This window comes from Bacillus sp. SRB_331, from assembly GCF_003264175.1.
Lineage (GTDB): Bacteria > Bacillota > Bacilli > Bacillales > Bacillaceae_G > Bacillus_A > Bacillus_A mycoides.
Genome location: NZ_NADV01000015.1, coordinates 1 through 50,284, shown reverse-complemented (window position 1 = coordinate 50,284; position 50,284 = coordinate 1). Strand labels below are relative to the sequence as shown.

At 37.3% G+C, this 50,284-nt stretch carries 43 protein-coding genes, 15 tRNA genes and 2 pseudogenes; 46 read left to right on the top strand and 14 right to left on the bottom strand.

What is annotated here, in order from left to right; translation table 11 throughout:
• Window positions 1-29: 29 nt before the first annotated feature.
• The 16 genes from B5P42_RS12595 (at window position 30) to B5P42_RS31995 (ending at window position 1,642) form a co-directional block, all read left to right on the top strand.
• Window positions 30-103 (top strand) — tRNA-Pro (locus tag B5P42_RS12595).
• Window positions 104-117: 14 nt separating this feature from the next.
• Window positions 118-190 (top strand) — tRNA-Ala (locus B5P42_RS12590).
• A 20-nt stretch (window positions 191-210) separates the two neighbouring features.
• Window positions 211-287: transfer RNA gene (locus B5P42_RS12585), tRNA-Met, on the top strand.
• A gap of 4 nt (window positions 288-291) precedes the next feature.
• A tRNA-Ile gene (locus B5P42_RS12580) sits at window positions 292-368 on the top strand.
• Between the two features lie 17 nt (window positions 369-385).
• Window positions 386-478 (top strand) — tRNA-Ser (locus tag B5P42_RS12575).
• A gap of 27 nt (window positions 479-505) precedes the next feature.
• A tRNA-Met gene (locus B5P42_RS12570) sits at window positions 506-582 on the top strand.
• Between the two features lie 3 nt (window positions 583-585).
• Window positions 586-661: transfer RNA gene (locus tag B5P42_RS12565), tRNA-Asp, on the top strand.
• 14 nt (window positions 662-675) lie between these two features.
• A tRNA-Phe gene (locus B5P42_RS12560) sits at window positions 676-751 on the top strand.
• 14 nt (window positions 752-765) lie between these two features.
• Window positions 766-841 (top strand) — tRNA-Thr (locus B5P42_RS12555).
• Window positions 842-851: 10 nt separating this feature from the next.
• Window positions 852-927: transfer RNA gene (locus B5P42_RS12550), tRNA-Lys, on the top strand.
• Window positions 928-940: 13 nt separating this feature from the next.
• A tRNA-Gly gene (locus B5P42_RS12545) sits at window positions 941-1,011 on the top strand.
• A gap of 6 nt (window positions 1,012-1,017) precedes the next feature.
• Window positions 1,018-1,094 (top strand) — tRNA-Ile (locus B5P42_RS12540).
• A gap of 7 nt (window positions 1,095-1,101) precedes the next feature.
• A tRNA-Asn gene (locus B5P42_RS12535) sits at window positions 1,102-1,176 on the top strand.
• Between the two features lie 6 nt (window positions 1,177-1,182).
• A tRNA-Ser gene (locus B5P42_RS12530) sits at window positions 1,183-1,273 on the top strand.
• Window positions 1,274-1,279: 6 nt separating this feature from the next.
• A tRNA-Glu gene (locus B5P42_RS12525) sits at window positions 1,280-1,351 on the top strand.
• Between the two features lie 135 nt (window positions 1,352-1,486).
• Entirely contained in the window at window positions 1,487-1,642 is a 156-nt protein-coding gene (locus B5P42_RS31995; protein WP_181458794.1) for a sigma-70 family RNA polymerase sigma factor, read from the top strand.
• Between the two features lie 30 nt (window positions 1,643-1,672).
• Here the strand turns inward: B5P42_RS31995 and B5P42_RS12520 are convergent, their stop codons facing one another.
• Entirely contained in the window at window positions 1,673-2,896 is a 1,224-nt protein-coding gene (locus B5P42_RS12520) for an MFS transporter (protein WP_113734310.1), read from the bottom strand.
• Window positions 2,897-3,219: 323 nt separating this feature from the next.
• Here B5P42_RS12520 and B5P42_RS12515 point away from each other — a divergent pair, with 323 nt between their 5' ends.
• Window positions 3,220-3,819, top strand: a complete 600-nt coding sequence (locus tag B5P42_RS12515; RefSeq protein ID WP_113734309.1) for a TetR/AcrR family transcriptional regulator — start codon at window positions 3,220-3,222, stop codon at window positions 3,817-3,819.
• 454 nt (window positions 3,820-4,273) lie between these two features.
• On the top strand, window positions 4,274-5,218 hold the full coding sequence (locus B5P42_RS12510; protein WP_002089250.1) for an L-lactate dehydrogenase: 945 nt from the start codon (window positions 4,274-4,276) through the stop codon (window positions 5,216-5,218).
• Window positions 5,219-5,391: 173 nt separating this feature from the next.
• On the opposite strand, the pseudogene B5P42_RS12505 reads toward B5P42_RS12510, so the two are convergent.
• Both B5P42_RS12505 and B5P42_RS12500 read right to left on the bottom strand, forming a co-directional pair.
• Window positions 5,392-5,745 (bottom strand): annotated as a pseudogene (locus B5P42_RS12505) (dockerin type I domain-containing protein); the annotation flags it as partial.
• Window positions 5,736-5,858: pseudogene (locus tag B5P42_RS12500) on the bottom strand (TasA family protein); the annotation flags it as partial. The pseudogenes B5P42_RS12505 and B5P42_RS12500, both read right to left, overlap by 10 nt.
• Before the next feature lie 470 nt (window positions 5,859-6,328).
• On the opposite strand from B5P42_RS12500, the gene glgB reads away from it, so the two are divergent.
• The 5 genes from glgB (at window position 6,329) to glgP (ending at window position 14,368) form a co-directional block, all read left to right on the top strand.
• Window positions 6,329-8,266: a 1,4-alpha-glucan branching protein GlgB gene (gene glgB / locus B5P42_RS12495; RefSeq protein WP_113734308.1), complete on the top strand. Its 1,938-nt coding sequence runs from the start codon at window positions 6,329-6,331 to the stop codon at window positions 8,264-8,266.
• The gene (gene glgC / locus B5P42_RS12490; RefSeq protein ID WP_002089246.1) at window positions 8,214-9,344 is read left to right on the top strand and encodes a glucose-1-phosphate adenylyltransferase; all 1,131 of its coding nucleotides are present in this window, start codon (window positions 8,214-8,216) and stop codon (window positions 9,342-9,344) included. The genes glgB and glgC overlap by 53 nt, the downstream gene beginning before the upstream one ends.
• A gap of 18 nt (window positions 9,345-9,362) precedes the next feature.
• On the top strand, window positions 9,363-10,397 hold the full coding sequence (gene glgD / locus B5P42_RS12485; RefSeq protein ID WP_002015798.1) for a glucose-1-phosphate adenylyltransferase subunit GlgD: 1,035 nt from the start codon (window positions 9,363-9,365) through the stop codon (window positions 10,395-10,397).
• A gap of 113 nt (window positions 10,398-10,510) precedes the next feature.
• Complete coding sequence (gene glgA / locus B5P42_RS12480) at window positions 10,511-11,941, top strand: glycogen synthase GlgA (RefSeq protein WP_060749492.1); 1,431 nt, start codon at window positions 10,511-10,513, stop codon at window positions 11,939-11,941.
• 18 nt (window positions 11,942-11,959) lie between these two features.
• The gene (gene glgP / locus B5P42_RS12475; RefSeq protein WP_113734307.1) at window positions 11,960-14,368 is read left to right on the top strand and encodes a glycogen phosphorylase; all 2,409 of its coding nucleotides are present in this window, start codon (window positions 11,960-11,962) and stop codon (window positions 14,366-14,368) included.
• Between the two features lie 155 nt (window positions 14,369-14,523).
• On the opposite strand, the gene B5P42_RS32615 is transcribed toward glgP, so the two are convergent.
• Together B5P42_RS32615 and B5P42_RS12465 are read right to left on the bottom strand one after the other, a co-directional pair.
• On the bottom strand, window positions 14,524-14,658 hold the full coding sequence (locus tag B5P42_RS32615) for a hypothetical protein (RefSeq protein ID WP_258397490.1): 135 nt from the start codon (window positions 14,656-14,658) through the stop codon (window positions 14,524-14,526).
• Between the two features lie 76 nt (window positions 14,659-14,734).
• Window positions 14,735-15,457: a lipase family protein gene (locus tag B5P42_RS12465; RefSeq protein ID WP_002089241.1), complete on the bottom strand. Its 723-nt coding sequence runs from the start codon at window positions 15,455-15,457 to the stop codon at window positions 14,735-14,737.
• A gap of 141 nt (window positions 15,458-15,598) precedes the next feature.
• Between B5P42_RS12465 and B5P42_RS12460 the strand changes: the two genes are divergently transcribed.
• Window positions 15,599-16,369, top strand: coding sequence for a MerR family transcriptional regulator (locus tag B5P42_RS12460; RefSeq protein WP_113734306.1), 771 nt, complete (start codon window positions 15,599-15,601; stop codon window positions 16,367-16,369).
• A 23-nt stretch (window positions 16,370-16,392) separates the two neighbouring features.
• Here B5P42_RS12460 and B5P42_RS12455 read toward each other — a convergent pair whose 3' ends face one another.
• Window positions 16,393-17,175, bottom strand: a complete 783-nt coding sequence (locus B5P42_RS12455; RefSeq protein WP_088031436.1) for a TIGR00266 family protein — start codon at window positions 17,173-17,175, stop codon at window positions 16,393-16,395.
• Window positions 17,176-17,500: 325 nt separating this feature from the next.
• Here B5P42_RS12455 and cspD point away from each other — a divergent pair, with 325 nt between their 5' ends.
• Window positions 17,501-17,701: a cold-shock protein CspD gene (gene cspD / locus B5P42_RS12450; protein WP_001193051.1), complete on the top strand. Its 201-nt coding sequence runs from the start codon at window positions 17,501-17,503 to the stop codon at window positions 17,699-17,701.
• Window positions 17,702-17,744: 43 nt separating this feature from the next.
• On the opposite strand, the gene B5P42_RS12445 is transcribed toward cspD, so the two are convergent.
• The gene (locus B5P42_RS12445; protein ID WP_113734305.1) at window positions 17,745-18,476 is read right to left on the bottom strand and encodes a yteA family sporulation protein; all 732 of its coding nucleotides are present in this window, start codon (window positions 18,474-18,476) and stop codon (window positions 17,745-17,747) included.
• A 124-nt stretch (window positions 18,477-18,600) separates the two neighbouring features.
• The gene (locus B5P42_RS12440; protein WP_113734304.1) at window positions 18,601-19,554 is read right to left on the bottom strand and encodes a 1,4-dihydroxy-2-naphthoate polyprenyltransferase; all 954 of its coding nucleotides are present in this window, start codon (window positions 19,552-19,554) and stop codon (window positions 18,601-18,603) included.
• A 193-nt stretch (window positions 19,555-19,747) separates the two neighbouring features.
• On the opposite strand from B5P42_RS12440, the gene B5P42_RS12435 reads away from it, so the two are divergent.
• From B5P42_RS12435 to B5P42_RS33385, 16 genes are all read left to right on the top strand, one after another.
• Window positions 19,748-21,142, top strand: coding sequence for an isochorismate synthase (locus B5P42_RS12435; protein WP_002015812.1), 1,395 nt, complete (start codon window positions 19,748-19,750; stop codon window positions 21,140-21,142).
• Complete coding sequence (menD, locus tag B5P42_RS12430; protein ID WP_113734303.1) at window positions 21,139-22,893, top strand: 2-succinyl-5-enolpyruvyl-6-hydroxy-3-cyclohexene-1-carboxylic-acid synthase; 1,755 nt, start codon at window positions 21,139-21,141, stop codon at window positions 22,891-22,893. Before B5P42_RS12435 ends, menD begins: the two co-directional genes overlap by 4 nt.
• Window positions 22,890-23,702, top strand: coding sequence for a 2-succinyl-6-hydroxy-2,4-cyclohexadiene-1-carboxylate synthase (gene menH / locus B5P42_RS12425; protein ID WP_113734302.1), 813 nt, complete (start codon window positions 22,890-22,892; stop codon window positions 23,700-23,702). Before menD ends, menH begins: the two co-directional genes overlap by 4 nt.
• Window positions 23,703-23,770: 68 nt before the next feature.
• On the top strand, window positions 23,771-24,589 hold the full coding sequence (gene menB, locus B5P42_RS12420; RefSeq protein ID WP_002089233.1) for a 1,4-dihydroxy-2-naphthoyl-CoA synthase: 819 nt from the start codon (window positions 23,771-23,773) through the stop codon (window positions 24,587-24,589).
• A 492-nt stretch (window positions 24,590-25,081) separates the two neighbouring features.
• Window positions 25,082-26,527 carry an o-succinylbenzoate--CoA ligase gene (locus tag B5P42_RS12415; RefSeq protein ID WP_113734301.1) on the top strand — a complete coding sequence of 482 codons (1,446 nt, stop codon included), beginning with the start codon at window positions 25,082-25,084 and terminating at the stop codon, window positions 26,525-26,527.
• Window positions 26,528-27,634, top strand: coding sequence for an o-succinylbenzoate synthase (gene menC / locus B5P42_RS12410; protein WP_113734300.1), 1,107 nt, complete (start codon window positions 26,528-26,530; stop codon window positions 27,632-27,634). It begins immediately after the preceding gene.
• Between the two features lie 246 nt (window positions 27,635-27,880).
• Complete coding sequence (locus B5P42_RS12405; protein ID WP_002015820.1) at window positions 27,881-28,579, top strand: response regulator transcription factor; 699 nt, start codon at window positions 27,881-27,883, stop codon at window positions 28,577-28,579.
• Window positions 28,572-29,678 carry a HAMP domain-containing sensor histidine kinase gene (locus B5P42_RS12400; protein WP_002164874.1) on the top strand — a complete coding sequence of 369 codons (1,107 nt, stop codon included), beginning with the start codon at window positions 28,572-28,574 and terminating at the stop codon, window positions 29,676-29,678. The genes B5P42_RS12405 and B5P42_RS12400 overlap by 8 nt, the downstream gene beginning before the upstream one ends.
• An 82-nt stretch (window positions 29,679-29,760) precedes the next feature.
• Window positions 29,761-30,621, top strand: coding sequence for a M15 family metallopeptidase (locus tag B5P42_RS12395; protein ID WP_113734299.1), 861 nt, complete (start codon window positions 29,761-29,763; stop codon window positions 30,619-30,621).
• 277 nt (window positions 30,622-30,898) lie between these two features.
• A complete protein-coding gene (locus B5P42_RS12390) occupies window positions 30,899-31,999 on the top strand; it encodes an amidohydrolase/deacetylase family metallohydrolase (RefSeq protein WP_113734298.1) in 1,101 nt (366 codons plus the stop codon).
• Complete coding sequence (locus B5P42_RS12385; protein WP_113734297.1) at window positions 31,977-33,080, top strand: DgaE family pyridoxal phosphate-dependent ammonia lyase; 1,104 nt, start codon at window positions 31,977-31,979, stop codon at window positions 33,078-33,080. The genes B5P42_RS12390 and B5P42_RS12385 overlap by 23 nt, the downstream gene beginning before the upstream one ends.
• Window position 33,081: 1 nt before the next feature.
• Window positions 33,082-33,837, top strand: coding sequence for a 2-dehydro-3-deoxy-phosphogluconate aldolase (dagF, locus tag B5P42_RS12380; protein ID WP_113734296.1), 756 nt, complete (start codon window positions 33,082-33,084; stop codon window positions 33,835-33,837).
• Window positions 33,830-34,846: a sugar kinase gene (locus tag B5P42_RS12375; RefSeq protein ID WP_113734295.1), complete on the top strand. Its 1,017-nt coding sequence runs from the start codon at window positions 33,830-33,832 to the stop codon at window positions 34,844-34,846. The genes dagF and B5P42_RS12375 overlap by 8 nt, the downstream gene beginning before the upstream one ends.
• Window positions 34,846-35,571 (top strand): GntR family transcriptional regulator, encoded by a 726-nt coding sequence (locus B5P42_RS12370; RefSeq protein ID WP_113734294.1) that lies wholly within the window; start codon window positions 34,846-34,848, stop codon window positions 35,569-35,571. The genes B5P42_RS12375 and B5P42_RS12370 overlap by 1 nt, the downstream gene beginning before the upstream one ends.
• A gap of 65 nt (window positions 35,572-35,636) precedes the next feature.
• Entirely contained in the window at window positions 35,637-36,962 is a 1,326-nt protein-coding gene (gene gntP / locus B5P42_RS12365; RefSeq protein WP_113734293.1) for a gluconate permease GntP, read from the top strand.
• Between the two features lie 179 nt (window positions 36,963-37,141).
• A complete protein-coding gene (locus tag B5P42_RS33385; protein ID WP_044443832.1) occupies window positions 37,142-37,360 on the top strand; it encodes a YjcZ family sporulation protein in 219 nt (72 codons plus the stop codon).
• A 54-nt stretch (window positions 37,361-37,414) separates the two neighbouring features.
• Here the strand turns inward: B5P42_RS33385 and B5P42_RS12355 are convergent, their stop codons facing one another.
• The 6 genes from B5P42_RS12355 to B5P42_RS12330 form a co-directional block, all read right to left on the bottom strand.
• Window positions 37,415-39,388 carry an FtsX-like permease family protein gene (locus B5P42_RS12355; protein ID WP_113734292.1) on the bottom strand — a complete coding sequence of 658 codons (1,974 nt, stop codon included), beginning with the start codon at window positions 39,386-39,388 and terminating at the stop codon, window positions 37,415-37,417.
• Entirely contained in the window at window positions 39,385-40,137 is a 753-nt protein-coding gene (locus tag B5P42_RS12350) for an ABC transporter ATP-binding protein (protein WP_000393251.1), read from the bottom strand. Before B5P42_RS12350 ends, B5P42_RS12355 begins: the two co-directional genes overlap by 4 nt.
• Before the next feature lie 19 nt (window positions 40,138-40,156).
• Entirely contained in the window at window positions 40,157-42,115 is a 1,959-nt protein-coding gene (locus tag B5P42_RS12345) for an FtsX-like permease family protein (protein WP_113734291.1), read from the bottom strand.
• A 68-nt stretch (window positions 42,116-42,183) separates the two neighbouring features.
• Entirely contained in the window at window positions 42,184-44,163 is a 1,980-nt protein-coding gene (locus B5P42_RS12340; RefSeq protein ID WP_113734290.1) for an FtsX-like permease family protein, read from the bottom strand.
• Window positions 44,164-44,257: 94 nt separating this feature from the next.
• The gene (locus B5P42_RS12335; protein WP_002015836.1) at window positions 44,258-45,280 is read right to left on the bottom strand and encodes a sensor histidine kinase; all 1,023 of its coding nucleotides are present in this window, start codon (window positions 45,278-45,280) and stop codon (window positions 44,258-44,260) included.
• A 2-nt stretch (window positions 45,281-45,282) separates the two neighbouring features.
• Complete coding sequence (locus tag B5P42_RS12330) at window positions 45,283-45,978, bottom strand: response regulator transcription factor (RefSeq protein WP_000276730.1); 696 nt, start codon at window positions 45,976-45,978, stop codon at window positions 45,283-45,285.
• Between the two features lie 208 nt (window positions 45,979-46,186).
• On the opposite strand from B5P42_RS12330, the gene B5P42_RS12325 reads away from it, so the two are divergent.
• The 5 genes from B5P42_RS12325 to B5P42_RS12305 all read left to right on the top strand — a co-directional run bounded on the left by B5P42_RS12325 (window position 46,187) and on the right by B5P42_RS12305 (window position 50,195).
• Window positions 46,187-46,459 (top strand): autorepressor SdpR family transcription factor, encoded by a 273-nt coding sequence (locus tag B5P42_RS12325; protein ID WP_002089211.1) that lies wholly within the window; start codon window positions 46,187-46,189, stop codon window positions 46,457-46,459.
• Entirely contained in the window at window positions 46,456-47,091 is a 636-nt protein-coding gene (locus B5P42_RS12320; RefSeq protein WP_088031451.1) for an SdpI family protein, read from the top strand. The genes B5P42_RS12325 and B5P42_RS12320 overlap by 4 nt, the downstream gene beginning before the upstream one ends.
• A 24-nt stretch (window positions 47,092-47,115) precedes the next feature.
• Window positions 47,116-47,754, top strand: coding sequence for an SdpI family protein (locus B5P42_RS12315; protein ID WP_002034494.1), 639 nt, complete (start codon window positions 47,116-47,118; stop codon window positions 47,752-47,754).
• Between the two features lie 160 nt (window positions 47,755-47,914).
• Window positions 47,915-48,631: an ABC transporter ATP-binding protein gene (locus tag B5P42_RS12310; protein WP_088031452.1), complete on the top strand. Its 717-nt coding sequence runs from the start codon at window positions 47,915-47,917 to the stop codon at window positions 48,629-48,631.
• A complete protein-coding gene (locus B5P42_RS12305) occupies window positions 48,621-50,195 on the top strand; it encodes a permease (RefSeq protein ID WP_113734289.1) in 1,575 nt (524 codons plus the stop codon). Before B5P42_RS12310 ends, B5P42_RS12305 begins: the two co-directional genes overlap by 11 nt.
• The last annotated feature ends 89 nt before the right edge of the window (window positions 50,196-50,284 follow it).

Genomic DNA, 50,284 nt, shown 5'->3' with positions numbered 1-50,284 from the left:
CGACTCCTCTCGGGCGCGTTTTTTATTAACGGGAAGTGGCTCAGCTTGGTAGAGCACCTGGTTTGGGACCAGGGGGTCGCAGGTTCAAATCCTGTCTTCCCGATATTTTCAAAATATGGGGCCTTAGCTCAGCTGGGAGAGCGCCTGCCTTGCACGCAGGAGGTCAGCGGTTCGATCCCGCTAGGCTCCACTTATTTGAATATAACTTATGGCGGTGTAGCTCAGCTGGCTAGAGCGTACGGTTCATACCCGTGAGGTCGGGGGTTCGATCCCCTCCGCCGCTACCATAAAGGACCTTTAGCTCAGCTGGTTAGAGCAGACGGCTCATAACCGTCCGGTCGTAGGTTCGAGTCCTACAAGGTCCACCACTCAAAGTTCATATCTCGGAGGTATACCCAAGTTCGGCTGAAGGGATCGGTCTTGAAAACCGACAGGCGGCGAGAGTCGCGCGGGGGTTCGAATCCCTCTACCTCCTCCATTTTTTCTAAATTAAATATTATATCATCGCGGGGTGGAGCAGTACGGTAGCTCGTCGGGCTCATAACCCGAAGGTCGCAGGTTCAAATCCTGTCCCCGCAACCAAATGGTCCCGTGGTGTAGTGGTTAACATGCCTGCCTGTCACGCAGGAGATCGCCGGTTCGACCCCGGTCGGGACCGCCATTTTTTTACATAAAGGCTCGGTAGCTCAGTCGGTAGAGCAGAGGACTGAAAATCCTCGTGTCGGCGGTTCGATTCCGTCCCGAGCCACCATTTTGAAATCGCAAGCCGGCTTAGCTCAATTGGTAGAGCAACTGACTTGTAATCAGTAGGTTGGGGGTTCAAGTCCTCTAGCCGGCACCACTTTCAAAATGAGCCATTAGCTCAGTTGGTAGAGCATCTGACTTTTAATCAGAGGGTCGAAGGTTCGAATCCTTCATGGCTCACCATTTTTAATTTAATGCGGGTGTAGTTTAGTGGTAAAACAAGAGCCTTCCAAGCTCTGGTCGAGAGTTCGATTCTCTTCACCCGCTTTTTATGGGCCTATAGCTCAGCTGGTTAGAGCGCACGCCTGATAAGCGTGAGGTCGATGGTTCGAGTCCATTTAGGCCCACCATAATTATTCCGCAGTAGCTCAGTGGTAGAGCTATCGGCTGTTAACCGATCGGTCGTAGGTTCGAGTCCTACCTGCGGAGCCATATTATAGAGAAGTACCCAAGTGGCTCAAGGGGCTCCCCTGCTAAGGGAGTAGATCGCGAACGCGGTGCGAGGGTTCGAATCCCTTCTTCTCTGCCAGATTTTGGCCCGTTGGTCAAGTGGTTAAGACACCGCCCTTTCACGGCGGTAACACGGGTTCGAATCCCGTACGGGTCATACTAAAAGAGATAGCATAATCTGCTATCTCTTTTTTGTTGTATAAAAGTGGACTTTTGATAGTCTGCTTTTTTTTATAGATTTTTGTATACTTTTTTCTATTTGAACCGTCTAACTAATAGAAAGGAGAGAGCGATGGAGTATGAAAAGGTCATTATAGAAACATCAAAAAGTATTTATAGATATTTGCTTAAAATTGGAGTAACACCAGCAGAAGCAGAGGATATCGTTCAAGATACGATACAAAAAAGTTATATTAATTTAAATGGGATTACCTCTTTTTATACATAAGAAGAGGTAATCCCATTTTTTGAATATGTTTTAACTCTCCGCTGAATGCCCATCCGGTTTCATAACAGCATGACTATATGCGGAGTGGAGAGTTTTGTATCCTAAAAGTGCAATAGTTAAGGCAAGGCCTCCTGCAATAATAGCCACACTAAATCCTGCGCGAGCTCCAAAAGTATCAATAACTAAACCAGCTACCGCTGATCCTAGAGAGACTCCAATACCAAGTCCTGTAATTGCCCAGGTCATTCCTTCGGTTATTTTTGATTCAGGTACGATTTTTTCCACCAGTCCCATAGTAATAATCATAGTAGGGGCAACAGATAAGCCTGCAAAGAAAACAATAACTACTAGCCAAGCAATAGTGTTTACGAAAACTAGTGGCAGCATTGTTACCATTGATAGTGTGACTGCTATTAAAAATTGATTATATGGTGGAGTACTGAGTTTAAGAGTGCCGAAAATAAGACCTGCCAGGCATGAACCGATTGCATAGACGGAAAGCACAAAGCTAGCAGCTACTGTGTTTCCTTGATGCTCAGCAAAAGCCACACTAACTACATCTATTGTGCCAAATATAGTACCTATAGCGATGAGTGTGAATACAAGCACTCGTAATGTACCAATTTTAAATACTGTTCCTTTGTTTGTAATGTCGTGGGGACGTACATGTGGTTCTGTGCTTTTTTGCATGGTAAATAGGCATACCCCGATTGTAAGAAAAACACATGATAAAAGTGGTCCTGCTTCTGGGAAGAACATAACACTTAAACTGACGGATAATACAGGACCAATGATGAAGCAATGTTCATCGACGACCGATTCGAAGGAAAATGCTGTATGCAATTTATGAGATCCACGGTATAGTTTAGTCCAACGTGCACGTACCATGGCCGACATGTTTGGCATACAACCCGCACATAAGGCGGATAGAAATAGCGTCCAATAAGGAGCCTCATATTTCGTACATAGAAGTAAGAGAATCGTAAAGAAAACACTGATACCTGTAGTCGGAAGAAGTATACGAGATTGCCCTAATTGATCAGCCATAAGAGAAATATGAGGAGCTAGTAAAGCTGATGATAATGTGAAGGTGGCTGCAACGGCTCCGGCAAGCCAATAGTCACCACGTAACTGAGATAACATTGTAACAATACCAATCCCCATCATTGATATGGGCATCCGAGCTATAAAGCCTGCTAATGAGAATCCTTTTGTACCAGAAGCACTGAAAATCTCACGGTAGGAATTAAACATAATAATCACCAAAGTATTTGGCGTTTACACATACATTCTTCATTCTTGTAACTCCTCCTCTGTGTCGTTAATACCTTCTATAAAAAGGGACAGTGAGTCAATTTAGGGTATAAGTAAGAAGTTATATTATCTTGTAAGCTAGAAAAAATTGACATACGCACCGTATGCCAATATCATATTAACATACGGTGCGTATGTCAATTGAAATGTTTTATCTCTGGATGGAGAGCTAACGTTAAAAGGAGTTATTCTTTTATATAGAGAACGATACTATAATGGGATTCATTTTGAATAAAGAGAATGAATAGAAGTTGGAGGAAAAGATGGTTAAAAAAACAAGAGCAGAAATGATCATTGAAACACGCGCTAAATTGCTGAGTGCAGCAAGAGAGGCTTTCGGTACAGTTGGATATGTAAACACATCTATGGATGATTTTACTGCATCTGTCGGTTTAACGCGTGGTGCAATTTATCATCATTTTGGCGATAAAAAAGGATTGCTAGAAGCAGTTGTAAAAGAAATTGATATGGAAATGGATAATAAATTACGGAAAGTATCAGATGAGGCGGAAGGAAATTGGGAAGGATTTGTTGGGCGCTGTCGAGCTTATTTAACAATGGCACTTAATCCAGAAATTCAGCGAATCGTACTTCGAGATGCACCGGCAGTATTAGGAAATAGTTATTATCAATCATCACAGTCGCAATGTTTAACGACGATGGCGGAGATACTTCAACAATTAATGAAGGACTCTATTATTGAAAAGACGGACTGTGAAGCTTTAGCAAGATTCATAAATGGCGGACTAGTGGACCTTGCTTGTTGGATTGCGAATTCTGAAGATGCAGAGATGCAGTTGTCTAAAGCTTTGCATAGCCTATCACTTATATTGGATGGTTTATTACTAGAAAAGAATGCGTAATTTTAACGGATATTTTTTAATATATAGTAATGGTTAAAAGGGAGGTGATAAAGTATAGGCTAATTCATTTATTTCACAGTATTCTATATAAGCTAATTGACGTCCATCTTGTTAGGGTATGATGTGATCAGTCAGTTTAATCTTATAATGTGATTACATTTTTTGTGAATATTAGGATAGAAAGTAAATTTAGTTACAGTGAGTAATCGAATCATACATTTTTATTCACAATCTAAAGAAAACACCTAATTTGGTATGGATTCCACACCTATTCCATCAACTTTACACTCTATGTGAAAAAGTTCACAAATAGGTCATAATTTGTGAAGGAATTCACAATAATCCGTGCTACAATATGAATGTAAAGAAGTTAAACAACATTAAATTAGTATTTTAATTAATTACTTAAACAATAATAAAAAATAGATGTAAACAATTGGAAGGGGAAATTACCATGAAAAAAGGTATCAATCGTGTAGTATTAGTAGGAACAGGAGCTGTAGGTTGTAGTTACGCTTACTCAATGATCAACCAAGGTGTAGCTGAAGAATTCGTACTAGTAGATGTTAATGAAGCAAAAGCAGAAGGAGAAGCAATGGACTTAAGCCATGCGGTACCATTCTCTCCAGCACCAACAAAAGTTTGGAGCGGTAGCTATGCAGATTGTAAAGATGCAGATTTAGTAGTTATCACTGCTGGATTACCACAAAAGCCAGGCGAAACTCGTTTAGACTTAGTTGAGAAAAATACAAAGATCTTTAAACAAATCGTTCGCGGTATTATGGATAGCGGATTCGATGGAATCTTCTTAATTGCAACTAACCCAGTTGATATTTTAACTTACGTAACTTGGAAAGAATCTGGTTTACCGAAAGAGCGCGTAATCGGTTCTGGTACTACTTTAGACTCTGCTCGTTTCCGTTACATGTTAGGTGACTACTTAGATGTAGATCCACGTAACGTTCATGCTTACATCGTTGGTGAGCACGGTGACACTGAACTTCCAGTATGGAGCCACGCTACTGTAGGTGTACAAAAACTAGAAACAATCTTAGCGAACAACGAACAGTATAACCAAGAAGATTTAGATAAAATCTTTGAAAATGTACGCGATGCAGCTTACCACATTATTGAACGTAAAGGCGCAACTTACTACGGAATCGGTATGTCACTACTTCGTGTAACTAAAGCGATCTTAAGCAACGAGAACAGCGTATTAACTGTATCTGCATACCTTGAAGGTCAATATGGTGAGAAAGATGCTTACGTAGGTGTTCCAGCTGTTATTAACCGCGAAGGTGTACGTGAAATCGTAGAACTTGAATTAAACGAAGAAGAAAAAGTGAAGTTCGCTCATTCTGTAAAAGTATTAAAAGAAACAATGGCACCAGTACTATAATAACTGCTAATAATTCAGAGGCGGGAAACTGCTTCCTACCTCTGAGTTTTTATATAATCTAATATAAATTCCTTTTCCGGTTTCCCTTGTATATCCCCAATATACCCCTTTTGCTGGATAAGGGTCATTTATAGAAAAAAGCACTCTATTTTCGAATAGAGTGCTTTTATGTGTTATTTTTTCGGTGTTAATCCTAATTTCTTTAAAATATCTGCAAGTGTACCGCTTTTTGATTTTTCAACAGGCGTTTGTGATTTAGCTGCATCTGGCCCTTTTTTCAAGAAGTTCTTTTCAACGAAACGAATATCTTTTTCGTCGACAATACCATCTTTGTTAAGATCGACGTCTTTTACAGATACTCCTTTTTTACCATAGTTGCTAGCGATAATTTCAGCATCTTTAATATCAATGACTTTATCTCCATTTACATCACCGGCAAGGTTTTCATCAGGTCGTGCGTAATAATACTGGCCAAGCAGCTTACCATCTTTTTCAGTACCTAGTTTTGTAGTTAGACGGCTTGAAATGAATTACCCGATGTTTCGGAGTCGCTGAAATAGGCGAATACACCGCCAAATGTAAGTGATAAGCCTAGTGATGCAGTGACAACTCCCATTCCTACTTTTTGTTTCAATGACATAAGAAAGCCCCCTAGTTTGATTTTTATAGCAAACATTCGCAACGAGTATGAAATAAGTAAACATAGTATTTCAGTATGAATTATAGTTGCGAAGCATGCTGTTCGTTATTGGGAACAAGTATATGCTTATGAATTTTACATTTCAATAAATTTTGTGAAAAAAAATGTTGAGAAACATTTTTTTATGAAAGATTATTTTGTTTGTATTTTACGTGGAAAGAGCGTGAAATACAGAGAAAAACCAATAAAATAAATATTGAGCAACAATGAAAGGTGAGAAATAGTAAGGGGAATAAAGCGTTCGCAATGAATATTCGTCAAAATTCGATAATTTACACGGAAAATGTGAATATTTTAAGTGAAATTTAAGAAAAAAACGAATATTTTTTAAAAAATAACAAGGATATCTCAGTTTTTCGCAGAAATGATAAAGAGTAAAAAAATTCTGTCATCTTAGTGAGGTGAACATATTGGATGTAATAAATTGTGAAGAAGTGAAACGAGATGAGTTTCATACAGAAAAGTACTATGACAGTTATAACATCTTTGGCGCACATATTGTGACGGAAGATGGGATGCGAGGTGTACGATTCACAGTATGGGCTCCTCATGCGAAAGCAATGAGTGTTGTTGGAGATTTTAATGAATGGGATTATGAGCAACATAAGATGCTACAAGTGACAGAAGAGGGGATTTGGTCCTTGTTTGTACCGCATATTGAAGAGAATGAGATATATAAGTATGCGATTGAAACGATGGATGGTGACGTTATTTTAAAAGCAGATCCTTACGCAGTATATGCAGAAGTAAGACCAAATACGGCATCTGTAGTTTTTGATATAGAGGGATATGAATGGAATGATAAAAACTGGATTCGTAAGAGAAAGAAAAAATCGATTTATAAAGAAGCGATGACAGTTTATGAATTACATTTCGGTTCTTGGAAAAAGAAAGAAGATGGCGCTCTGTATTCTTACAGAGAAATGGCCGAGGAGCTCATTCCGTATGTGGTGGAACATCAATTTACACATATTGAAATTATGCCGCTTGTTGAGCATCCATATGATCGTTCTTGGGGATATCAGGGAACAGGATATTATGCAGCGACAAGTAGATTCGGCACGCCACATGATTTGATGTATTTTGTCGATGAATGTCATAAATATGGAATCGGTGTCATTTTAGATTGGGTACCGGGGCATTTTTGTAAAGATGCTCACGGTTTATATTTGTTTGATGGGACACCGACTTATGAATATAAAGATAGAGACGTACAAGAAAACCTTGTATGGGGAACTGTTAATTTTGATTTAGGGAAGAGAGAAGTACGTAATTTCTTAATTTCAAATGCGTTATTTTGGATGAAGTATTTCCATATTGATGGTTTCAGGGTAGATGCAGTTGCGAATATGCTGTACTGGAATAAAGAAGGAAAAGAGCAAAGCAATGAACATGCTGTTTCTTTCTTACGAGAGTTAAATGAAGCCGTGTTTGCAGAAGATGAAGAGTTTCTTATGACAGCGGAAGATTCAACAGCTTGGCCACTTGTAACAGCTCCAACATACGAGGGTGGACTTGGATTCAATTATAAATGGAATATGGGTTGGATGAATGATGTGCTGAAATATATGGAATGTGCGCCAGGGTACCGGAAATACATTCATGAGAAAATGACATTCTCTTTAATATATGCTCACTCTGAAAACTTCATATTGCCGCTTTCTCATGATGAAGTCGTTCATGGGAAAAAGTCGTTATTAAATAAAATGCCGGGAGATTACTGGGATAAGTTTGCTCAGCTTCGTTTATTATATGGATATTTCTTTACTCATCCAGGTAAGAAATTACTCTTTATGGGTGGAGAATTCGGGCAATTTGATGAGTGGAAAGACCTTGAAGATTTAGATTGGAATTTACATGATTTTGAAATGCATCGTAATATGCATGATTACTTTAAAGAGCTCATAGCATTGTATAAGCGCTCAAAACCACTTTGGCAGTTAGATCACTCGCCTGAAGGATTTCAGTGGATTGATGCTAATAATAATGAGCAAAGTATTTTCTCGTTTATCCGCCAAGGGGATAAGCAGGAAGATGCGTTAGTTGTCGTATGTAATTTTACGAAAGCTACATATGAAAACTATAAAGTAGGTGTACCAGATTTCGAGTACTATAACGAAATTTTAAACAGTGACTCGGCGCAATATGGCGGATCGGGGCAAGTTAATAAGAAACGTCTCAAGACGATTCTAGAGCCATATCATAATCAAGCGGCACATGTAGAAATTACAATTCCACCATTTGGCGTATCCATATTACGACCAGTGAAGACGAGAAAGGGGAGCAAAAAACAAGATGGCTCAAAAACAAAAGTGCGTAGCAATGTTACTAGCAGGGGGAAAAGGTAGTCGTTTAAGTGCATTAACAAAAAATTTAGCCAAGCCAGCTGTTCCATTTGGTGGTAAATATCGCATTATTGATTTTACGTTAAGTAACTGTGCAAACTCCGGTATTGAAACGGTGGGGATTTTAACACAATATCAACCGTTAGAACTTCATAATTATATTGGAATCGGAAATGCTTGGGATCTTGATCGTGTAAACGGTGGAGTCACTGTGTTACCTCCTTATGCGGAGTCTTCAGGTGTGAAGTGGTATACAGGTACGGCAAGTGCTATTTATCAAAACTTAAACTATTTAAGTCAGTATGAACCAGAATATGTCCTTATTTTATCAGGCGATCATATTTATAAAATGGATTACAGCAAAATGCTAGATTACCATATTGAGAAAGAAGCGGATGTTTCGATTTCTGTTATTGAAGTGCCGTGGGATGAAGCAAGTCGCTTTGGCATCATGAATACAAATGAAGAGATGGAAGTTGTTGAATTTGAGGAGAAACCGCAATTTCCAAGAAGTAATCTTGCATCAATGGGAATTTATATTTTTAACTGGGCTATTTTAAAAGAATATTTAGAGATGGATGCAAGAAACCCTGAATCTAGTAATGACTTCGGAAAAGATGTACTTCCGCTTTTATTAGATGAAGGGAAGAAGCTGATGGCGTATCCGTTTGAAGGATATTGGAAAGATGTTGGAACGGTGAAAAGCTTATGGGAAGCGAATATGGATTTACTTCGCGATGAAACATCGTTGAACTTGAACGATCGTAATTGGCGCATTTATTCTGTAAATCCAAACGAGCCGCCTCAATATATTGCACAACAGGCAAAAGTAGAAGAGTCACTTATTAATGAAGGGTGCGTCATTGAAGGGGACGTGAAGCATTCTGTTTTATTCCAAGGAGTGACGGTGGAAGAAGGTAGTATGGTAATCGATTCTGTCGTTATGCCGGGGGCAAAGATTGGTAAAAACGTTGTGATTGAAAGAGCGATCGTTGGATCGGAAATGGTTATTGAAGATGGGACAATAATTCGTCCAGAAAAAAATGTTGATGATGTAGTACTAATTGCTGAAGGAAAATAGAAAAGGGGGATGAAATGAATGGGAGAAAAAATGTTAGGAATTATTAATGCAACGGGAAGTTTTCCTTCCTTAAAGAAAGTAACAGGGCATCGTTCATTAGCGGCGTTACCGTTTGGAGGCCGTTATCGCCTCATTGATTTCATGCTTTCAAATATGGTGAATTCTAATATTCATAGCGTGGCGGTTTTTACAAGTCATAAAAATCGTTCTTTAATGGATCATGTCGGTTCAGGAAAACAGTGGGATTTAGATAGAAAGCGTGATGGACTGTTTTTATTCCCACCGAACTGCCAATGTGATCATGACGAATTTGGATCTTTTGCACATTTTAGAAGACATATTGATTATTTTCTAAGAAGCAGAGAAGAATATGTTGTTATTACGAATAGCCATCTTGTAACAGCGTTAAACTTTCAAGCGGTGTTAGAGCGACATATACACACGTCTGCAGATATTACTGAAGTTTGTCATGAAGGGGTTTCGCTTCAAACATATGTGTTAAAGAAACAATTATTGCTAGACTTATTTGAGACATATAAAGATGTGGAGCAATACAGTTTATTTGATGTAGTGAGAGAAAAGAGCGGGAAATCACTGCATATTACTACGTACGAACATACAGGATATGTAGCTATTATTGATTCTATTGAAAGTTACTATAAACATAGCCTAGAAATTTTGCAGCCTTCTATTTGGAAGCAATTATTTAAGAAAGAAGCACCAATCTTTACGAAAGTAAAAGATGAGCCACCAACTCGTTATATGAAGGGTGCAGTAGTGAAAAATACGATGATTGCAAACGGCAGTATTATTGAGGGTGAAGTAGAAAATAGTGTTGTCTCCCGTTCTGTTAAAATTGGAAAAGGTTCAATTGTTCGTAATAGTATTATTATGCAAAAGAGCCAAATTGGAGATAATTGCATAATAGACGGTGTTATTATTGATAAAGACGTGAAAATTGGTGACGGTGTTGTACTAAAAGGAAACGCCGATGAGCCATATGTTGTAGAAAAAGGAAGCATTCAAAACAGTACGATTAATAGTTATTCTTAAAAGAATCAGTGGGGGTTTTTCCTCCACTGATTAAAGCATTCATTCAAATGAAAACTCGAAGGGAGGAAGCTGCAAGGGAAGTCGTATAAGCTTTTCGTGCAGTGGGACAACAAGTGAATATTTTATTTGCAGTATCAGAATGTGTACCATTTGTTAAATCGGGAGGATTAGCTGATGTAGCAGGTGCGCTCCCAAAAGAGCTAAAAAAATTAGGCGTGGACGTTCGCATTATACTTCCAAATTATAGTCTTATTCCGCAAAAATTAAGGGATGGATGTACGTTACATAAAGTAATTAACGTCCCGCTTGGGTGGAGAAATCAATATTGCGGAATTTTAAAAGGTGAGCAAGACGGGATTACGTATTACTTAATAGATAATGAATATTATTTTAAGAGAGATTCTCTATATGGTCATTATGATGACGGAGAGCGTTTTTCTTATTTTTCGAAAGCAGTTTTAGAGTGTATTCCGCATCTTGATTTCGAAGTGGATGTTCTTCATAGCCACGATTGGCATACAGCTATGGTGAATTTCTTACTGCGTGAAAAGTATCAAGATAATCCATTATATGAGCATATTAAAACGGTGTATACGATTCATAATTTGCAGTTCCAAGGTGTATTTCCTCCTGAAGTGATATACGACTTGTTAGAACTTGGTGATGAATATTTTCATAGTGAGCAGCTAGAGTTTTATGGAAATGTGAACTTTATGAAGGGCGGAATTATCGCTTCTGATCAAATTACAGCAGTTAGCCCGACATACAAAGAGGAAATTCAATATGAGTTTTTCGGTGAGAAGTTAGATGGGTTGTTACGAAAAAATAATGGTAAGCTTAGCGGCATCGTAAATGGAATTGATACGAGCGTATATAATCCAGAAACAGATTCGTATATTACTGCTCAGTATGATGCAGAGTCATTAGAGGAAAAGAATGAAAATAAACGCGCCTTGCAGCGTTATTTTGGTTTGCCAGAAAAAGAAGATACACCAATTATTTCGATGGTAACGAGATTAACGAAGCAAAAAGGTCTTGATTTAGTACGTACTGTATTCCGCGAAATAATGGAGGAAGATGTGCAATGTATTATTTTAGGATCAGGTGATTCTGAATATGAACAATTCTTTGAGTGGATGGCATACGAGTACCCTGAGAAGGTAAAAGTGTATATCGGATTTAATGAAGAACTAGCCCACCAAGTGTATGCGGGAAGTGATTTATTCTTAATGCCATCACTATTTGAACCGTGTGGACTTGGACAACTTATCGCATTAGCGTACGGTACAATTCCGATTGTAAGAGAGACAGGCGGATTAAATGATACTGTACAATCTTATGACGAAGAAACTGGAGAAGGAAATGGTTTCAGTTTCACGAACTTTAATGCGCATGACATGTTGCACACGGTTCTTCGTGCGATTGAATTTTATCATGATAAACCGGTATGGGAGCAGCTTGTAAAACAAGCGATGACTGAAGATTATAGCTGGGAGAAATCAGCTCTTGCCTATAAGAAATTGTATAAAAGTCTCATGGAATAACATGTAGGTGGTGAAGAAATGTTTACTCATGTTGAAAGTTTCAAATCAGCTTTTCTAGAAAAGTTAGAGACGATGTATGGTAAAAGTTTTAAAGACTCTACAACTCGTGATCAATACAATACGCTTGGGTACATGGTACGTGAGTATATGAATAGTCAATGGATTGCAACGAACGAAAGTTATCGGTCTGGAGAGCAAAAGCAAATGTATTACTTATCCATTGAGTTTTTACTTGGGCGTTTGCTTGGAAGTAACATATTAAATTTAGGCATCAGGGATGTATGTGAGCAAGGACTTTCTGAGCTTGGGATTTCTTTGCAACAATTAGAAGAGGTGGAAGCAGATGCAGGTCTTGGAAATGGTGGACTTGGACGATTAGCAGCCTGTTTCCTTGATTCACTTGCATCTTTAAACTTACCAGGTCATGGCTGTGGAATTCGTTACAAACACGGCTTATTTGATCAAAAAATTGTTGATGGTTATCAAGTTGAATTTCCAGAGCAGTGGCTTCTTCATGAAAACGTATGGGAAGTAAGAAGGCATGATCAAGCTGTAGAAGTAAGCTATTTCGGCAATGTTGAACCGCTATACATTGATGGGCGTTTAGAGTTCAGGCATACGAATGCAGAAGTGATTATGGCAGTACCATATGACGTTCCAGTAGTAGGTTATGAGACGAGTACTGTAAATACACTCAGACTTTGGAATGCTGAACCAGTTCCTTTCCCGCAAAATTGCAAAGATATTTTGAAATATAAGCGTGAAACAGAGGCTGTATCGGAGTTTTTATATCCAGATGATACGCATGATGAGGGGAAAATACTTCGTTTGAAGCAACAGTATTTCCTCGTATCAGCAAGTTTGCAAAATATCGTTCGTATGCATAGAGAAAGATATGGTGACCTTCGTCAATTACATGAGAAAATCGCGATTCATATTAATGATACACATCCAGTTTTGGCGATTCCAGAACTAATGCGTATTTTATTAGATGAAGAAAAACTAGCATGGGAAGAAGCTTGGCACATAACATCGCAAACGATTTCTTATACGAATCATACGACGTTATCAGAAGCGCTTGAGAAGTGGCCAATTCACATTTTTAAACCGTTATTACCGAGAATTTATATGATTATTGAAGAGATTAATGAACGTTTCTGTCATGAACTTTGGGAACGTTATCCATATGAATGGCATCGTATTGAAGAGATGGCGATTATTGCGCATGATCTTGTGAAAATGGCTCATTTAGCAATTGTCGGTAGCCATAGCGTAAATGGTGTAGCAAAAATTCATACGGAAATTTTAAAGCAACGTGAAATGCGATTGTTTTATGAGTTTTATCCAGATAAGTTTAATAATAAAACGAATGGAATCGCTCATAGACGTTGGTTAATGAAGGCGAATCCGCAGCTGACAAACCTGATTTCAGAGGCGATTGGAACAGAGTGGAAGAAAGAACCGATTAAGCTTCAAGCGCTGCAAACAGTTCAACACGATGCGAGTTTCCAAGAAAAATTTGCAGAGGTAAAACAAGAGCGTAAAGAGATTTTAGCGGAGCGTATTCATAATAAAATGGGGATTACAATTGATCCTAATTCTATTTTTGATGTGCAAGTAAAAAGACTACATGCTTACAAACGACAACTATTAAACGTTCTTCATATTTTATATTTGTATAACCGTTTGAAAGAGGATGCTAGTTTTACATTTTATCCGCGTACTTTTATCTTTGGAGCGAAAGCATCACCTGGCTATTACTATGCGAAAAAAATTATTAAATTAATCAATGAACTCGCAAGGAAAGTAAATAATGATCCGTACGTAAGCCAATATATGAAAGTTATCTTTCTAGAAAACTATCGAGTGTCTTTAGCGGAAGATATATTCCCAGCTGCGGATGTGAGTGAGCAAATTTCAACTGCGAGTAAAGAAGCATCAGGAACAGGGAATATGAAATTTATGATGAATGGTGCGATTACACTCGGAACGTTAGACGGAGCTAATGTTGAAATAAAAGACCGGGTCGGTGATGATAACTGTTTCATTTTTGGCTTAACAGCGGAAGAGGTTCTTCATTACTATCAAAATGGTGGATATCGTGCAAGTGATTATTATCACCACAATATGCATATTAAAAAAGTAGTAGATCAGTTAACGAATGGTTTCTTTGCACAGTCGGGAGCTGAATTTGAAGCGATTTATGATTCACTTGTAATTCAAAATGATGAATACTTCGTTTTGCGAGATTTTGGTCCATATGCGGAAAGGCAAGAAGCTGTTGGTAGAGCGTATGAAAACCGAACGAAGTGGCTAGAAATGTCGATTTTAAATATTGCACAGTCTGGTCATTTTGCGAGTGATCGAACGATTTTACAGTATAGTAATGAGATTTGGAGTATTGGTAATGCGGTTACACAGTATTAAGTGAAAGTCCCTTTTGAAGGGACTTTTATTCATGGAGACAAAGTGTAAAAATGAATAATACGTATAGGGACGCTAAAGTGTATTCACTTTTAAAAGAGGAATATAATTGCTAAAAAACGAGCTTAATCTCATTAAGCTCGTTTTTCCGTTTTTGCTTAAGAAAGAAATGGGATGGCAGTATACATGATACCTGTTCCACCATATTCTCCAGTCGCAAAGTATGAAAATGTAAAGAAACCCGTAAACGAAAAAATTATTATAAGAAAAAGTGCAAAGAAAAATTTTAGCATGTAAGGTCCCCTCATCCGAAAGTAATTTCATAGATTATTATAGTATACAAATATTAAATTTCCAATTGTTTACTGGTTAAAAATGAGAGGTCAGACATGTTTTGTATGTTGTAATGGAATGATTATTCGTAATGGATTTTGTATTTTTCGTAAATGTCATGTTGTGATGGACGTGTGCATATTCCCAGTCTTTATCATTAAAATGGACATTTCTTGGAGGGAGAAGAGGAACGACATCGAATAAATTGACAAAACGAAAGCTACTAGCCACTTGCAGTTTATAATAATTTCGAAAGGCGATATCTCCAACTTTTGGAGAGGCAAAGGTATAAAGACCGTACTGTGCGAAGGCAGTATTTATACGTGCATCTAGTATGTGTAGTGTAGCGAGTGCACCGCCTAAGCTATGGCCTGTTGCAAGAAGTTTCTTATGGGCGGGTAATGACACGAGCATATCCATAATGGAATCCCGGCAAGATTCATAAATTGAAAGAAAGCCATTATGAACATTCCCACTATTTAAAGCATATGGGTATGGCTTTTGGTTAACGAGTGAATCGATAATCCAATCTGTATCTGTTTGTGTGCCCCTAAAAGCTACAATAATCGTATCCTCAGATTCTAATATGAATCCGAACCATTCTGTCTTTTGAATGGCCTTTCCTTGAAACCCTTGTACATATTGGAACCCATCGGGTATTTCGAAAATGCCATTTTGTTTATATTGTTCATACGTTAGATCGCAGCAAGATGCTAACAATATGGCAGTATCTTTATCAAAGGATAAAGGAGTACGCATCAAGAAAGCCCTCCTTAAGAAAAGGTATAGTTCAATATATGCAGTGAGGGACTTGATTCATTCTTTTTGAAAAAAGGCTTGAACCTACAGTTACGTGAGGGAGTATGATTTTTGTAAACATATTGTTAGGAGGAGTGTAGGATGAGCAAAAAGGAAGGCTATTCAATTGGTGAGTTTTCAAAGAGAACAGGTATATCAATACGAACACTACAGTATTACGATGAACTTGGCCTGCTTAAACCTGAAAAAAATATAAGTTCAGGACACCGTGTATATAAAGATAGAGATATATTAGCGCTCCAAAAAATAGTGAGTCTTAAAGTATTAGGATATAGTTTAGAAGAAATTCGTGTCATGCTCAATGTGAAAAGTTTGAATATAAGCTTAAAAGAAACATTACAAAATCAAAGAGTAGCCTTTGAAGAAAAGAAAAAACAACTTGAAGTTTCGATAAAGGCGATTGAACGAACAATGGTATACCTTGAGGAAGATGAAGAGGTAGATAGTAACATATTAATGAGCTTAATTAATAGTATCCAAAAAGAAAACGAACAACGTTTATGGCTTGAAGAATATGTATCAAAAGAAGTGGCTGATGGATTATATAATAAGCCGGAAGAAGAGGACATAGCACTTGATAAAGAATTTATGCGTTTAGCAAAAGAAGTGAAAAGGTTATTTGGAAGACAAATTGAGGATTCAGAAGTGCAAAAATTGGTTGATGAACATATGAAAGCGACTCTTAAGTATGTCGGTGAAGAGACAATGTATTCTCTAGGTAAATTAGAGAATGTAGAAGAACAATATAATAATATGATGCCTTCTCCTTATACGGAAGAAGAAGAGGCGTGGCTTAATGAAGCGATGAAATACTTTATGATCCAAAATGGTTTGTATAGTCCACCTAAATAAAAAATGCCCTATAAGGGCACTTATTACTCTTTTCCATCTAATAAACGACCAAGTCCGCCTAAAACGCTGCCTTCACCGCTGTTTTGAGCTGCTGGGCTTGTAAGGCGTGCTGCTAAGCGGCTAAGTGTTAAGGACTGAATCCAAACTGTTCCAGGACCTTCTAATGTTGCGAAGAATAAACCTTCACCGCCAAATAGAGCTGTTTTTACTTTTCCAACGAATTCAACATCATAGTTAACGTCTTTTGTCATTGCAACGAGACAACCTGTATCAATGCGAAGTTTCTCGCCAGGTTTTAATTCGCGCTTATATACAGTTCCGCCTGCATGCATGAAAGCTAGACCATCACCTTCAAGTTTCTGCATGATGAAACCTTCACCACCGAAGAAACCAGTTCCTATTTTTTTAGTAAACTCAATTCCGATAGAAACACCTTTTGCGGCACAAAGAAATGCATCTTTTTGGCAGACTACTTTTCCTTGATATTCTGTTAAATCAACAGGAATAATTTTTCCAGGATAAGGAGCGGCGAATGATACGTGTCGTTTGCCATGACCTGTATTTGTAAATACAGTCATAAACATACTTTCACCTGTAACGAGACGTTTACCTGCGCCCATTAATTTACCGAATAGACCACTAGATGGTCCAGAACCATCACCGAAGATTGTTTCCATTTCGATATGATCTTCCATCATCATCATTGCACCAGCTTCTGCGATAACGCTCTCTTCTGGGTCTAATTCAATTTCAACGAACTGCATGTCGTCGCCATATAATTTATACTCGATTTCATGTGCTTGCATTTTTTTCACCTCATAGTATGTAATAATCATATTGTACAGAAATTAAAAGGATTAGAGAACTGTAGTTTTGTTAATTTTCAAACAAAAAAGCGAAATAAGAATCCATTATTATATTAAAATTATAAAAAAGTGATGAGTTGAAAGTGTTCTCATTTGACGTTTTTGATATAGCATGATATAGTGAAAACACTATTGAGCTACATAATGTGGTACGGAAATAAAGCACGTTGTATTAAAGGCTGTAAGCTTGTTATACATTCATGTCCTTTATATCCACCTTTTCATGTGGATTCATAGTTTCATTTTTATTTAGGAGGTACATGACATGCAAACAGGTAAAGTAAAATGGTTTAACGGCGAAAAAGGTTTTGGCTTCATCGAAGTTGAAGGCGGAGAAGACGTATTCGTACATTTCTCAGCTATTCAAGGCGACGGCTTCAAAACTTTAGAAGAAGGTCAAGAAGTTTCTTTCGAAATCGTTGATGGAAACCGCGGACCACAAGCAGCTAACGTTACAAAAAACTAATTAGCTAGCGAAAAAAAGCATTCCGAATTTCGGAATGCTTTTTTTATGCTTTAGAACCAGACTCATCTGAAGATAATTCACCTTTAAAGGTGCGTTCTTCAAAGTCATCAAGCAATTGTTCATATTCTTCATGTTCTTCTGTTGCAAAAACTTGCGGGTTTTTTCCATACATATCAGTTCCAATAAAATTTTCGAAATCCTCTACATACCCAACATTTTCTTCACTATTTACGTACATTCCATTATAGTTTTTTGAATCCTGTCTTTCTAAATCGGATGGTGTTTCTGATGTTCCATAATTTGCGACGTCTTGCCAAGCATCTTCAGCATCGTACTCTACAGAATGATCTTCGTCGTGCTTGTGAAAAGAAGGATTTAGCACTTCTTCCTCAACTGGGCGCGCCTTCATATCTAATTTATTTGTAGTGTGCTGAATACACGTTGTAGCAGTTGGCATTGCTTCTAATCTTTCAAATGGAATTTCCTCACCAGACACTTCGCAAATTCCGTACGTTCCAGCTTCAATTTTTTGCAGGGCATGTTTCGTATCTTCTAGCTGTTTATGCCAAAATTCGATGAGCCCGAAATCTTTCTCACGTTCGTATAATTCTGTTGCCATATCACCTGGATGGTTGTCATAGCTAGATAATTCTCCTACTGAATCACGTTCAGATGCACGGTCTTCATTTTCATGAGTTTGTATCGTTTGTTCAATTTCTTGCTGTTGTTTTTCTAAACTCGATTTAAATTGATTTATTTGTTGTGGAGTTAACATAGTCGTCCACCTTCCTACAATTCAGTTTCTTTACATAGTATGAGCGTTGAGAGTAGGAATTATGAGATGAATTTCAGCCGGGAAGTCGGTATATGAAAAAAGGAGCCGCATAAGCAGCTCCTTTCTATAGGAAGTATCCAAGCAATAATCCGATTCCCATTAGGAAACCGAAAATTGTATTTGTTTTTGCTGTTGAAATCATCGCAGGTACCATTTCCATTGGAATACTTTTGCCGATAAAGCCTTTCGTCGCTTTAAATGCTTTCGGTGCACTTAAGAATACGATAAGCATCCATGGTGATACGATGTTAACGATGATTAAAGCGATTGTCCAAATGTAGGCAACGATAAACATAGAAGCAAGTACACCAACGGCTCTTTCGCGTCCAACGAGAATCGCTAACGTTTTACGACCATTTTCTTTATCACCATCTAAATCACGAATATTGTTAGATAGTAAAATTGCACCAATTAAAATGGCGCTTGGAATAGATAATAAAATCACTTCTGATGTTACTGCCCCTGTTTGGATAAAGAATGAAATACCAATAATAATGACACCCATAAATAATCCTGCTGTCAGCTCTCCAAATGGTGTGTACGCAATTGGAATGGGGCCACCAGTGTAAAGGTAAGCAACGGCCATACAAACAAGACCGATTGCAGCAAGCCACCAGCTAGAGTTCATACAAATATAAACACCTAATAGCGTTGCGATGCCTAAAAATCCGAATGCTAAGTTAAGCACGGTTTTTGGTTTAATGCCATCGCGGACGATAGCACCTCCGATTCCAACTGAACCTTCATGATCGAGTCCTCTTTTATAATCAAAGTATTCATTAAACATGTTCGTTGCTGCTTGAATGAGAAGGCAAGCAAGAAGCATCATAAAGAAAAGAGGAAGATGTATTTGATTTATACCTCCGACCTGCATTGCAAAAGCTGTTCCGATGAAAACAGGAACGAAAGCTGCTGTTAATGTATGGGGACGTAATAAACTCCACCAAATTCGCCAGCCTGTTTGTTTACTTGGCTTTGGCGCCGTAGGAGAGGAATTCGTTTCGACGTTCATTTCCATGTTGAATCCTCCTTGGTCACATATTGTACACAATTAAGTGTAGAAAAAGCATCATTTAGTGTCAACGTTTATTTTCTAGGAAGAGAAGGTGAATTTCTCAGAAATGCTAAACGTTGACAGGCCTTTCCTTTGAGGTGTATCTTAAAATCAAGCGTAATTATGACTATTTTTCGCCCATAGGGGGGAGACAATTGTGATTCAAACGAAACGAAAAGGCTTACAAGAAGTTCTTGTTACAGCTATTAAGCGTGCGACTGATGAAAAAACATTAGTTAGTTTTGTAAAACAAATAGATTGGGTGGATCCACTTCTGTTTTATGCAGCAGGAAAAAGGATCGCATTCGAAAATAGATGTTATTTTGCAGACCCAGCTCAGCATGTAATATTTGCTGGAATTGGCTCTGTTTTCACTATAGCAAATTCTTCTCACAAACGCTTTCAAACTGCTCGTGACGAGTGGGATAAAGTAAAAGAGAAAGCATTCGTACAAAGAGAAGGATACGAATTTGGAACAGGTCCTCTTTTATTTGGTGGATTTTCATTTGACCAAGAAAAAGAAAAAACGAATCTTTGGAAAGAATTTGATGATACCACATTTTCACTACCAGCATTTTTATTAACTGTAAAAAATGAAAAGGCGTGGTTAACGATTAATCAGTTCGTTTCAGCTGAAGATTGTGCAGAAACTCTTTATAACGAAATTATTTCTGTAGAAGAGAGAATTTTACAAGAGAGTAAATGTGCACTAGTAGGATCAAAATTAACAGTTACTTCTAAAGTAGAAGTTGATCCGAGTGGCTGGATGAACGCGATTGGAAAAGTGCAAGATGAAATGAAGCAAGGGAACGTGCAGAAGGTTGTATTAGCAAGGGAGCTAAAATTAACGATGGATCAGCATATTGATTCCGTTCTTGTTTTAGAAGCGCTTCGCATTGGGCAACCGGATTGTTACGTATTTTCTTTTGATTATAAAGGAGCATGCTTCTTAGGGGCGACACCTGAACGATTGATTCGAAAAGAAGGCGAGAAGTTCACATCGATGTGCCTTGCTGGTTCAATTGGTCATGGCAATTCTATAGAAGAAAGTAAACAAAATGGTGAGACGCTTCTTCATGATGAAAAGAATTTGGCTGAACACGGTTATGTAGTTAACATGATTCGAGGTGTGCTAAGTGAGCATTGCGAATCTGTTAATATTCCGGAGAGCCCAGGCTTATTAACGACGAAAAATTTAATCCATTTATATACGCCAGTAGAAGCAAAAGGTGATGCAAGCCTTTTAACGATGGTAGAAGAATTACATCCAACACCAGCTCTTGGTGGTACACCTCGTCATGAGGCGTTGAAATTAATCCGTGATGTAGAGCTTTTAGATAGAGGATTATATGGTGCACCAATTGGCTTTATAGATGATGAAGGAAATGGTGAATTTGCGGTTGCACTTCGCTGCGGATTATTAAATGGCGAGAAGGCATCCTTATTTGCCGGCTGTGGTATCGTAATTGATTCAGTAGCGCAGCTTGAATATGAAGAAACAAGTTTGAAGTTTAGACCGATGCTTGGTGCTTTGGAGGAATTAATGAAATGAACAATCATATAGAAGCATTATCATATTATTTAGGCGCGTTCGTGGACGAACTGACGCGTCTAAATGTATGTGATGTTGTCATTAGTCCTGGCTCACGGTCAACGCCGATTGCCTTACTAATGGAACAACATGAAGGAATGAAAACATATTTACATGTAGACGAAAGATCAGCAGGATTTTTTGCGCTCGGTATTGCGAAAGCAAAAAAACGTCCTGTTGCGCTATTATGTACGTCAGGGACGGCAGCAGCGAACTATTATCCAGCTGTATGTGAAGCGTTTCATTCACGAGTGCCGCTTATCGTATTAACAGCGGATAGACCGCATGAATTAAGAGATGTGGGTGCACCACAGGCGATGAATCAATTTAATTTATACGGTACTTTTGTGAAGCAATTTACAGAGATGGCACTTCCTGAAGCGAGTGAAGCAATGTATCATTACGCTCGAATGACAACGCAGCGTACGATAGCAAGCGCACTTCTAGCGCCGCAAGGACCTGTTCACCTTAATTTTCCAGTTCGCGAGCCGCTTATACCGGATTTCTCATTAGAAAGTTTATGGGATAAAGGGCGTGGTGAATATACAGGAGTAGTTCAGCAAGGGAACGTGACGATGCCGAGTGAATATGTAGATTCTCTTGTAGGGCGCCTTTCACATATGGAAAAGGGGCTTATTATTTGTGGAGACGGCAGTCATCCAGAAATAACAGAAGTTGTTATGAAAGTAGCTGAGAAAACAGGGTATCCAATTTTAGCAGATCCACTTTCTAACCTCCGTAGTGGTAATCATGATAAAACGATGGTTATAGATTGTTACGATACATTTTTACGAAATGAATTGTTAAAAGAAACGTGGAAGCCGAATGTTTTAATTCGTTTCGGAGGAATGCCTGTCTCTAAAGCATTAACGCAGTTCATCAAAAAACAAACGAAAGCTGTTCATATCGTTGTCGATGAATCTGGACAATGGAGAGATCCAGCTCTAGTTGCGACAGAAGTTGTACAAGCTAGTGACAGTGAATTTTGCAGAGCATTACTAGAGAAAATGCCAGTTATGAAAAAGAATGATTGGTTCGGAATGTGGAAACATATAAACGAGAAAACGAGAGAAACGCTTCGTGAGATGGAAACATATGAAACGGCGTTTGAAGGAAAAGTAATTACGGATATTGTACGTGTATTACCAGAAGGGGCAACGTTATTTGCGAGTAATAGTATGCCAATTCGCGATACAGATTCATTTTTCTTCACATCGGATAAAAACATTCAAGTAATGGCGAACCGCGGTGTAAATGGTATTGATGGAATCATTTCAACAGCTTTAGGAGCGAGTATTATTTGTGATCCGTTCGTATTAGTAATCGGTGATTTATCATTTTATCACGATTTAAACGGACTATTAGCCGCGAAACTACATGAGTTAAATATAACGATTGTTGTTGTAAATAATGATGGTGGAGGTATTTTCTCATTCTTACCACAATACGAGAAAAAGGAACATTTCGAATCATTATTTGGAACACCAATTGGGCTTGATTATGAACATGTTGTCAAAATGTATGGTGGTTCATTTAGCCGTGTAAATGGTTGGGAAAACTTCCGAGAAGAAGTACAAACTGGAACGAAAACGAATGGATTACACGTTGTGGAAATTTGTACGAATCGCGAAGAAAACTTGAAATTACATCGTGAACTATGGGCAAAAACAATGGACGTTATTACTACATCTTTGCAAGGTGAATCAAAATGAAAGTAACATTGCAAGGTGTATCGTATGAATATGAAGTAGCCGGAAGCGGGGAACCACTTCTACTTCTTCATGGTTTTACGGGAAGCATGGAAACGTGGGGTTCCTTTATTCCTTCTTGGAGCGAGCAGTTTCAAGTCATTCTAGTAGACATTATTGGACACGGGAAAACGGAAAGTCCTGAAGATGTGACGCATTATGATATTCAAAATGTGGCACTGCAAATGAAAGAACTACTGGATCATCTTCATATTGAAAATGCGCACATACTTGGCTATTCAATGGGTGGTAGACTTGCGATTACGATGGCATGCTTATATCCAGAATATGTGCGTTCGCTTATTTTAGAAAACTGTACAGCTGGACTTGAGAGTGCAAAGGAGCGAAAAGAACGCAAGGAAAAAGATGAACGACTTGCTGATAAAATTGAGCAAGAAGGCATCCGAAGTTTTGTATCGATGTGGGAAAATATTCCGCTATTTGAAACGCAAAAACGTTTAGCGCAAAACGTAAAAGAAGCGGTGCGAAAAGAACGACTTGCTAATAATCCAAAAGGACTTGCAAATAGTCTTCGCGGCATGGGAACAGGGGCTCAGCCTTCATGGTGGAACGAATTGCAAAACCTAAAAATACCTGTCCTTTTACTGAATGGAGAAAGCGATGAAAAGTTCTTTCGCCTATTAAAAAACATCGAAAAATGCATCCCTCATGCGAAATTTGTCAAAATTGATGGGGCTGGCCATGCAATTCATGTGGAACAACCGGAAAAGTTTGATACAATAGTAAAGGGATTTCTAAAAACTATGCAGTGATACTTTTTTCAGCAAGAAGGAAGTTGCACTTATAGCGGAGATCAGAAATATAAAAGGAGGTAATAGTAATGACTATTGAATGGGTAAAAGAAGGCAATTACGAAGATATTATTTATTCAACATACAATGGCATCGCAAAGATTTCGATTAACCGCCCTGAAGTACATAATGCATTCCGTCCTAAAACGGTAATGGAGTTAATCAATGCTTTTGCACACGCTCGTGATGATGCAAATGTTGGCGTTATCATTTTAACAGGTGAAGGTGGACGTGCATTCTGTTCTGGCGGCGACCAAAAAGTTCGCGGTCATGGTGGCTATGTAGGTGACGACCAAATCCCACGTTTAAACGTATTAGACTTACAACGTCTAATTCGCGCAATCCCTAAACCGGTTATCGCAATGGTAGCAGGTTATGCAATCGGTGGTGGACACGTACTTCATATCGTATGTGACTTAACAATCGCTGCAGACAACGCTGTATTCGGACAAACAGGTCCTAAAGTAGGAAGCTTTGACGGTGGATACGGAGCTGGTTATTTAGCTCGTATGGTAGGCCATAAGAAAGCTCGTGAAATTTGGTACCTATGCCGTCAATATAGTGCACAAGAAGCACTTGATATGGGCTTAGTAAACACAGTAGTACCATTAGAAGAACTTGAAGCAGAAACAGTACAATGGTCACAAGAAATTTTAGCAAACAGCCCAATGGCACTTCGTTTCCTAAAAGCTGCATTCAACGCAGACACAGACGGTTTAGCTGGTATTCAACAACTAGCTGGAGACGCAACGTTATTGTACTACACAACTGACGAAGCAAAAGAAGGCCGCGACGCGTTCAAAGAAAAACGCACTCCGGACTTCGGTCAATTCCCTCGTTTCCCGTGATCAAACCAAAAGCGGAAGCGGCTCGCTTAGAATGTGAGGGGGATGGAGCTTCTGACAAAGAGGCGCTTTTTGCCTCGTAGGAAGAAGTGAAGCCACCGAACATTCTAGCCGCTGTAGCTGGATGAAACCAAAAGCGGAAGCAGCTCGTTCAGAATGTGAGGGGGATGGAGCTTCTGACAAAGAGGCGCTTTTTGCCTCGTAGGAAGAAGTGAAGCCACCGAACATTCTAGCCGCTGTAGCTGGATGTTTTAAAAGCGGAGCCGACTGTTTAGCCCCGTAGGCTAAGGTTCTTTCGCACAGAAAGTGTTTTTTACTTTCTCGTGCGGAAGGTTCTTAGACGGAAGGGGCTAGGAGGCGCAGCTGGATGTGATGAAAAGCGGAAGCAGCTCGCACACAATGTGAGACGCAACCAAAAGATCACACCGGAAACAAAACAACTAAGAGACTTGATGTCATATCAGGTCTCTTTCTTTCATGAAAGGAGAATGAGTGATGGAGACGATGCCGAATTGGTTAATGCAACGTGCATTTTTAACACCTGATCGCACTGCAATTGAAATTGAAGAGGAGAAGGTTACTTTCGTGCAGCTGCATGAAAAAGTAGTATCTGTTTGTGAACACCTCACGCATGTAGGAGTGAAGCGGGCGCAAAAGGTGGCTGTTCTGATGAAAAATGGTATGGAGATGATTACAGTTATTCACGCCCTATCTTACATAGGTGCGGTAGCTGTGCTTTTAAATACGCGTCTTTCAAGAGAAGAGCTACTTTGGCAAATGGATGATGCGGAAGTTGTTTGTTTAGTGACGGATCAAGAGTTTGAGACGGAAAATGTTCCAGTATGTTCATTTGCTGAAGTGATGCAAGGACCGAAGGCGGAAGCATTTATACAAGAAGAATTCTCTTTAGAAGAAGCGATGACAATTATTTATACGTCAGGGACGACAGGGAAACCGAAAGGCGTTATTTTAACATATGGTAACCACTGGGCAAGTGCAGTCGGTTCTTCGCTTAATTTAGGGCTTCGTGATGATGATTGTTGGTTAGCTTGTATGCCAATGTTCCACGTTGGCGGGTTATCTCTTTTAATGAAAAATATTATGTACGGTATGCGCATTTTACTCGTTCCAAAATATGATGCTAATTTTATTCATAAAGCACTTCAAACGAGAGGTGTTACGATTATTTCTGTCGTTTCTAAAATGCTAACAGATTTGTTAGAACGACTTGGAGAAGAGATATATCCATCTTCTTTACGATGCATGTTACTTGGGGGAGGACCAGCACCGAAGCCGTTATTAGAAACATGTGTGGAAAAAGGAATTCCTGTGTATCAAACGTACGGTATGACAGAAACATCATCGCAAATTTGTACGTTAACAGCAGATTACATGTTAACGAAAGTAGGATCAGCCGGAAAACCACTATTTCAGTGTCAGCTTCGTATTGAAAAAGACGGCGTAGTTGTGCCGCCCCGTGCTGAAGGAGAAATTGTAGTAAAAGGACCGAATGTAACAGGTGGCTACTTTAACCGTGAAGATGCGACGCATGAGGCGATCAGAAATGGATGGCTTCATACTGGTGACCTCGGTTATTTAGATGAAGAAGGATTTTTATACGTATTAGATCGCCGCAGTGATTTAATTATTTCTGGCGGAGAAAATATATATCCAGCTCAAATTGAAGAAGTATTGCTCTCTCATCCGGCGGTAGCAGAAGCGGGTGTTGTCGGTATGGCTGACGAAAGTTGGGGACAAGTACCAGCTGCTTTTGTTGTAAAAAGTGGAGAGGTAACAGAAGAAGAAATTCTTCGTTTTTGCGAAGAGAAATTAGCGAAATATAAAGTGCCGAAGAAAGCATGTTTCTTAGAGGAATTACCACGAAATGCTTCGAAGAAATTGTTAAGACGAGAGTTAAGACAATTAGTGGAGGAGATGTAGGTGGAAATAAAAAAAGTGACACTTTATATAACGGAAATGCCGCTCATTATCCCGTTTGCCGCGAGTTACGGAACTTACGAAAAGCGTGAAAGTATCGTCATTGAATTAGAAGATACGGATGGATACATTGGTTTTGGTGAAGTCGTTGCATTTTCTGAACCGTGGTATACGGAAGAAACGGTGAAGACAGCGCTGCATGTACTTCAGGATTTTTTATTACCAGATTTATTGAAAGCTGAAATCTCTCATCCGAATGAAGTACCGTCTTTGTTCAAACATATAAAGAGAAACCGAATGGCAAAGGCCGGAATTGAAGGTGCTGTTTGGGATTTATATGCGAAGCGTCAAAAGCAGTCGTTAGCGATATTGCTTGGCGGAAATAGGTCTGAAATTGAAGTCGGCGTTGTGATTGGGATCAATACAATTCCCACTATGTTAAAACAAATCGAGAAGTACGCGAAAGAAGGATACGAGCGCTTTAAAGTGAAAATAAAGCCAGAACATGATTACGAATTACTGAAAGAAATTCGTAAAGAGTTTCCGAATATCCCGTTAATGGCTGATGCAAATTCAGCTTATACATTAGCGGATACGGAGAAGTTGAAACGACTAGATGAATTCCAGCTTATGATGATTGAGCAGCCGTTAGCGGATTACGATTTTCTGGATCATGCACAACTGCAAAAGAAAATTGAAACACCGATTTGTTTAGATGAAAGCATCCATAGTTTAGAAGACGCACGTGTTGCGATTACGCTTGGCAGTTGCCGCGTCGTTAATATTAAACCAGGGCGAGTGGGCGGATTAACAGAGTCCGTTCAAATCCATAATTATTGTATGGAGCATAACATACCAGTTTGGTGCGGTGGCATGGTAGAAATGGGGATTTCACGAGCTCAAAATGTTGCACTCGCTTCATTGCCAAACTTTACGATTCCTGGAGATATATCTGCTTCTAGTAGACATTGGGAGAAGGATATCATTTCACCGGAAGTGATGCTTGAAGGCGGAAAAGTAAGGGTGCCGCAAAGTATTGAACGTGAGTATGAAGTAGATCGAGGCAGGTTGGAAGAAATAACAAAGCAGCGGATTATTTTTGAGCGATGAATGGGAGCTTTTATTAGTACTGACTACCTGCAAATAGCGGGATGATTTTGTCGTTAATTGTCGGTAAGTCGATATATTTAAAAAATCGCTGATATAATTTAAATTACAGTTGATATATTTTGAAAATTGCCGATATAATTTCATTTATCAAGGTTACTCTTATGAGTAGCCTTTTCTTATTGTACAAATTGGATAGACTAGTTTAAAATCGAGCGTATGAAAACAGAATAAAGTAGGGGGACTAAAATGAAGCGCATTTCAATTTTAATAGCTGATGATGAAGCGGAAATTGCTGATTTAATTGAGATACATTTAGAAAAAGAGGGTTACCACGTCGTTAAAGCAGCTGATGGAGAAGAAGCCATGCATATTATTCAAACGCAGCCAATTGACTTAGTGGTTTTAGATATTATGATGCCGAAAATGGATGGGTATGAAGTGACGAGGCAGATTCGCGGCAAGCACCACATGCCAATCATTTTCTTAAGTGCGAAAACATCTGATTTTGATAAAGTGACAGGTCTTGTATTAGGTGCAGATGATTATATGACAAAGCCTTTCACACCGATTGAATTAGTCGCACGTGTAAATGCACAACTGCGTAGATTTCTTACGTTAAATCAGCCGAAAGTAGCGGAGAATAAATCTGCTTTAGAAATAGGCGGAGTCGCTATTGATCCTGAGCGAAGAACAGTAAATGTGTACGGAGAGCCGATTGAATTAACACCAAAAGAATTTGATATTTTATATGTATTAGCAAGTCATCCGAAGAAAGTGTACAGTGTGGAAAATATTTTTCAGCAAGTATGGGCTGAAGGGTATTATGAAAGTGGAAATACAGTTATGGTACATATCCGTACTTTGCGAAAAAAGCTTGGGGAAGATAAAAGAAAGGATAAGTTAATAAAAACAGTGTGGGGGGTAGGTTATACTTTCAATGGCTAAAACGATGAGAAGCTTTCGCTCGAAGATGATTATGCTATTTGCGTTAAGTATGATATTAGCTGGTGGCGTAACGTATTTAATTTATGAGGGGCTACGTCTCTATTATAAATTAGCAGTTCGTTATGAGGATCCTTTAGCCCAATTTCGTTCAATGGTAAGACAAATTGGGGACATTAATTTCTTTTTAATTGTATTTATTCCTCTGTCCATTATGTTTTTCTTCTTCCTTACTAGACCGTATTTAAAATATTTTGATGAGATTTCGAACGGGATTCATCATCTTGCGAACGGAGATTTTTCAAATCAAGTTCGTGTTTCATCAAATGATGAGTTTGGATATATCGCACGCGAAATTAATGTAGCAAGTGAAAAATTAAAAGAAGCGGTTGAACGAGGAGACTTTGCGGAAAGTAGTAAAGATCAGCTCATTGTCAACTTAGCTCATGATTTAAGAACGCCGCTAACATCTGTTTTAGGGTATTTAGATTTAATTCTTAAAGATGAGAATTTGACGAAGGAACAAATTAAACATTTTTCCACAATTGCTTTTACGAAATCCGAAAGGCTTGAAATCTTAATTGATGAATTATTTGAAATAACGAGAATGAATTATGGCATGTTGCAAATTGAAAAAAGACCAATTGATATAAGTGAATTACTTATACAGTTAGATGAAGAATTATATCCGTTATTAGAAAAAAAAGGTTTAGAAGCGAGATTGAATATGGATTCGCATTTACCTATTAACGGTGACGGGAAATTGTTAGCTCGAGTATTTGAAAATCTTTTAACGAATGCGATTCGCTATGGATACGATGGAAAGTTTGTTGATGTGAACGGATATATTGATCATGAAGAGGTAGTTGTACAAATTATTAATTACGGCGATAGCATTCCAGAAGAAGATTTACCATATTTATTTGATATGTTTTATACAGGTGATAAGGCGAGGTCAGAGCAACAGGGCGGAACAGGCCTTGGGCTATTTATCGCAAAAAATATTATCGAACAGCATGATGGGACAATCTCTGCTGAAAGTAACGTAATTAGAACGATATTTGAAGTGAGATTACCAAAAGAAGAGAGCAAAGCAATTTAATAAAAATTTAAACTTTACCCCACTTTTTATTTTAATAGTTTTTTCTATTCTATACGTAAGTTACGTTAAGGAGGAACTAGAAATGAAAAAGTGGGTATTTATTTCTCTTTTTATAGTATGTACAGCATGTGTAGGCTTTTATATATCACCAGTATTTCAAAAGGAGATCGATGTTAAAATTGCAGAAAAAGATTACAAAGTAAAAGCCGCGAACACTGAAAAGATAGAGGTTACAGAGGAACAAATTTATAAAGGTGATCTATTATTAGTTAATAAAGATTATCCGGTTAAAAAAGATAGTGTTAGGTCCGATATTGTAAATGTAAATCACAATAGTGAATTAGTAAGAGGCTATGTAATATTTGATAGAAATCTTCGCTTATCAAAGGGTGTTGTAAAAAAGTTTTTGAACGTTGTCGATGCAGCTGGGAAAGATGGAATACAGCATTTCTTAATGAGTAGCGGTTACCGAGATTTTCAAGAACAAAGTAAATTATATAAAGAAATGGGATCTGATTATGCACTTCCAGCAGGATATAGTGAACATAATTTAGGGTTATCACTCGACGTTGGGTCTACTCAAAAGAAAATGGAGAAAGCTCCTGAAGGAAAATGGATTGAAGAGAACGTATGGAAGCACGGATTTGTTTTACGTTATCCGAAAAATAAAAGTGATATTACGGGCATTCAATATGAGCCGTGGCACATACGTTATGTCGGCTTACCACATAGCGCAATTATGCAAAAAAAGAAGATTACGTTAGAGGAATATTTGGACTTTTTAAAAGAGGAAAAAGAAGTTTCAACTGAGGTTGAAGGTAAGAAATATACGGTTTCTTATTATAAAGTTTCAGATCGTATGAACGTGAATGTTCCAGTAAATAAGCAATATGAAATTTCGGGGAACAATATGGACGGGGTTATTGTGACGGTTCAAGAATAGAGAAAAAGGCTGGTCCGTTTTGGGTCAGTCTTTTGGCATATAAGAAATAGATTGCCGTTTTTTGTCGGTAAATCGATATTCCTTGTCGAATCATTGATATAATTTCCTGTACTATCAACATTTTGTGGATTGTTTTTTTATTTACCATTAAACATTATAACGTTATATTTACTTTTCTTTTTTTTCGTGATACTCTAAATATGTGAAAGAGATATAAAAATGAAACTTTAATGTAAGCGTATTCTTATGGCTTCTTATAGAAAAGGGTGGAAATACAATGACAGAACGATTCGTGCTACGTAATGTGAAGCGTGTGAACGGGGAAGAGATTGACATTGTAGTTGAAAATAATAAAATCGCACAGGTGACGAAAGCTGGTGCTGGCGAGGGTGGAAAGGTTCTTGATTACTCAGGTACTTACGTATCGAGTGGCTGGATTGATTTGCACGTTCATGCTTTTCCAGAGTTTGATCCGTATGGCGATGAGGTAGATGAAATTGGCGTTAAGCAAGGGGTAACGACAATTGTTGATGCGGGAAGCTGCGGAGCTGATCGTATCGCAGATTTAGTACAAAGTAGAAAGCAGGCAAAAACAAATTTATTTGCCTTTTTAAATATTTCTCGCATCGGTTTGAAACGAATTGATGAATTATCCAATATGGAATGGATAGATAAAGAGAAAGTAATAGATGCAGTAGAAAAGTATAAAGATGTAATCGTTGGATTAAAAGCGAGAATGAGTAAAAGTGTCATTTGTGATAGCGGAATTGAACCGCTGCACGTAGCGCGCTCTTTATCTCGTGAAACATCATTGCCGATTATGGTACATATCGGTTCAGCGCCTCCACGTATAGAGGAAGTTGTACCTCTTTTAGAAAAAGATGATGTCATTACACATTACTTAAACGGGAAAGAAAATAATTTATTTGATGAAGAAGGAAAACCGATATCTGTGTTATTAGATGCAGTGAAACGCGGTGTTCATTTAGATGTTGGTCACGGTAATGCTAGTTTTTCTTTTAAAGTAGCAGAAGCGGCGAAGCGTCACGGTATTGCCTTTAATACAATTAGTACAGATATTTACCGGAAGAACCGTATACACGGTCCAGTGTATAGTATGGCTCACGTTCTTTCGAAATTCCTTTACTTAGGTTATCCGCTAGAAGAAGTAATTGATGCGGTGACGAAAAATGCGGCAGAGTGGCTGAAGAAACCAGAGCTTGGCCGTATTCAAGAAGGGGATATTGCAAACTTAACTTTATTTACGGTGAAAGATGAACCGATTACGTTAATTGATTCAGAAGGGGATCAGCGCATTGCTGAAAGAAGAATTGATACGAAAGGGGTTGTAATCAATGGGTCATTCATTGAATGCTAAGTATGGATTAAAAAGAGTTATTAATGCGAGCGGTAGAATGAGTATTTTAGGTGTATCCGCTCCTACAGATACAGTTATGGATGCGATGAAACATGGTGGACAAAATTATGTGGAAATTGCTGATTTAGTAGATAAAACGGGAGACCATATTGCGAGAATTTTAGATTCAGAGGCAGCGGTCGTTGTGAACTCAGCATCGAGTGGAATTGCGCTTTCTATCGCTGGTATCGTTACAGAAGGAAATCGTCGTAAAAGTGAACGACTTCATCAAGAGGTAATCCTGAAAAACGAAGTGATTATGTTAAAAGGTCATAACGTTCAATACGGTGCTCCTGTTGAAACGATGATTTATTTAGGCGGAGGTAAGTTAGTTGAAGTCGGTTACGCAAATGAAGGAAAAGCGGAACATATTGAAGATGCAATCGGCGAAAATACAGCTGCGATTCTGTATGTAAAATCCCATCATGCAGTACAAAAAAATATGATTTCTGTTGAAGAAGCATGGGAAGTTGCGCAGCGAAATAACGTACCACTTATCGTCGATGCGGCAGCTGAAGAAGATATTCAAAAGTATGTGAAGTATTCAGACCTTGCAATTTATAGCGGTTCAAAGGCAATTGAAGGACCTACTTCTGGTATTGTCGGCGGGAAACGAAAATATATTGAATGGCTAAAAGTACAATTACATTGCATCGGAAGAAGTATGAAAGTTGGGAAAGAGACGACTTTCGGTTTACTTCAAGCGCTTGATGAGTACGGAGTAAAAGAAGATAAGAGTGAACAAGAAAAAGAGTTGTTACAAGTACTTATGCCGCTGAAAGAGTTAAACGGTGTAAATGTAACGATTGTTCAAGATGAAGCTGGAAGAGCAATTTTTAGAGCGCGTATTCATATTAACGAGAACGAATTAAATAAAACTGCAAAAGATGTTGTAACCGCGTTACGCGAAGGGGAAATCGCAATTTACACACGTGATTACGGAGTAAGACAAGGGTTCTTTGATATCGATCCCCGTCCACTTCAAGGCGATGACATACATGTGATTGAAGAAAAAATGAGAGAAATTGTAGGGGGAAACTAAGATGACAAACATTCAAAAACGTTTTTATAAAGGCCGCGTAGCATTAAATGTATTAGCGAACAATACCCGAAATGCGAAAGACATTTTTGAAGCAGCAGAAGGTTATGTAGTAGTCGGTGTGTTATCAAAAGATTATCCAACAGTAGAAGAAGCAGTTACAGCGATGAAAGCATACGGAAAAGAAATTGATGACGCTGTATCAATCGGACTAGGAGCAGGAGATAATCGCCAAGCGGCAGTTGTAGCTGAAATTGCGAAGCATTATCCTGGTAGTCATATTAACCAAGTGTTCCCTTCAGTAGGAGCAACGCGCGCAAATCTTGGCGGCAAAGATAGCTGGATTAATAGTTTAGTATCACCAACAGGAAAAGTAGGTTACGTAAATATTTCTACTGGCCCAATTAGTGCGGCTGGGGAAGAAAAAGCAATCGTTCCAATTAAAACAGCAATCGCACTTGTACGTGATATGGGTGGGAAATCATTGAAATACTTCCCAATGAAAGGCTTAGCTCATGAAGAAGAATATCGCGCTGTTGCGAAAGCATGTGCGGAAGAAGGATTTGCATTAGAGCCAACGGGCGGAATTGATAAAGAAAACTTTGAAACAATTGTACGTATTGCATTAGAAGCAAACGTAGAGCAAGTTATTCCGCATGTGTACTCTTCTATTATTGATAAAGAAACTGGCAATACGAAAGTAGAAGATGTACGTGAATTATTAGCAGTAGTGAAGAAGCTAGTTGATCAATATGCGTAAGAAAATTGCAGCGTTCGGTGAAGTAATGATGCGCCTGCAAGTGCCAGGATATGAATTGCTATCGCAAGCAAACACGCTAAATTACTCATTTTCTGGTACAGGTGTGAACGTCGCAGCAGCACTTTCTCATCTAGGGCATGAAGGGCTTCTTATTTCAACTTTACCGGAAAATTCGGTTGGAGATGCGGCGGTATCGCACATTCAAAAACTAGGGATTCAAGCACCGTTTATTTCAAGAGGCGGTAAATATGTTGGTATGTACTTTTTAGAAAATGGATTTGGAGCACGCGTAAGCCGCGTTACATATTCGAACCGATTAGAAAGTAGTTTCAATACAGCATCTGAAGAGATGTACCAATTTGAAGAAATCGCAAAAGAAATTGATATCGTTCATTTTTGCGGAATTACACTTGCGATGAATGATACTGTGCGCCATCATATGAAATCTTTGGCGAAGGCAGTTAAAGAAAATGGAGGCACTGTTGTCTTTGATTGTAATTATCGTCCATCGCTTTGGGGAGAAGATGGGTATGAACAGGCGAAACCGCATTATGAAGAAATGCTGGGACTTGCCGATATTGTAATGATGAATGAAAAAGATGCGATGTTTGTTCTCGGAATGAAAACGGAAGAGACGGAGCGAGAAGCACAGCTTGTTAATCTTATTCCAAAAGTCGCTGAAATATATAATATCGCTACGATCGCGGGAACGCATCGCTCTATTAATAGTGATAATACACACTCACTTCGCGGATTCATATGTAAAGATGGGACGTTCACTTTTGCCAAAACACTTACGTTTTCTGTATATGATAGAATAGGTGCTGGAGATGCTTATACGAGCGGAATTATTCATGGCGAGATAGAAGAGTTTGCACCAGAGAAAGCTGTTTCATTTGCGTCAGCAGCTGGAATGCTTGCACATACAATCGTCGGTGATACGCCAATGTCATCAGAGAAAGATATACTTCGGGCAATGACGGCATCAGTAGGTGATGTAGAAAGGTAGTGGGTGTAACGGTGAACGTAACGAGAAAAAGAGGTCCATTATATTTACAAATTAAAAATATTATTCGTGATCGAATATTACATGGTGTTTATGCCATTCATACAAATATTCCTTCTGAACCACAATTAGAAGAAGAGTTCAAAGTGAGTAAAATTACAGTGCGAAACGCAATTAAAGAACTCGTTCAAGAAGGATATTTAGAAAAGAAAAGTGGTAAAGGAACGAAAGTCATTCGAAATACTTCTGCGACAAAGCTTTCAAAGGGAAAGAAATTTACAGAAGTGTTAGTGGAAGAAGGCTATAAAGTACAAAAGAAATTGCTAAAGGCAGAAGTGGTTCATAATGAAGAAGGAACAGTACCATTTCGTTTGTTTGGTAAAGAGAGTTTTCGTATTGAGCGTCTATATGCTTTAAATGATACTCCGTACATTCATTATACGCACTATTTTTCAGTACAAATGGCAAGTACAGACTTAGCGGACTTTGACTTACAATCGCTTTATGATCTAGTCGAGGACCGTGGTATACATTTAGAAAACTTCAGAGATGAATTCGCTGTTGGATTTGCGCCTAATTTCGTTGCAGAAGCGTTAGGAGAAAAAGAGGGAACAGCGTTATTAAAACGTATGCGCTATTCTTACGATGAAGTTGGCGAAGTAATTGAATATAGTGAAGGCTACTACAATACGGAAATGCAGCATTACGTTGTAAATTATGATGTGTAAAAAATGAAGAGGGACCAATTCCCTCTTTTTTTGTAAAAAAATTTCATATCGAAGGGGAATGGGATATGGATATATACTTATTAATCGTCACGTTAATTGCGATCGCAATTGTTATTTTAGGGGTATCATGGTGGAAATGGCATGCGTTTATTAGTTTAACAGTTGCTAGTCTATTTTTAGCTATTATGTCTGGGTTGAACTTGACCAAAATTGTTACTGCCTATGAAACTGGTGTTGGTAGTGTACTAGGGCATTTAGTTGGTATTTTGGCTCTCGGAACAATTTTAGGGAAAATGATGTCTGATTCAGGGGCTGGCATGCAAGTAGCAGATTTCTTCATTCGATTCTTCGGGGTGAAAAAATTACCTTGGGCTATGTTATTCGCCGGATTTGTTATAGGGATTCCAGTATTTTTTGAAGTAGGGATTGTCATCTTATTACCACTCGTTATTTCAATTCGAAAAACAACGAAACAAAATATATTGTTAATTGCGTTACCTGTTATTGCTGGATTATCGATTGTACATGGGCTAGTGCCGCCGCATCCAGGTGCGATGACAGCAATCGGTATTTATAATGCGAATTTAGGAAAGGTACTATTGTATTCATTAATTATCGCGTTACCAACAGCAATTATTGCAGGACCGATATTTGCAAAGTGGGTACATAAGAGGGTTATACCTGAAAATGAACCGGAGCTTGTTCGGGTTACGACAGTATCTACTGATTTGCCAAGTCGTAAAGCTTCATTCTTTATCATTTTATTACCAGTAGTTTTAATGATTTTATCAGTAGTCGCACCATATATTTCATTACCGGAAAAAATAACTGAATTTTTAGTATTTGTAGGAAGTCCGGTAATCGCTTTACTTATTTCATGTTTCGCAGCGTTTTATTTGCTTGGCATAAAACAAGGAATTAATAAAAAGATGATTAAAAAATTAACAGATGAAAGTTTACTACCTGTCGGTTCCATTATTTTAATAATTGGTGCAGGCGGTGGATTTAAACAAATATTAATTGAAAGCGGCGTTGGAACAGCCATCGCTCAAATGGCAGAACATATTTCATTATCACCAATCGTCTTAGCGTTCATGGTAGCGGGATTAATCCGAATTGCAACAGGTTCAGCTACTGTAGCATTAACGACAGCAGCTGGAATTGTTTCACCGGTTATTCAGCACATGTCTGGTGTAAATTTAGAATTACTCGTTATTGCAACCGGTGCAGGTTCATTAATGTTTTCCCACGTAAATGATGCAGGATTCTGGCTTGTAAAAGAGTATTTAGGTTTGACAGTAAAAGAAACGTTTAAAACGTGGACGGTGCTGGAGACATTGTTATCATTTATTGCATTCGGCTTTGCGCTTTTACTTAATATGTTTGTTTAGAAGAAGGGGGTGCCTATTTAAAGGTATCCTCTTTTTGTGTTGGGGCTCTTTTCATGAAACAAGCCCGTTTTTAGGAGTGCCAAGCTTCCGATTTGCCCTGAAAACATAATATAAATGGAATCCCCTCATTTAGAGCAAGACGATCTTGTTATGAATGATACTAAAGGAGGAATAGAGTAATGAGCGAAAAGTGTGAACACAGACATGATGATTGTAACCGCAGACATGATGATTGCGACCGTAGACGTGGGTGCGGCGGCGGTTTTGCGCTTCTAATCGTATTGTTTATTTTATTAATCATTATCGGTGCTAGCTGCTTCGGCGGCGGCGGCGGCGGTTATGGTGGTTACGGCGGTTATGGTGGCTATGGCGGCGGCTATGGTGGATATTGCTGCTAATTATTTAAAAACTATTGAAAATAGCCTTGTGCAATATGCACAAGGCTATTTTATTCATATTTTTATATGCTGTGATAATTTATTAATGTACAGAGAGCGGATTAAGAAAAAGAAAATAATCTCGATAATCCCGAAAAAGGTGAGTACAATCAGTAACTCTTTTAGTAACGAGAAAGAAAACATGCTTTGTAAAAACTTAACCGCAAATAACGTATGAACACCAGCAACGATGTAAGGAACGAAAAATAAAATTCCTAATTGAATCGTTGCGGAGCGAAACATTTCTGATTCAGTTAAGCCCAGTTTTGTAATCGTAATGTACTTTTGTTTTTCATTCGTTAAGTCGTTATACATACGGAAGTATAAAACGCTAGCCGCACCGATAAAGAAGATAAAGCCAAGAAATGCCCAAATAAAGAATTGAGCAACTGCATTTTCTTTACCATGGATTAATTCATCAGTAGCTGTATGAATGTAAAAAGGAATTTGAGCTTTTTCTTCTTTATGTTTTTCATAGAAGTCACTTGCATCCTCACCAATAGTACGCAACATATTTTTGGTCGGAACAATTGCATTTTCCCAGTTTTCCACGAAGTAGTTATAGACTATGGTTGTTTCAATATGAGGAATCATATTATCAAATACATAATCTTGTATAACAATTAAATGGGGAAATGCGAAGGATGGTTCTATCCCTTTATTAATAAATCCTTTAATATGAAACTCTTTTTTATTAGATCCAAGTGTAATTGTATTTTGTTTTGCAAATGGATTTGAGACAAGATTTAAGAGCTCTGGTGAGTGACGAGAAATAATATAAACTTGTGTAGAATCAAGTGTTATTTCCGTTCTCTTTAATTGTTTAGCAATTGCGTTATAATCACTCATTTTCATAAGCATAATGTCTTCTTTTGCAGCTGTATCTTTTAATACTGTAAATTTATATCTTTTGTAATCGAAATTGCTATTTGTAAGCTCGGTTTCAATTGTAGTAATGTGCTTTTGTTCAAGGGAATTATTACCTTCAGATGTATATGTGAAGGGGATTGGATATCGTTCTAGTATCGATGCTTTCGTATTATTATTAGCAGCAAATAGTCCGATAATAATCGTAAATGCAAGTGCAGATAGCATAGAAACGATAAAAAGTACATTAATATTGCTACGAGTACGAGCAACTAAATCTGAAATCCATAACATATTTATTTGTTTCAAATAAAACTTTCTTTGCTTTTTTAAAATAAAGATAAAGAGAAGGAAGGTTTGTGAAAAGAATAAATATGTCCCGACTACTACGAGTGGCAAAATAGATAATATAATAAAGAATACAGATCCATTTCTTACATTTTGTTCGGTTACGTAGCCTTGTGGGTAACCAGCTATATAATAACATAATCCTAAACAAGTTAAAGCAAATATCGAAATGAGTATAGACGGCCTTTTTTCGGCTGTCACTTTCTTGTTCCCTTTAATAAGATGGACTGTTTTACGAGTCCGAATAAACATAGGTGTGAATGTAGAAACGATTAAAAATAAAATGATAAACGTTACGGTTGTCACGATAATCGCTTCTGTTGGCCAATATAAATAGAGACCTTTCGCACTTGTTAATTTTGAAGTGACTAATAAGAAAAAATTAGAGAACACTAGGCCACCTTGTATACCGATAAAGATGGACAATATCCCGATTATCATGTTTTCAGTAAATAACAGTCTTTTTAATTGTTTCTGTGAGATACCGAGAATCGTGAGTATCCCGAATTGCTGCTTCCGTACATTTAAAAATGTTCCAATTGAATATAAGAGAAAGAAGAACGAGAACATAACAATCACAAGCTGTGCTGTACTAGCTAAGTTCATTAGAGGATCTCGATCTTGAAAGCTTTGTACATTTTGTAAACGCGGATGATATGCATATACAGTAAATGAAAAGAAAACCATAATGGAAAATGCACTGCTTACAAAATAAGCGAAATATGCTTTAGAATTACGTGAGACATTTTTAAATGCAAATTGCCAAAACGTCATCCACGCCTTCCTCCTAATAATGCTAAAACATCTAATATTTCTTGATAAAATTTCTCGCGATATAGTCCGCGGTGTAATTCATTGTAAAGCCCACCATCTTTAATGAAAATAACGCGGTTACAATAACTTGCTGCAAACGGATCATGAGTAACCATTAAAATTGTGGCATCCTCTTCTTTATTTAACTTCGTAAATAACTCCATTACATCGATTGCTGCTTTCGAATCTAAGTTTCCTGTTGGTTCATCGGCAAGTAGAAGTGAAGGATGATGAATAACAGCACGTGCTACTGCAGTACGCTGCGCTTGTCCTCCAGAAACTTCAAAAATACGCTTGTCCAAAATATGATCAATTCCAAGCTTTTTTGAAATGTTATCAAGCTTTTCGTCCATTTCTTTTAAAGGAACATTATCTAACGTTAAAGGGAGTACGATATTTTCACCGATTGTTAGTGTATCTAGCAGGTTAAAGTTTTGAAAAACAAACCCTAACTCTTGGCGGCGGAAAATAGCTAGTTTCTCTCTACGAAATGTGTGCGGTTTTTTTCCATTAATCACGACATCACCAGAAGTAGGGGAGTCAATTGTAGAGATAACGTTTAAAAATGTAGATTTACCGCTGCCAGACGGTCCCATAATCGCAACGAATTCACCTTTATCTACATGTAAATTTATATTTTTTAAAGCGGTATGAGGGACTTTTCCTTCATACACTTTTGAGACGTTTTTTATGTGTAATACTTCTTCCATAATAATCACCTTTCTATTTTTAAAACTTAATATGTTGTGATAATTTTTGCATATAAAAGGAACGAATTAAAAGGAAAAAGATAATTTCAACCGTTCCAAAGATTACAAGTACAACTGTAATCTCAGCGAATAATGATAGATGTAATATCTCTTGTAACATCTTTGTCGCAAACATCGTATGGATCGATGCCATAATGTAAGGAACAAAGAAAAGAATCGCAAGTTGAATTGTAGCGGATTGCTTCATTTCGACTTCTGTTAAACCGATTTTTGTAATCGTTATATACTTTTCTTGCTCATTTGTTAAATCTGTATACATACGGAAGTAAAGAACACTGCCAGCTCCGATAAAGAAAATAACACCTAGGAAAGTACCAATTAAGAAAAACGAAGCAACATTTAATTTTGTTTTGTATAGAGAATCGCTTGCTTCACTTGCATGAAACGGTGGATGTTCTGCCTGAATAGCTGCATTGTCATTATCAATTTTTGTTATAAATGCTGAACCGATATTATGTGCCTTTTCCCAATCTGGAACTTTGAAGCTATATACACTCATCTGTTTTGAAGCGGTTGATAAGGCTTCTACATTTTCATCAGATAATACGAGAAGTTGTGATATTAAGCTATTCGGGAAAGGGTTATAACTTTTATATTCTTTCACTTGTAGATGTAAAGAGTTTTGAGTAAGTGTCAGAGTATTTCTCTTTTTTTGATCAAAAACTGTTCCAATGAATTGATCATCTATGTCTTTAATAAGGATATAAGACTCATTATTACTTACGGTGAGCGTTTCCAAATTTAATGCTTTAGCAAGTATATTATAGTCACTTTGTTTAATTGCATAATAGAGCTGCGCGTTATCTTCTGCCGAAGACACTTCATATATATCCGTTTTAAATTTCTTATAAGCAAACTGCTCTTCGTTAAATTTTTGTTCTAACCAATTTAAATGTTCATCGGCAAGCGTATTTTCAGTATGTGATAAATAAGTAAACGGGAAAGGATTTTGCCTTATTTCATCAAACTTTGTGAATTTCCCAAACCCATATAAGAATGTAATCATTGTGAAAGCGAGTGTCGATAACATCGTCACGATAAAGAGCATGTTAATATTTGTCCGAATCCGAGTTGCTAAATCAGAAACCCAAAGCATATTAATACGTTTCATATAAAATTTTCTTCTCGTCTTTAATATGCGAATGAGTAAGAAGCTAATTTGTGAGAAGAAAAAATATGTCCCAGCTGCAGCAAGTGATGGGATGACAAATATACAGGAGGCAGCGTACAAAAGCCCAGCGATATCTCCTAGTGACATAAAATATAGTGGGTTTGCTGCTAAAACATATCCAGATATTAAACATATCGCACCAAAGAGAGAGATGAGTACAGATGCTTTTCTTTCTTTTTGTTTTGTTCCTTCTTTTAAAAGACGTACAGCTTTTCTCGTACGGATTAGCATCGGTGTAAAAGATGATACGAGAATGAAGAGTCCAAGAAAGATAATTATAGTTAAAACGATAGCAGCTGTAGGCCACCAATATAAATATAAACCAGGCACATGCGTAATTTTGGCGGTAACTAATAAAAAGAACTGTGAAAAGACAAGGCCAAATTGAATGCCGAAAAATATGGATAGGCCACCAATTAGCATGTTTTCTAGAAATACGAGCCTCTTTAATTGCTTTGGAGATATGCCAAGTACTGTTAAAATCCCGAACTGTTTTTTTCGTACTTTTAAGAAAGTACCGATTGAATATAGTAAAAAGAAAAATGAAAAGAATACAATGACAACTTCTGAGATTGTCATTAATATGTTCAGAGCAGCATTCACGCCTGTCATATGCAATTTAGGATGAAATAAATAAACTGCAAACGAGAAGAAAATTGCAATGGAAAACGCACTGCTTATAAAATAGGCGAAATAAGCTCTAGCGTTCCGCGTCACGTTTTTAAATGCAAACTGCCAAAATGTCATTCACCTAAACCTCCTAATAGAGCGAAGATGAAAAGAGTATGAGAGATACTCTTTTCATAAAGTTTGTTTTAAATATTTTGCCCATTCGTATACTGTGATAATTTTTGCATATAAAGCGAACGAATGAATAAGAAAAATAGGATTTCAACGACTCCAAAAATAATAAGAACAGCTGAAATTTCTTTGAACAAAGATAAACCAATTACATCTTGAAGCATTTTTGTTGCGAACATTGTATGAATGGACGCCATAACGTACGGAACGAAAAATAAAATGCTAAGTTGAATGGTTGCAGATTTTTTCATCTCTGCATCTGTTACACCAATTTTTGAAATTGCTACATATTTTTCTTGTTCGTTCGTTAAATCTGTATACATTCTGAAGTAAAGAACGCTACCTGCTCCAATAAAGAAAATGACACCTAAGAATGTCCCGATTAGGAAGTATGCGGCACTTCCTGATGTTATTCTATATAGTGACCCTGCCGATTCAAAGGAGCGAATAAGAGGTCCTTTGTACTGGGATTTATCTCGATCTTTTTGCACCTTTTCTATAAAATCATCTGCAATTTTATACGTTTTTTCCCAGTTTTGTACTTTATAATTGTACGCTGATACATGTTTAGTTGTATTGGGGAAATTTTCTACAACAGCATCAGGTAAAACTAACGTTTGATATGAAAAGGTAGATGGAATTGCATTCACATATTCATAGCCTTTTACTCGTAATTTCGTATTTGTGCTAGAGAGAGTAATGTAGTCTCTGTTGTAGCTTTGATCAAACTCATTAAATATGGTGATATAAGATGTCCCTGTTAAAACATATGCTTCGTTATCATCCATGAATAGTTGTTTTAATTGTAAAGAATCCGCAAGTTTGTTATAGTCACTTTGCTTAATTGCATATACGTCATTATAAATGGCTATATCTTGATCTTCTTTTAATGGTGCTTCATATAAATCAGCGTTTATTTTCTCATAAGAGAAATTTTCCCTTTGTAATTGCTGCTCAAGCCAATTCAAGTGTTCTGCAACAAAAGGATTCGCATCATAAGAAAAATAAGAAATTGGAAAAGGTGAAGTTTTAGTAACCTCTAGTTTAATAAATTTCCCGAATCCATATAAAAACGTAATCATTGTAAAAGCGACGGTAGATAGCATGGCCACAATAAAAAGCATATTAATATTTGTTCGAATACGGTTTGCTAAATCAGATATCCAAAGCATATTTATCCGTTTCATATAAAATTTTCTTCTTTTTTTCAAAATATAAATAAGTGAAAAACTAATTTGCGAAAAGAAAAAATACGTTCCCATTGTAACAAACGTTGGGATTACGAAGATACTTGAAACCATGTATATAACACCTATTTGCGGGCTTACTGAGACAAAATATTTAGGATTTCCAGCTAAAGCATAGCCGCCTAATAAACAGATAGCACCAAATAAAGAAATAAATATGGATGGTTTTCTTTCTTTTTGTTTTCCACCATTTGTTTTTAAAAGGTGTACCGCTTTTTTTGTACGAATAAGCATTGGTGTGAATGCAGATACAATGATAAAAAGACTAAGAAAAACGATGGTCGTTAAAATGATTGCGTTAGTAGGCCCGTATAAATATATACCTGGTACGTGCGTAATTTTCGCTGTCACTAATAAGAAAAATTGCGAAAAAACAAACCCAAACTGTATGCCGAAAAAGATAGATAAAATACCAATTAACATATTTTCCGTAAAAACGAGACGATGTAATTGCTTTTTCGATATACCTAAAATGGTTAAAATCCCAAATTGTTTTTTACGAACTTTTAAAAATGATCCAATCGAATATAGTAAAAAGAAGAAAGAGAAGAAAACAATTACTACTTCTGAAAATATCATTAACCCTGAAATTTCAGAGATCATATTGAAGTTTTGTAATTTCGGATGAAATAAATAAACAGCAAAAGAAAAGAAAACAGCAATAGAGAAGGCACTGCTTATAAAGTAGGCAAAATAAGCTCTTGAGTTGCGCGTTACATTTTTAAATGCAAACTGCCAAAATGTCATAATATATGCCTCCCGTTAGCAGGCCGATATGTAGTCTTATTGCAAAAAATGTATGAGAGTAAATTCTCATACATTTTGCTAGCATATGTTATGGTCATGCTTCGGTCACCTTCTCCGTGTTTTCTGCTTGATTGTTTGCAGCGTTGTGGAAGATGATTTTAATCGTCGTTCCTTTACCAACTTCAGAGTCTAGTTTCACAGAGTGACCTAAATAATCACAAATTTTACTTACAATATAAAGCCCCATACCAGTAGATTCTCCGAATGCACGACCGTTTTTTCCAGTGTAAAAAGGTTCAAATACTCTTCGAATATCTTCTTGCGGAATACCAACGCCTTCGTCACGAACTTCCAAAATAATATCTTTACCATTGCGATAAGCTGATAAGAAAACTTTCTTTCCGCGCTCACCAGAGTAGCGAACTGCATTTGTCATTAACTGATAAATGATGAACTTTAGCCATTTCGCATCAGAAGCAACCTTTAAATCTGAATGAACTTCTAAAACGGGGAAGACTCCGTTTCGAATGAATAATTCTTTCAATCCGTTAATATTTTTTGTCACAGCATCTTTTAATGAAATCGTCTCAACATGGAAGTCTTCATGGAAGTTATTTAGCCTTGCCATATATAAAGCCATATCGAGTCCTTGATTTAATCGTTCTAATTCTTTTTTGAATTTCGGGATTAAATGTTCATCTTCCATTTCAAGCACCATAAGCTGCATAACAGAAACAGGCGTTTTCATTTGATGCACCCAATGGTTAATAAATAATTGGTGTTCTTGCTGTTTTACTTCGAATGTTTGTAGGTCTTTTTGGAATAGACGATATTGCGTACGAACGAGCTCGTTTACACCGTGTGGCATAGGAGCAGTCGCTCTTTCAATAAACGCATCTTCCAGTTTCTCTGGTGGTTCACTTAATCTGTGATACATTCTACGGTTACGAACGTAACGATAAGCGAGGAAACAGATGAATAAGTATAAACTTAAAACGATGAAGTAAAACTTATTATTTTGAAATCCGTCTACTGCATCATAAAGAACGAAAATGATTCCGAAGTTTAATACATATAGTAGGAAAAATGCAAAATGATCACGTAAAAATAGTTTCATGCTTATTCACTCCAAGTTGCGTTAAAACGATACCCAAGTCCACGTACTGTTTCAATAGCATTTTCAATACCAAGCTCATTGAACTTTTTACGAAGACGCGTGATGTTTACGTTTAATGTATTTTCCTCAACGAAGCTTTCGTCGTCCCAAAGAGCGGCTAGTAAATCTTCACGACTCGCTGTACGCGGGAATTTAGATAATAACATTTCTGCTAAAATTGCCTCTTTCTTCGTTAAAAGAACTTGCTCAGCGCCAAAATGAATTTCGGGACGCTCAGGGAATAGTTTTAGTCCTTCAACTTCAACGATACGTTCAGAAATATTTGGTGCATAATCACCGTAAATACGGCGTAATTGACCTTTGATTTTCGCCATTACAACGTCATAGTGGAACGGCTTCGTAATATAATCGTCCGCACCGCTTTCAATAGCCATAATTTGTTCCATTTCACCAGCACGTGCCGAAATGAAAATAATTGGACAAGTAGATTCATGACGGATTTGACGGCACCAGTAGAAGCCATCGAATTTCGGTAAGTTTACATCAAGTAAAACAAGATGTGGTTTCACAGCGTTAAACGATTCCATAATATCATCGAAGTTCTCCGCAACAACAGCATCATAGCCATATTTTTGAATGTGAGATTGTAGTAATGATGAAATATTTGGATCGTCTTCAACGATTAAAATTTTATACATATGTATATTCCTCCTAAAAAAACAATTGTAGCTATAGTGTATCATGTGTTTCTCGTCTTTTCATTATGTTGAAATATAAGCTAGTAAACAATATAGGTCAAAAGTGGAAAAAGTAAAAAGGGCTAGGGATACAATTGACAATTAACTGAAAACGTTTTAACATTTAGATAAATATCTAAATGTCTAATTATCGAAAGGAAGAAAGACATTGAATCAAGCATTTAAAGCATTAGCAGACCCGACAAGGCGAAAAATTTTAGACTTATTAAAAGAAGGCGATTTAACAGCTGGCGAAATTGCTGAACAGTTCAATATGACAAAGCCAAGTATTTCTCATCACCTAAATGCGCTTAAAAATGCTGAACTTATCCAAGATGAAAAAAGAGGACAATTCGTTATGTACTCTTTAAACACAACTGTATTTCAAGATTTATTGACTTGGGTGTTTACGTTTACGAATAAGGGGGAAGAGGGGAAATGAAAAAACATCTTTTTGCAATTCTATTAATTGTTATAACTTGTTTGGCATGGGCATTTGCTTGGCCACATTTACCGGATACAATTGCGACGCATTGGAACGGCGGTAAGGTAGATGGTTATTCGTCTAAACTTTCCGGAATGATTTCTATGGTTGGAATTATGATTGCGTTATATGTATTTCTAAATGTGATACCAAAGATTGATCCAAGGAAAGCAAATTACGAGAAATTTTCTAAAGCTTTTATGATGATGAATAACGGGATACTATTGCTACTATTTGTAGGAAATATAGATATTATTACAAGTGGACTAGGATATAATTTATTCATTAATCGCATGCCTGAATTATTAGTTGGTATTCTATTCATAGTTATCGGAAACTATTTACCACAATGTAAACCAAATTACTTTGTAGGCATAAAAACACCGTGGACGTTAAGTAACGAAGAAGTATGGAGAAAAACACACCGTTTTAGTGGAAAGGTGTTTGTTGCATTAGGAATCATTATGATTTTAAGTGTTTTCGCGCCGGTAGCATGGAAATCTTTCGTAATGGCTGGAATTATTATTGGTGCAGTAGGACTAACGATGGGATATTCCTATGTTGCTTATAAGAAAGAGATAGGGGCTTAATATAAAATTTAAGGGGGAGAGAGGATGAAAAGACACGTATTACCATGGAGTTTAATTATTGCAATTGCAATTGGCTGGTACATTGTATGGCCTTATTTACCGAAACAAATTCCACGTCATTATAATGCTGCAGGAATGGTAGATGGATATTTTTCTAAAGTAGAAGCGAGTTCAGTTTCAATAGGTAGTATGGTGTTGCTGTATTTGATATGGCTAGCTATGGGGTATATTGATGTAACGAAAGATAAGTATAAACAGCATGCTAAAGTCCTTTCTGCAATCCATTATGCCATTCTTTTGATAGGGTTCGGCTGTAATATATTTGCGCTATTAGCAGTGTCTAATTATATTGCATCGGGCTCCATTGCATTTAATTTCGGACTTGGAACATTGTTTTTAGTACTCGGCAATTATATGCAACAAACGAAGCCAAATGGCTTAGTAGGAATCCGGATGGACTGGACATTAGAAAATCCTGTAGTTTGGAGAAAAACACACAGATTTGCTTCGAAGGTATTTGTAATAGGTGCACTTTGTATATATGCTGGGGCGGTACTTCCAGATCCATTCAATATTTTTATGGGGATTGGAATAATATTAATATGCATCTTCATATCAACGATAAAGTCATATGCTATTTATAAAAAAGAAATGCAATTGTGAGCAATAAGGGATTGAACTGTACTAGTCAAATTTTATATTTATAGTTTCTATGTGTTAAGAAATTTTAATACTCAGTGGGGATAACGAAAAAGCTCGCTGAGTAAATTTTTCGCTTTTAGGTCTGAAAATTCAGTTAAAAAGATAGTTTGGGGGGAATCACATGTTAGAAATTATAAATTTTAGCAAGACATACAAAGGTGGCAAAAAAGCAGTAGATCAGTTAAATATTACTGTTCAAGCAGGAGATATCTTTGGATTTATTGGACATAACGGTGCGGGGAAAAGTACAACAATTAAGTCGTTAGTAGGAGTTATAGATTTTGAAGAGGGTGAAATTTTTGTTGATGGACATTCAGTAAAAAAGGATCCGATTGCATGTAAGAAAGTAATGGCGTACATTCCTGATAATCCAGATTTATATGAGCAATTAACAGGAATTCAATATTTGAACTTTGTTGCTGATGTGTTTAAAGTGTCTGCGAAGGATCGGGAAGAACAGATACAGAAGTATGGGGATGCTTTTGAGATTACACCTTACTTGGGAGACTTAATATCTTCTTATTCACATGGTATGAAACAAAAAGTAGCGATAATATCAGCGGTTTTGCATAAACCGAAATTATTAGTTTTAGATGAACCTTTCGTTGGTCTTGATCCAAAGGCTGCTGTAGTATTGAAAGGGATTATGAAAGAGCTTTGTGAAAAGGGAAGTGCTATTTTCTTTTCTACTCATGTTTTAGATGTGGCGGAGAAGTTATGTAATAAAATAGCGATGATTAATAGAGGGAAATTAGCACTTTCAGGGGAAGTGAATTCTTTAATAAAGGAAGGCTCATTGGAAGAGCTCTTTATGAAGGAGCTTGCTAATGAATACTAATAGTCTAGGGCTTTTAAAAATCAGGTTGATAACGCAGCTCGGTTTAAATACTTTTAAATACGAAAAAGATAAGAAAAAGAAGCAGAATAAGATTTTACTGTCAGCATCTATTGCCTTAGTTGGTGTCCTGTTAATGCTATATTGCGGAGCCTCGGCATATGGGTTGGTGAAACTAGGAATGAGTGAAATTATTCCAGTCTATGCCCTAGTTATTAGCAGTGTATTAACGCTGTTTTTCACTATATTTAAGGCAAATGGAGAAATTTTTGCTTTTAAGGATTACGACTTTTTAATGTCATTGCCGATTCGTGTAAGTACTGTTATTGCAAGTAGATTTTTGTATTTATACTTGCTGAATACGATCTTTTCAATCATAATCATGCTACCGATGGGAGTTGTGTATTGCATACGTGAAAATCCATCAGTTTCTTTTTACTTTATGTGGTTCATCAGTATGTTTATAGCATCTTTAATTCCAACAACAATAGCAGCGATCTTTGGAGCTGCGATTACAGCAATCGCTTCTAAATTTAAAAATGCGAATAAAATAACTACGATTTTAAGTTTTATAGTAATTATTACATTCGGTTTCTTTATGCTAAAAAACGGAAATGCTCAATATAGCCTTACTGATATGAACGGAATTGGTGCAATTGTTTCGGAGCAATTAACGAAAGTGTATCCATTAGCTAACATGTTTCAAAAAGCAATTGTTCAGGCTGATATTGTAGCTTTCATCCTATTCGTTGGGATATCAGTTATTTGGTATTATCTTTTTGTAAAAATACTTTCGTTAAAATATAAGCAAATAAACACAGGGATTTCCACTTATCATATGCTTTCAAATTATGAGATTAATAGTATGAGAAAAGAAAGTGTATTGGTCGCGTTATATAAAAAAGAACTGAAACGTTTCTTTTCTTCTACAGTGTATGTAATAAATAGTGGAATGGGAGTTGTGATGGCGATAGCTTTCGCGCTAGCTATAGTTGTAGTAGGACCAAGTCAATTAATAGCGTATCCTGGAATTGAGCCCCTGTTGCAAAAGATTGCTCCATTTGCTATTGCAGCAGCGATTTCGATGACGTGTACAACATGTGTGTCATTGTCTTTAGAAGGAAAAAATGTATGGATTATTAAGTCATTGCCTATAGCGCCAAAGATAATTTATGACAGTAAAATTCTTATGAATCTTTCATTAAGTATACCTGCATCACTTATTAGTGCCGTATTACTGATAATAGGGTTAAAACTAGATGTTTGGAGTTCTCTTTTAATCGTCATAACACCAATAACATATTCATTATTTTCGGCAGTATGGGGAATTTTTATTAATAATCGATTTGGTTATTATGATTGGGTATCAGAAACTCAAATAGTAAAACAAAGTGTAGGATCTTTTGTCGGTATGTTTGGTGGCTTAATTACGGCTGTTATACCTGCCTTGTTAATTGGTACTGCTACGATCTCGAACTACAGAGTGTTTACTTTTGGAGTTGTTATAGTACTTACGATTATTACTATTTTCTTGTATAAGAACGAGTCGAGGAGAAGTATAAAATAAAGTTAATGTCATATTCGTATTTTGTTTGTAAAGAAGAAGTTAAAATAAAAAAGCTACTGCTCCTTTCAAATGAACTGTACCCCGAATCA

Bases quoted from the DNA above. Each gene is read 5' to 3' on its own strand.
- menD (WP_113734303.1), top strand. From the start codon at position 21,139: ATGAACAATCATATAGAAGCATTATCATATTATTTAGGCGCGTTCGTG.
- B5P42_RS12320 (WP_088031451.1), top strand. From the start codon at position 46,456: ATGAAAAAACATCTTTTTGCAATTCTATTAATTGTTATAACTTGTTTG.
- B5P42_RS12515 (WP_113734309.1), top strand. From the start codon at position 3,220: ATGGTTAAAAAAACAAGAGCAGAAATGATCATTGAAACACGCGCTAAA.
- dagF (WP_113734296.1), top strand. From the start codon at position 33,082: ATGACAAACATTCAAAAACGTTTTTATAAAGGCCGCGTAGCATTAAAT.
- B5P42_RS12455 (WP_088031436.1), bottom strand. From the start codon at position 17,175: ATGCAAGCACATGAAATCGAGTATAAATTATATGGCGACGACATGCAG.
- B5P42_RS12460 (WP_113734306.1), top strand. From the start codon at position 15,599: ATGAGCAAAAAGGAAGGCTATTCAATTGGTGAGTTTTCAAAGAGAACA.
- gntP (WP_113734293.1), top strand. From the start codon at position 35,637: ATGGATATATACTTATTAATCGTCACGTTAATTGCGATCGCAATTGTT.
- menB (WP_002089233.1), top strand. From the start codon at position 23,771: ATGACTATTGAATGGGTAAAAGAAGGCAATTACGAAGATATTATTTAT.
- B5P42_RS12390 (WP_113734298.1), top strand. From the start codon at position 30,899: ATGACAGAACGATTCGTGCTACGTAATGTGAAGCGTGTGAACGGGGAA.
- glgC (WP_002089246.1), top strand. From the start codon at position 8,214: ATGGCTCAAAAACAAAAGTGCGTAGCAATGTTACTAGCAGGGGGAAAA.
- B5P42_RS12315 (WP_002034494.1), top strand. From the start codon at position 47,116: ATGAAAAGACACGTATTACCATGGAGTTTAATTATTGCAATTGCAATT.
- glgP (WP_113734307.1), top strand. From the start codon at position 11,960: ATGTTTACTCATGTTGAAAGTTTCAAATCAGCTTTTCTAGAAAAGTTA.
- B5P42_RS12335 (WP_002015836.1), bottom strand. From the start codon at position 45,280: ATGAAACTATTTTTACGTGATCATTTTGCATTTTTCCTACTATATGTA.
- B5P42_RS12445 (WP_113734305.1), bottom strand. From the start codon at position 18,476: ATGTTAACTCCACAACAAATAAATCAATTTAAATCGAGTTTAGAAAAA.
- B5P42_RS12330 (WP_000276730.1), bottom strand. From the start codon at position 45,978: ATGTATAAAATTTTAATCGTTGAAGACGATCCAAATATTTCATCATTA.
- B5P42_RS12305 (WP_113734289.1), top strand. From the start codon at position 48,621: ATGAATACTAATAGTCTAGGGCTTTTAAAAATCAGGTTGATAACGCAG.
- B5P42_RS12415 (WP_113734301.1), top strand. From the start codon at position 25,082: ATGGAGACGATGCCGAATTGGTTAATGCAACGTGCATTTTTAACACCT.
- B5P42_RS32615 (WP_258397490.1), bottom strand. From the start codon at position 14,658: ATGCTAAAATTTTTCTTTGCACTTTTTCTTATAATAATTTTTTCGTTT.
- B5P42_RS12405 (WP_002015820.1), top strand. From the start codon at position 27,881: ATGAAGCGCATTTCAATTTTAATAGCTGATGATGAAGCGGAAATTGCT.
- B5P42_RS12310 (WP_088031452.1), top strand. From the start codon at position 47,915: ATGTTAGAAATTATAAATTTTAGCAAGACATACAAAGGTGGCAAAAAA.
- cspD (WP_001193051.1), top strand. From the start codon at position 17,501: ATGCAAACAGGTAAAGTAAAATGGTTTAACGGCGAAAAAGGTTTTGGC.
- B5P42_RS12350 (WP_000393251.1), bottom strand. From the start codon at position 40,137: ATGGAAGAAGTATTACACATAAAAAACGTCTCAAAAGTGTATGAAGGA.
- B5P42_RS12510 (WP_002089250.1), top strand. From the start codon at position 4,274: ATGAAAAAAGGTATCAATCGTGTAGTATTAGTAGGAACAGGAGCTGTA.
- B5P42_RS12375 (WP_113734295.1), top strand. From the start codon at position 33,830: ATGCGTAAGAAAATTGCAGCGTTCGGTGAAGTAATGATGCGCCTGCAA.
- glgD (WP_002015798.1), top strand. From the start codon at position 9,363: ATGGGAGAAAAAATGTTAGGAATTATTAATGCAACGGGAAGTTTTCCT.
- B5P42_RS12385 (WP_113734297.1), top strand. From the start codon at position 31,977: ATGGGTCATTCATTGAATGCTAAGTATGGATTAAAAAGAGTTATTAAT.
- menH (WP_113734302.1), top strand. From the start codon at position 22,890: ATGAAAGTAACATTGCAAGGTGTATCGTATGAATATGAAGTAGCCGGA.
- B5P42_RS12520 (WP_113734310.1), bottom strand. From the start codon at position 2,896: ATGTTTAATTCCTACCGTGAGATTTTCAGTGCTTCTGGTACAAAAGGA.
- B5P42_RS12440 (WP_113734304.1), bottom strand. From the start codon at position 19,554: ATGGAAATGAACGTCGAAACGAATTCCTCTCCTACGGCGCCAAAGCCA.
- B5P42_RS12340 (WP_113734290.1), bottom strand. From the start codon at position 44,163: ATGACATTTTGGCAGTTTGCATTTAAAAATGTAACGCGCAACTCAAGA.
- B5P42_RS12345 (WP_113734291.1), bottom strand. From the start codon at position 42,115: ATGACATTTTGGCAGTTTGCATTTAAAAACGTGACGCGGAACGCTAGA.
- B5P42_RS12465 (WP_002089241.1), bottom strand. From the start codon at position 15,457: ATGCGTACTCCTTTATCCTTTGATAAAGATACTGCCATATTGTTAGCA.
- B5P42_RS12355 (WP_113734292.1), bottom strand. From the start codon at position 39,388: ATGACGTTTTGGCAATTTGCATTTAAAAATGTCTCACGTAATTCTAAA.
- B5P42_RS12395 (WP_113734299.1), top strand. From the start codon at position 29,761: ATGAAAAAGTGGGTATTTATTTCTCTTTTTATAGTATGTACAGCATGT.
- B5P42_RS12400 (WP_002164874.1), top strand. From the start codon at position 28,572: ATGGCTAAAACGATGAGAAGCTTTCGCTCGAAGATGATTATGCTATTT.
- B5P42_RS33385 (WP_044443832.1), top strand. From the start codon at position 37,142: ATGAGCGAAAAGTGTGAACACAGACATGATGATTGTAACCGCAGACAT.
- B5P42_RS31995 (WP_181458794.1), top strand. From the start codon at position 1,487: ATGGAGTATGAAAAGGTCATTATAGAAACATCAAAAAGTATTTATAGA.